This is a genomic window from Pseudanabaenaceae cyanobacterium SKYG29 (assembly GCA_025055675.1).
Taxonomy (GTDB): Bacteria; Cyanobacteriota; Cyanobacteriia; order Pseudanabaenales; family Pseudanabaenaceae; genus M5B4.
In genome coordinates, this window is the sequence record JANWWT010000002.1 from 228,880 (window position 1) to 284,963 (window position 56,084).

The 56,084-nt window shown below is 47.6% G+C and carries 59 protein-coding genes and 1 riboswitch (2 of these 60 only partly in view); of the genes, 35 read left to right on the plus strand and 24 right to left on the minus strand.

Translation table 11 applies throughout. The annotated features are described in order from the left end of the window. The 8 genes from NZM01_05820 to NZM01_05855 form a co-directional block, all read left to right on the plus strand. Positions 1–935: the 3' portion of a chlorophyll a/b binding light-harvesting protein gene (locus NZM01_05820; protein ID MCS6959549.1), read on the plus strand. The gene continues 100 nt to the left of window position 1, outside the view; only the last 935 of its 1,035 coding nucleotides appear in the window; its start codon lies beyond the left edge, outside the window; the stop codon is at positions 933–935. A 10-nt stretch (positions 936–945) separates the two neighbouring features. Beyond that, on the plus strand, positions 946–1,455 hold the full coding sequence (gene fldA, locus NZM01_05825) for a flavodoxin FldA (GenBank protein MCS6959550.1): 510 nt from the start codon (positions 946–948) through the stop codon (positions 1,453–1,455). A 33-nt stretch (positions 1,456–1,488) separates the two neighbouring features. Next, a complete protein-coding gene (locus NZM01_05830; GenBank protein ID MCS6959551.1) occupies positions 1,489–2,985 on the plus strand; it encodes a chlorophyll a/b binding light-harvesting protein in 1,497 nt (498 codons plus the stop codon). A 174-nt stretch (positions 2,986–3,159) separates the two neighbouring features. Beyond that, positions 3,160–3,402, plus strand: a complete 243-nt coding sequence (locus NZM01_05835) for a hypothetical protein (protein MCS6959552.1) — start codon at positions 3,160–3,162, stop codon at positions 3,400–3,402. Continuing rightward, complete coding sequence (locus NZM01_05840; protein MCS6959553.1) at positions 3,392–4,099, plus strand: alpha/beta hydrolase; 708 nt, start codon at positions 3,392–3,394, stop codon at positions 4,097–4,099. Before NZM01_05835 ends, NZM01_05840 begins: the two co-directional genes overlap by 11 nt. Positions 4,100–4,665: 566 nt before the next feature. Beyond that, the gene (gene dnaN, locus NZM01_05845) at positions 4,666–5,859 is read left to right on the plus strand and encodes a DNA polymerase III subunit beta (protein MCS6959554.1); all 1,194 of its coding nucleotides are present in this window, start codon (positions 4,666–4,668) and stop codon (positions 5,857–5,859) included. A 371-nt stretch (positions 5,860–6,230) separates the two neighbouring features. Then, entirely contained in the window at positions 6,231–6,821 is a 591-nt protein-coding gene (locus tag NZM01_05850; GenBank protein MCS6959555.1) for a VWA domain-containing protein, read from the plus strand. Positions 6,822–6,825: 4 nt separating this feature from the next. After that, positions 6,826–7,176 (plus strand): hypothetical protein, encoded by a 351-nt coding sequence (locus NZM01_05855; GenBank protein ID MCS6959556.1) that lies wholly within the window; start codon positions 6,826–6,828, stop codon positions 7,174–7,176. Here NZM01_05855 and NZM01_05860 read toward each other — a convergent pair. Further along, entirely contained in the window at positions 7,171–7,989 is an 819-nt protein-coding gene (locus NZM01_05860) for an inositol monophosphatase family protein (GenBank protein MCS6959557.1), read from the minus strand. The genes NZM01_05855 and NZM01_05860 overlap by 6 nt on opposite strands. Continuing rightward, positions 7,986–9,140, minus strand: coding sequence for a bifunctional sterol desaturase/short chain dehydrogenase (locus NZM01_05865; protein MCS6959558.1), 1,155 nt, complete (start codon positions 9,138–9,140; stop codon positions 7,986–7,988). The genes NZM01_05860 and NZM01_05865 overlap by 4 nt, the downstream gene beginning before the upstream one ends. Positions 9,141–9,195: 55 nt before the next feature. On the opposite strand from NZM01_05865, the gene NZM01_05870 reads away from it, so the two are divergent. Then, the gene (locus NZM01_05870) at positions 9,196–9,816 is read left to right on the plus strand and encodes a riboflavin synthase (GenBank protein ID MCS6959559.1); all 621 of its coding nucleotides are present in this window, start codon (positions 9,196–9,198) and stop codon (positions 9,814–9,816) included. Here NZM01_05870 and NZM01_05875 read toward each other — a convergent pair. After that, positions 9,813–10,547 carry a hypothetical protein gene (locus NZM01_05875; protein ID MCS6959560.1) on the minus strand — a complete coding sequence of 245 codons (735 nt, stop codon included), beginning with the start codon at positions 10,545–10,547 and terminating at the stop codon, positions 9,813–9,815. The two genes, NZM01_05870 and NZM01_05875, sit on opposite strands and share 4 nt — an antisense overlap. A gap of 56 nt (positions 10,548–10,603) precedes the next feature. On the opposite strand from NZM01_05875, the gene NZM01_05880 reads away from it, so the two are divergent. The 4 genes from NZM01_05880 to NZM01_05895 are packed head-to-tail and all read left to right on the plus strand — an operon-like array spanning position 10,604 to position 13,163. Next, positions 10,604–10,963: a DUF2237 domain-containing protein gene (locus NZM01_05880; protein MCS6959561.1), complete on the plus strand. Its 360-nt coding sequence runs from the start codon at positions 10,604–10,606 to the stop codon at positions 10,961–10,963. 18 nt (positions 10,964–10,981) lie between these two features. Next, positions 10,982–11,599: a hypothetical protein gene (locus NZM01_05885; GenBank protein ID MCS6959562.1), complete on the plus strand. Its 618-nt coding sequence runs from the start codon at positions 10,982–10,984 to the stop codon at positions 11,597–11,599. Continuing rightward, positions 11,593–12,273: a GUN4 domain-containing protein gene (locus tag NZM01_05890; GenBank protein ID MCS6959563.1), complete on the plus strand. Its 681-nt coding sequence runs from the start codon at positions 11,593–11,595 to the stop codon at positions 12,271–12,273. Before NZM01_05885 ends, NZM01_05890 begins: the two co-directional genes overlap by 7 nt. Before the next feature lie 56 nt (positions 12,274–12,329). Next, positions 12,330–13,163, plus strand: a complete 834-nt coding sequence (locus tag NZM01_05895) for a hypothetical protein (GenBank protein MCS6959564.1) — start codon at positions 12,330–12,332, stop codon at positions 13,161–13,163. A 65-nt stretch (positions 13,164–13,228) separates the two neighbouring features. Here NZM01_05895 and NZM01_05900 read toward each other — a convergent pair whose 3' ends face one another. The 4 genes from NZM01_05900 to NZM01_05915 form a co-directional block, all read right to left on the minus strand. After that, complete coding sequence (locus NZM01_05900) at positions 13,229–13,534, minus strand: hypothetical protein (GenBank protein MCS6959565.1); 306 nt, start codon at positions 13,532–13,534, stop codon at positions 13,229–13,231. A 186-nt stretch (positions 13,535–13,720) separates the two neighbouring features. Continuing rightward, complete coding sequence (locus NZM01_05905) at positions 13,721–14,242, minus strand: hypothetical protein (GenBank protein ID MCS6959566.1); 522 nt, start codon at positions 14,240–14,242, stop codon at positions 13,721–13,723. Positions 14,243–14,270: 28 nt separating this feature from the next. Next, entirely contained in the window at positions 14,271–16,391 is a 2,121-nt protein-coding gene (locus tag NZM01_05910; GenBank protein ID MCS6959567.1) for a transglycosylase SLT domain-containing protein, read from the minus strand. 60 nt (positions 16,392–16,451) lie between these two features. Further along, the gene (locus NZM01_05915) at positions 16,452–18,101 is read right to left on the minus strand and encodes an AarF/ABC1/UbiB kinase family protein (protein MCS6959568.1); all 1,650 of its coding nucleotides are present in this window, start codon (positions 18,099–18,101) and stop codon (positions 16,452–16,454) included. Positions 18,102–18,266: 165 nt separating this feature from the next. Between NZM01_05915 and NZM01_05920 the strand changes: the two genes are divergently transcribed. The 6 genes from NZM01_05920 to NZM01_05945 are packed head-to-tail and all read left to right on the plus strand — an operon-like array spanning position 18,267 to position 23,696. Continuing rightward, positions 18,267–18,989, plus strand: a complete 723-nt coding sequence (locus tag NZM01_05920) for a circadian clock protein KaiA (GenBank protein ID MCS6959569.1) — start codon at positions 18,267–18,269, stop codon at positions 18,987–18,989. Continuing rightward, a complete protein-coding gene (gene kaiB, locus NZM01_05925) occupies positions 18,986–19,291 on the plus strand; it encodes a circadian clock protein KaiB (GenBank protein MCS6959570.1) in 306 nt (101 codons plus the stop codon). The genes NZM01_05920 and kaiB overlap by 4 nt, the downstream gene beginning before the upstream one ends. Further along, positions 19,284–20,819 (plus strand): circadian clock protein KaiC, encoded by a 1,536-nt coding sequence (kaiC, locus tag NZM01_05930; GenBank protein ID MCS6959571.1) that lies wholly within the window; start codon positions 19,284–19,286, stop codon positions 20,817–20,819. Before kaiB ends, kaiC begins: the two co-directional genes overlap by 8 nt. Beyond that, on the plus strand, positions 20,816–22,312 hold the full coding sequence (locus NZM01_05935; protein MCS6959572.1) for a bifunctional pantoate--beta-alanine ligase/(d)CMP kinase: 1,497 nt from the start codon (positions 20,816–20,818) through the stop codon (positions 22,310–22,312). The genes kaiC and NZM01_05935 overlap by 4 nt, the downstream gene beginning before the upstream one ends. A gap of 35 nt (positions 22,313–22,347) precedes the next feature. After that, a complete protein-coding gene (gene ribH / locus NZM01_05940; GenBank protein MCS6959573.1) occupies positions 22,348–22,869 on the plus strand; it encodes a 6,7-dimethyl-8-ribityllumazine synthase in 522 nt (173 codons plus the stop codon). Next, positions 22,869–23,696 (plus strand): carbon-nitrogen hydrolase family protein, encoded by an 828-nt coding sequence (locus tag NZM01_05945; protein MCS6959574.1) that lies wholly within the window; start codon positions 22,869–22,871, stop codon positions 23,694–23,696. The genes ribH and NZM01_05945 overlap by 1 nt, the downstream gene beginning before the upstream one ends. Here NZM01_05945 and NZM01_05950 read toward each other — a convergent pair. Further along, entirely contained in the window at positions 23,686–24,786 is a 1,101-nt protein-coding gene (locus tag NZM01_05950) for an MltA domain-containing protein (GenBank protein MCS6959575.1), read from the minus strand. The genes NZM01_05945 and NZM01_05950 overlap by 11 nt on opposite strands. An 83-nt stretch (positions 24,787–24,869) precedes the next feature. Here NZM01_05950 and NZM01_05955 point away from each other — a divergent pair, with 83 nt between their 5' ends. Then, positions 24,870–25,505 carry a peroxiredoxin gene (locus NZM01_05955; protein ID MCS6959576.1) on the plus strand — a complete coding sequence of 212 codons (636 nt, stop codon included), beginning with the start codon at positions 24,870–24,872 and terminating at the stop codon, positions 25,503–25,505. Between the two features lie 30 nt (positions 25,506–25,535). Here the strand turns inward: NZM01_05955 and NZM01_05960 are convergent, their stop codons facing one another. Continuing rightward, positions 25,536–25,895, minus strand: coding sequence for a hypothetical protein (locus tag NZM01_05960; protein MCS6959577.1), 360 nt, complete (start codon positions 25,893–25,895; stop codon positions 25,536–25,538). A gap of 63 nt (positions 25,896–25,958) precedes the next feature. Between NZM01_05960 and NZM01_05965 the strand changes: the two genes are divergently transcribed. From NZM01_05965 to NZM01_05980, 4 genes are read left to right on the plus strand one after another with little or no spacing between them, the layout of a single operon-like run. Further along, positions 25,959–26,168 (plus strand): hypothetical protein, encoded by a 210-nt coding sequence (locus tag NZM01_05965; GenBank protein MCS6959578.1) that lies wholly within the window; start codon positions 25,959–25,961, stop codon positions 26,166–26,168. Between the two features lie 5 nt (positions 26,169–26,173). Further along, positions 26,174–26,527 carry an iron-sulfur cluster assembly accessory protein gene (locus tag NZM01_05970; protein ID MCS6959579.1) on the plus strand — a complete coding sequence of 118 codons (354 nt, stop codon included), beginning with the start codon at positions 26,174–26,176 and terminating at the stop codon, positions 26,525–26,527. A gap of 3 nt (positions 26,528–26,530) precedes the next feature. Continuing rightward, on the plus strand, positions 26,531–27,274 hold the full coding sequence (locus NZM01_05975) for an MBL fold metallo-hydrolase (GenBank protein ID MCS6959580.1): 744 nt from the start codon (positions 26,531–26,533) through the stop codon (positions 27,272–27,274). Positions 27,275–27,298: 24 nt separating this feature from the next. Continuing rightward, a complete protein-coding gene (locus NZM01_05980; protein MCS6959581.1) occupies positions 27,299–28,225 on the plus strand; it encodes an SDR family oxidoreductase in 927 nt (308 codons plus the stop codon). On the opposite strand, the gene NZM01_05985 is transcribed toward NZM01_05980, so the two are convergent. Continuing rightward, positions 28,222–30,849, minus strand: a complete 2,628-nt coding sequence (locus NZM01_05985; GenBank protein MCS6959582.1) for a DEAD/DEAH box helicase — start codon at positions 30,847–30,849, stop codon at positions 28,222–28,224. The two genes, NZM01_05980 and NZM01_05985, sit on opposite strands and share 4 nt — an antisense overlap. A gap of 850 nt (positions 30,850–31,699) precedes the next feature. Between NZM01_05985 and NZM01_05990 the strand changes: the two genes are divergently transcribed. From NZM01_05990 to NZM01_06000, 3 genes are read left to right on the plus strand one after another with little or no spacing between them, the layout of a single operon-like run. Continuing rightward, a complete protein-coding gene (locus tag NZM01_05990) occupies positions 31,700–32,179 on the plus strand; it encodes a hypothetical protein (GenBank protein MCS6959583.1) in 480 nt (159 codons plus the stop codon). Next, entirely contained in the window at positions 32,176–32,658 is a 483-nt protein-coding gene (locus tag NZM01_05995) for a hypothetical protein (GenBank protein MCS6959584.1), read from the plus strand. The genes NZM01_05990 and NZM01_05995 overlap by 4 nt, the downstream gene beginning before the upstream one ends. A 55-nt stretch (positions 32,659–32,713) precedes the next feature. Next, complete coding sequence (locus NZM01_06000; GenBank protein MCS6959585.1) at positions 32,714–32,908, plus strand: DUF2862 domain-containing protein; 195 nt, start codon at positions 32,714–32,716, stop codon at positions 32,906–32,908. On the opposite strand, the gene NZM01_06005 is transcribed toward NZM01_06000, so the two are convergent. The 3 genes from NZM01_06005 to NZM01_06015 all read right to left on the minus strand — a co-directional run bounded on the left by NZM01_06005 (position 32,905) and on the right by NZM01_06015 (position 37,085). Beyond that, the gene (locus NZM01_06005; protein ID MCS6959586.1) at positions 32,905–33,462 is read right to left on the minus strand and encodes a TIGR04376 family protein; all 558 of its coding nucleotides are present in this window, start codon (positions 33,460–33,462) and stop codon (positions 32,905–32,907) included. The genes NZM01_06000 and NZM01_06005 overlap by 4 nt on opposite strands. Positions 33,463–33,503: 41 nt before the next feature. Then, positions 33,504–34,880 (minus strand): phosphomethylpyrimidine synthase ThiC, encoded by a 1,377-nt coding sequence (thiC, locus tag NZM01_06010; GenBank protein ID MCS6959587.1) that lies wholly within the window; start codon positions 34,878–34,880, stop codon positions 33,504–33,506. Between the two features lie 4 nt (positions 34,881–34,884). Further along, a riboswitch (TPP riboswitch) is annotated at positions 34,885–34,983 on the minus strand. Between the two features lie 53 nt (positions 34,984–35,036). Beyond that, entirely contained in the window at positions 35,037–37,085 is a 2,049-nt protein-coding gene (locus NZM01_06015; GenBank protein MCS6959588.1) for a prolyl oligopeptidase family serine peptidase, read from the minus strand. A gap of 308 nt (positions 37,086–37,393) precedes the next feature. Between NZM01_06015 and NZM01_06020 the strand changes: the two genes are divergently transcribed. Continuing rightward, positions 37,394–38,380, plus strand: coding sequence for an RNA polymerase sigma factor, RpoD/SigA family (locus NZM01_06020; protein ID MCS6959589.1), 987 nt, complete (start codon positions 37,394–37,396; stop codon positions 38,378–38,380). On the opposite strand, the gene cobO is transcribed toward NZM01_06020, so the two are convergent. The 6 genes from cobO to NZM01_06050 all read right to left on the minus strand — a co-directional run bounded on the left by cobO (position 38,377) and on the right by NZM01_06050 (position 43,691). Beyond that, positions 38,377–38,988, minus strand: coding sequence for a cob(I)yrinic acid a,c-diamide adenosyltransferase (cobO, locus tag NZM01_06025; GenBank protein MCS6959590.1), 612 nt, complete (start codon positions 38,986–38,988; stop codon positions 38,377–38,379). The genes NZM01_06020 and cobO overlap by 4 nt on opposite strands. Next, the gene (mnmG, locus tag NZM01_06030) at positions 38,988–40,865 is read right to left on the minus strand and encodes a tRNA uridine-5-carboxymethylaminomethyl(34) synthesis enzyme MnmG (GenBank protein MCS6959591.1); all 1,878 of its coding nucleotides are present in this window, start codon (positions 40,863–40,865) and stop codon (positions 38,988–38,990) included. Before mnmG ends, cobO begins: the two co-directional genes overlap by 1 nt. A 32-nt stretch (positions 40,866–40,897) precedes the next feature. Beyond that, complete coding sequence (locus NZM01_06035; GenBank protein MCS6959592.1) at positions 40,898–41,569, minus strand: hypothetical protein; 672 nt, start codon at positions 41,567–41,569, stop codon at positions 40,898–40,900. Between the two features lie 353 nt (positions 41,570–41,922). Next, positions 41,923–42,492: a Uma2 family endonuclease gene (locus NZM01_06040; protein MCS6959593.1), complete on the minus strand. Its 570-nt coding sequence runs from the start codon at positions 42,490–42,492 to the stop codon at positions 41,923–41,925. Between the two features lie 100 nt (positions 42,493–42,592). Beyond that, a complete protein-coding gene (locus NZM01_06045) occupies positions 42,593–43,282 on the minus strand; it encodes a hypothetical protein (protein ID MCS6959594.1) in 690 nt (229 codons plus the stop codon). Then, on the minus strand, positions 43,260–43,691 hold the full coding sequence (locus NZM01_06050; protein MCS6959595.1) for a BLUF domain-containing protein: 432 nt from the start codon (positions 43,689–43,691) through the stop codon (positions 43,260–43,262). The genes NZM01_06045 and NZM01_06050 overlap by 23 nt, the downstream gene beginning before the upstream one ends. A gap of 170 nt (positions 43,692–43,861) precedes the next feature. Here NZM01_06050 and NZM01_06055 point away from each other — a divergent pair, with 170 nt between their 5' ends. The 3 genes from NZM01_06055 (at position 43,862) to ftsH (ending at position 46,879) form a co-directional block, all read left to right on the plus strand. Next, positions 43,862–44,572, plus strand: a complete 711-nt coding sequence (locus NZM01_06055; protein ID MCS6959596.1) for a carbonic anhydrase — start codon at positions 43,862–43,864, stop codon at positions 44,570–44,572. Positions 44,573–44,683: 111 nt separating this feature from the next. Then, positions 44,684–44,986 (plus strand): ferredoxin-thioredoxin reductase, encoded by a 303-nt coding sequence (locus tag NZM01_06060; GenBank protein MCS6959597.1) that lies wholly within the window; start codon positions 44,684–44,686, stop codon positions 44,984–44,986. Between the two features lie 42 nt (positions 44,987–45,028). Beyond that, positions 45,029–46,879 (plus strand): ATP-dependent zinc metalloprotease FtsH, encoded by a 1,851-nt coding sequence (gene ftsH, locus NZM01_06065; GenBank protein MCS6959598.1) that lies wholly within the window; start codon positions 45,029–45,031, stop codon positions 46,877–46,879. Between the two features lie 221 nt (positions 46,880–47,100). Here the strand turns inward: ftsH and NZM01_06070 are convergent, their stop codons facing one another. Both NZM01_06070 and hemJ read right to left on the minus strand, forming a co-directional pair. Then, positions 47,101–47,637 (minus strand): GIY-YIG nuclease family protein, encoded by a 537-nt coding sequence (locus NZM01_06070; GenBank protein MCS6959599.1) that lies wholly within the window; start codon positions 47,635–47,637, stop codon positions 47,101–47,103. A 2-nt stretch (positions 47,638–47,639) separates the two neighbouring features. Then, positions 47,640–48,206, minus strand: coding sequence for a protoporphyrinogen oxidase HemJ (gene hemJ, locus NZM01_06075; protein ID MCS6959600.1), 567 nt, complete (start codon positions 48,204–48,206; stop codon positions 47,640–47,642). A gap of 61 nt (positions 48,207–48,267) precedes the next feature. On the opposite strand from hemJ, the gene pstB reads away from it, so the two are divergent. Beyond that, on the plus strand, positions 48,268–49,047 hold the full coding sequence (gene pstB, locus NZM01_06080; GenBank protein MCS6959601.1) for a phosphate ABC transporter ATP-binding protein PstB: 780 nt from the start codon (positions 48,268–48,270) through the stop codon (positions 49,045–49,047). Here the strand turns inward: pstB and NZM01_06085 are convergent. Both NZM01_06085 and NZM01_06090 read right to left on the minus strand, forming a co-directional pair. After that, the gene (locus NZM01_06085; protein ID MCS6959602.1) at positions 49,018–49,701 is read right to left on the minus strand and encodes a glycosyltransferase family 2 protein; all 684 of its coding nucleotides are present in this window, start codon (positions 49,699–49,701) and stop codon (positions 49,018–49,020) included. The genes pstB and NZM01_06085 overlap by 30 nt on opposite strands. Positions 49,702–49,850: 149 nt before the next feature. Next, on the minus strand, positions 49,851–50,969 hold the full coding sequence (locus NZM01_06090) for a serine/threonine protein kinase (protein MCS6959603.1): 1,119 nt from the start codon (positions 50,967–50,969) through the stop codon (positions 49,851–49,853). 124 nt (positions 50,970–51,093) lie between these two features. On the opposite strand from NZM01_06090, the gene NZM01_06095 reads away from it, so the two are divergent. Together NZM01_06095 and NZM01_06100 are read left to right on the plus strand one after the other, a co-directional pair. Then, the gene (locus NZM01_06095; protein MCS6959604.1) at positions 51,094–52,830 is read left to right on the plus strand and encodes a succinate dehydrogenase/fumarate reductase flavoprotein subunit; all 1,737 of its coding nucleotides are present in this window, start codon (positions 51,094–51,096) and stop codon (positions 52,828–52,830) included. Further along, complete coding sequence (locus NZM01_06100) at positions 52,830–53,639, plus strand: SDR family oxidoreductase (GenBank protein MCS6959605.1); 810 nt, start codon at positions 52,830–52,832, stop codon at positions 53,637–53,639. Before NZM01_06095 ends, NZM01_06100 begins: the two co-directional genes overlap by 1 nt. A gap of 115 nt (positions 53,640–53,754) precedes the next feature. Here the strand turns inward: NZM01_06100 and thrS are convergent, their stop codons facing one another. Then, a complete protein-coding gene (thrS, locus tag NZM01_06105; protein MCS6959606.1) occupies positions 53,755–55,557 on the minus strand; it encodes a threonine--tRNA ligase in 1,803 nt (600 codons plus the stop codon). Positions 55,558–55,725: 168 nt separating this feature from the next. Here thrS and NZM01_06110 point away from each other — a divergent pair, with 168 nt between their 5' ends. Continuing rightward, positions 55,726–56,084 carry the 5' end (the start) of an NAD(P)H-binding protein gene (locus NZM01_06110; protein MCS6959607.1) on the plus strand. The gene runs 595 nt beyond the window's last position, so only the first 359 of its 954 coding nucleotides appear in the window; its start codon is at positions 55,726–55,728; its stop codon lies off the right edge, out of view.

Sequence of the window (56,084 nt, forward strand, 5' to 3'; positions counted from 1 at the left end):
CTCATGTTGCCCATGCGGGGTTAATTGTGTTGTGGGCAGGACTGATGACTTTGTTTGAAATTGCCCATTTCGATCCCAGTCGACCAATGTATGAACAGGGATTGATTCTTTTACCCCATTTAGCTAGCCAAGGTTGGGGGATAGGTGCAGATGGAGTTGTAGTCTCCACTTATCCCTTTTATGTTATTGGGGTTTTGCACTTGATTTCTTCAGGAGTGCTTAGTTTTGGTGGTGTCTTCCATGCTCTGCGGGGACCTAAGTCTTTGTTAAATTTGCCATTCTATGGTTACACCTGGGCAGACACTAACAAGATGACTAACATTATTGGCTTCCATATAATTGTATTAGGATTAGGAGCCTTGTTATTGGTGACAAAAGCTATGTTTTGGGGTGGTTTGTACGACCCGATCGCTAGAACTGTGCGTCTGGTTACTAATCCTACCCTCGATCCAGGGATTATTTTTGGTTACTTGTTTGGTGCAATTGGCAAGAATTGGCTTGCCAGCGTGGATAATCTAGAAGATGTGGTAGGTGGTCACATTTGGATTGGGTTAATTTGTATTGGTGGTGGCATCTTTCACCTGCTAACTAAACCGTACAGTTGGACAGAGAGGCTATTTATTTGGTCAGGAGAGGCCTACCTGTCTTACAGCCTAGGTGCCCTAGCTTTGATGGCATTTGTAGCCACATATTTTGTATCCGTCAATACTACAGTATACCCGATCGTTTTCTATGGTGAACCGCTATCGATCAAGATGGGGATTGTCCCCTACTTTGCTACCTTTGACGGCAGTCTAACCAATAGAGTGTGGTTAGCTAACGCTCATTTCTGGTTAGGTTTCTTCTTTTTGCAGGGACATATTTTCCACGCGCTGCAGGCTTGGGGCTTTAACTTTAGAACAGGTAGAGTCGAATCAGTTGTAGCACAGGTATAGGGAGGAAGAGATGACTAAGATTGGTGTATTTTTTGGGACAACAACAGGTAAAACAGAGGGAATTGCTGACTTAATTGTGGATGAACTGGATGGTCTGCCTGTAGTTTGCAAAGATATTGCCAAAACCCAGTTGGAAGAACTCACCCAGTATGATGTTTTAATCATTGGTTGTCCTACTTGGGATATTGGGCAATTGCAGTCTGATTGGGAAGCTATTTATGATGACCTAGACAAGCTAGATTTTTCTGGCAAAAAAGTTGCCTACTTTGGTACAGGGGATCAGTATGGTTATGCTGATAACTTCATGGATGCGATCGGTATTTTAGAAGAGAAAATCAGCAGTCGGGGCGGTCAAACTGTTGGATACTGGTCAACAGACGGCTATGAGTTTAATCAATCTCGGGCAGTACGCAATGGCAAGTTTGTCGGTCTAGCGATTGATGAAGACAATCAGCCAGAGTTGACAGAAGAGCGTGTCAAACGTTGGACAGCCCAACTGAAGCAGGAGCTAGGTCTGTAGTCTTTCATTTCACTGTGCAGAAAAGGAGCGAACATGACAGCTACAATTACTTACGAACGACAACCACAACAGTTTGGTTGGTGGGCAGGCAATGCTCGTCTAACAGAACTATCGGGGAAACTCCTGGGTGCCCATGTTGCCCATGCGGGTTTGATTGTTCTATGGGCAGGGGCTATGACTCTCTTTGAGTTATCCAGGTACGATGCGTCCCGACCAATTTATGAGCAGGGTTTAATTCTTTTACCCCACATTGCCAGTTTGGGTGTGGGAGTAGCCAAGGGAGGAGTGATTGTTGACACCTATCCCTACTTTGTGATTGCGGTTTTACACTTAGTTTCCTCAGCTGTTCTAGGGGCTGGGGGTATTTTCCACTCTCTGCTACAGGCAGACAGATTGCCTATGTCCAACACATTTAGCGGTTTCTTTGGCTACGAGTGGGAAGACGGCGATAAAATGACGACCATCATCGGTATTCACCTTTTACTCTTGGGGGGAGGAGCATTACTACTAGTAGCTAAAGCTCTATTTTGGGGTGGTTTGTATGACCCAAGAGTAGAGGATGTACGGGTAATTACTAATCCCACTCTCAATCCATTTGTCATCTTTGGCTACTTGTTGGGCATCGTTGGCAACGGTAGAGGTATGGCAGCTGTAAATAATCTGGAAGATGTGGTCGGTGGTCATATCTATGTTGGTCTTTTGTGTATTGGTGGTGGTGTCTTTCACATCCTGACCAAGCCGTTTGCCTGGGCACGATCGGTTCTCATCTATTCTGGGGAAGCTTATCTTTCCTATAGCTTGGGTGCTCTTGCTTACATGGGTGCTCTAGCAGCTTACTTTGTTACCTTCAACAACACTGTTTATCCAGAAGTTTTTTACGGGCCTGTAGATACTTGGCAAACGACAGCAGGAGTGGTGACAACTAGGGGATGGCTGGCTTCTTTCCACTATGTTTTGGCAGGATTGTTTCTTGCAGGTCATCTGTGGCATGCCATCCGTGCTCGTGCAAAGGCAAAGGGGTTTGATCTCAGTAAAGGGGATTTGGTCCGCCCCTTCGACAATGATCCCCAGGTGGGCAATCTGGCTACACCTGTCAACTCTTCTGACTTTACTCTGAACTTTCTGCGCGGTTTACCAATCTATCGGGCTGGTCTTTCGCCTTTTGCCAGAGGTTTGGAAATCGGTATGGCCCATGGCTACTGGCTGATTGGACCTTTCATTAAACTCAATCCTGCCCGTGATACGGACTTTGCTTATACTTCGGGGCTGTTGGCAACTCTAGCGTTGTTGCTGGTGATGACGATCGCTTTGTCTACCTATGGTACCGTTTCCTTTCAGAAGCAGCTAGTGACAGTACCCCGTCCTGCCTTTGCCCGTACCATACCCAATGTCCCAGAAACCCTCGTCACTATCGAAGGATGGAGTCAGTTTACGGCGGCATTCTTTGTGGGCGGTTGTGGGGGGGCAGTGTTTGCCTATCAGCTGCTGTTGAACTGGGGACGGATTCAAAATTTGTTTCCCTTGAGTTAGGATAAAAAGTTATGATGCACTACGAAAGCAAAGCAGCAATTATCTTTCTGCTGGGTGCGTTGTGGGCGTACACGATGGTTGCTAGTCTCAATGCCATTCATCTGATGTTTACTTAACTTGGTGGGGGGAGTGCTGCTCTCCCTTTTTTTGGGTTTATGAGGAGAAGAATGACAGATGCTTTGGATTATTGCTTACAATCTTGCCTTTTGGTCGATTGTCGCCACAGTTCTCTATGGCTATTGGCGGTCTCTACGATCGAGTTGGCAGTGGGTTAGAGAACACCATCGCATTCCCTGTAGTCGGTGTGTCTATTTCACAGGTAATTATCGTCTGAAGTGTACTGTCCATCCCTGTTCTGCTCTTTCTCCCCAAGCAATCAATTGTCCTGACTTTGAGCCAAGGCTTTATGAAAGATAAACTAGAAGCGGTCATCATCAGCACTAGTCCCAGCAACGATCGTTTAGATGTCAGCTTAGCTCGCTATTTGGGTAAACACTATTCTGTTGCCCAATGGATTTACAGTCATTCTCAGTTAGATGCGGCTATTTCGACAACCGAGATTTTAGGCAATTTGCAAAACTACCTTGCTCCCTTTCCTCCCGTGCATCTAATCGGACACAGCCTGAACGGAATGTTAGCCTTTTTGTATGCGCAAAAGTTTCCCGATCGAGTGTTATCTTTAACTTTGTTAGCAGTAGGCAAAAATATGGCAATGAATTGGATTGCTCAATATTATTTTAATTTACACTTCCTACCAATCTGTCGTAATTGCCTCCTGGAACAAATGGCGATCAATCTATTCGGTTATCGTTCTCCCTCCGAACTATACTTCTATGTCCAGTTATTGGAGCAAGACCTGACCTACGGCTTTTCTCCCCACAGTCCCTTTCAGTTAGCTTGTCAGAAAAACGAACCGATTCCTGTCCCTCTCTGCGTCTGTGGTAGTGAAGATGATTTCATCTGTGACCCCGATACTCTATCTACTTGGCAACCTCTGTTGAAAGATGATGACCAGTTTTATCTTCTGCCGGCAGGCAAACACTACTTCCATCATTTTCAGGTAGAAACAGTGAGCAGTTTGATTCAAGACTTCTGGCAAGCTACTCAGACATAGCTAACTCTGACCAGGGAATAAAAAACTACAGAGCAAACAGATTAACCAGAGCGGCAAAAACGCCACTGTCCTCATGCGTAAAAATACCTTCTCGATCGACTGGTTCGGGTCGAGAGTCTTGCCAACCGACGGCTTACAACTGACCACAGAGTTTTAAACAGGGGCGGCAGAATCTTTACGGAGTTGTTACCAGATTGTAAATTTTTATGAATTCTTGGCACGGCTGGGGTGGGGAAACCTGTGGAAAACCTGTGGAAAACTCGGCAAAATCTGTGGAAAACCTGTGGAAAACTTCGCCCTTTCTGTGGAAAAAAAAGGCGTTCCTGTGGAAAACTTTGACTAGGTATTTGTACCCTGTGGAAAACTAGGGGGGTTTTTCCACAACTTTTTCCACAGGCTGCGATCGCTGAAACCCTATCTACTAAGGGATTTTTTTTAGTTTTCCACAATTTCCACAGGCCCTACTACTACTAAATTAAATATTTAGATCTAGTAGGAGTAGTAGTTGCAACAAGGTGCGCTTACTGAAAATGCTATAGTGGTCTAGGATGTGATTTAATGGGTCAATGTATTTTTCCTGTCCGCAAAATGTTTTAGCAACGAATCTCAGCTTGGTGAGTCGTGCGGTTGCTTCACGGCCTAGCCATCCCATCTTGGCAAACATTTTGTTGGAAACAGACCAGGCATCTGGTAATATATCCCTAACGGCGTTTGATCTGAATTTAGGCATTCAAGTAAAGTTTCCCGCCAATATTGAGCAGGAAGGCAGTATTACTTTGCCATCCCGTTTACTGAACGATATTGTTTCCCGATTGCCGGAGGCGGAAGTCATACTCCAGTGCGACAAAGAGACGAGTACTGCTAGTCTGTTGTGTGGGTCAGGACGCTATGAGTTACGGGGCTTGCCAGCGGACGACTTTCCCCAGTTGCCCCAGATCAGCGGTTCGCGAGCCTCACGGCTCGAGGGAGCTCGCCGACCTCCGAGCGACCAGGGGCAAATTTCCTACCTGCCTGTGGAGGCAATTTTAGCAGGGGTGAGTGGGTCTTTGTTTGCTGCCTCCAATGATGAGACAAAACGGGTGCTAACGGGTGTACATGTGAAAGTGCAACCCCAGGGGTTGGAGTTTGCCGCAACTGATGGACATCGCTTAGCAATGGTGGAAATTCCCTATTCCGAGGAGGAGACTGCTTTGCCCCCCCAAGCTGTGACTAGTTTAGAGGTGACGGTACCAGCCCGGGCGCTGCGGGAATTGGAGCGGATGTTACAGCACTACACGGAGGGCATGATTGCGGTGCAGTTCGATGAAACTCAGATGGTCTTCCAAGGCATACAACAAATGCTGACAGCTCGGCTCCTCGATGGGGTATATCCCGATTACCATCGCTTAATTCCCCAGCAGTTTAAGTACCAGGTTACAGTTGAACGCAAAACTCTAGTCAGTGCCCTAGAGCGGGTGGCAGTGCTGGCTGATCAAAAAAACAACATTGTCAAGGTTACGATTGATGAGCTTAACCAGGAAATAGCCCTCGCTGTGGATACACCAGAGGTGGCAGCAGGAAAGGAGTCTTTGCCAGCCCAAGTAGCGGGGGGAAATTTGGAAGTTGCTTTCAATGTCAAATATCTCCTAGATGGACTGAAGTCAGTCAATAGTACGGATGTTACTTTACAGATGAATACTCCCACTAGCCCTGCCGTCCTCAAACCGATCGGAGGAACAAAGGTCACATACTTGGTTATGCCTGTGCAAATTAGGGGCTAGTTAACAGTGGCAAAGTCCAGGAGTGCTGCCGCTCTTCTAATACTGACCGATCGAGGTGTAAAGACTACCTGAGGCGAGGAGATTAGCTTTGACAACATAGCTCTTGTAAATAAGATTGGGACACTGCCTTGTGCAATGGTTGCAGATTATTGCATCAAAGGTAGCTGCAAGAACATACATCTTTGCCAACCTTTTTCAGCCGCTTCTTACAAAGCAGTTAGGCATTGAGTGACAACCTCATGGAAGTGATTACCGGAAAAGCTTATTTTTGATGAGATAGGGGACATGACAATTGCGGCAGTGTTAACCAATGCTATCATTGACTAAGAGGGCGGGTTATAGTAGTCTGCAAACAGTGCATTGAGGGCCAAATGTTGTCTAACCGCGATTACACCCTGATTATTGATAAGAGTGGCAGTATGGCAACCAAAGACCAACCCGGGGGTAAGTCCCGCTGGGAGGCAATCAAGGAATCAACAATGGCAGTGGCAAGCCGCTGTGAAGAGCTTGACCCCGATGGGATTACAGTCTATTTGTTTGCAGGAAAATTCAAACGCTATGACAAAGTGACTTCCGCTAAAGTAGAGCAAATCTTTCAGGAAAATGAGCCAGCAGGGAGCACGAACTTGACTGCCGTTTTGCGGGATGCCCTCGATCACCATTTCAGTAAACCAGATAAGCGCCCCACCACAATCTTGGTTGTGACAGATGGAGAGCCAGACGACCGCAAATCAGTGTTTGAAGTAATCATTCAGGCAACCCAAAGGATGACTAGTGATGAAGAGTTAGCTATTTCTTTCTTGCAAATTGGCAATGACCCCCAAGCTACGCAATTCCTGAAGTCCTTGGATGACAAGCTAACAGGGGTGGGAGCTAAGTTTGATGTAGTTGATACTGTCACCTTCGCCGATATGGAAGACATGACAATCACTGAAGTTCTGACCAACGCTATTGCTGACTAGGACTATGCAGGGAGAATCGATCGAGGACATTCTAGCGCAACTCAAGCAACAGCCTGACCCCCTAGACAAGCTATTAGCGGAGTTAGATAAACCTGCCCAGCCAGAGACAAAGCCAAGGAACGCTAAAGAAACTACCAGCAAGCCAGATTCTCCCTTCCAATCCCCCACGGACAGACCAATACCTGAACTAGAAGCTGTACAAGCGGATTTACAGAAACAAAAGGCGGAGAAAGCAAAAGCCTGGCTAAAAAATTTAGACCGCCCATCGGAGGACGGTATCTGGTTTGAGGAATTTGCTAAGCATTACAGTTCCGAGCTAGAAGCAGCGATCGCTTTCCTGGAAGGTAAATTATAAAGTCAGCACCTTTTGCAGTTGGGGTAAATAGCACTCAATCACGTCAGCCCAGCCGATAATGACAACTTGCAAATGGGCAAGGGTTTGGGGGTGGACATCATTGTAATTGAGGGGCTTACCACTTAAATCACAGCAGACGAGACCCGCAATTTCTGCCAGAGCCAAGGGAGCAACTGTATCCCACACTTTGACGCGGCGATTCAAATATAAATAGATAGAGGATTTGCCCAAGATCACTTCCATAATTTTTAAGCCAAAACTACCCATGCTATAGAATTGGGCATCCCTGAATACTTGGCGAATTTGTTGACCGTATTTCCGATCGTCTTTATCGCTCAGAATCACCTGCATTTGTAGTTGGGGGGGCGGTGTAATTATGATTTCTTCTGTCAGGTCACCGATCGTGCGATAAATCTTCCCCGTTGTTTTGTCACCGAAATACAACACATCAATTCCTGGGGCATAAATCCAGCCCGCCATTGGCTCCTTTTTGTCCAATAAACCTACCATCACCGCATAGCCGAGCTTGCCCGCAATCAGGTCAGAGGTACCATCGATGGGGTCAATACACCAGAGACGATCGTAACCCCGATACCACCAATCGTACACTTGGGGGTCTTCCTCTGCCAAAATGCCATCGGCGGGAAACCACTCCCTGATTTTTTCTACTAAAGCTTCATTCAGACGTAGATCGATCGTCGTCACATAATCCCCTGGGGTTTTCTCTTTGATGGCAAAGTCTCCTGCCTGCCGCCACTCGTAAGCTCGCTGCCCCCACTGGCGTACTAGGGTGTTGATCGCTTGATAGGTCATTCTTTTCTGGTGAATAAACGAAAGTATAGAGAGCGACTCATTTCTTTCAAGGGAAAGAAGATATAAGTCAAGGGGTTGATAGTAACGATAATATCCCGAAAGTCTCGCTTAGCTAAAGCCACGATCGCCCAGGCTACCCACCGGGCCGACATGACACCGTAGGGATTGAGCTTGCTCTTAAAGGGACCGAGAATAATTTTGCGCACAATACAGGGGGCATCTAAGCGGCGTAGGGTAATTATATCGCCAATCCAGCGCTTGGACAGTTCATAGAGGGGACTAAAGGCAGGACTCACCTCTGCCTCTGAGGTGTTCACCCATACTTCCTTGATTGCCCGATCGCGATTACTCTCTACAGTGGCAAAGAACAACTCCAGCCACCGCCACACGGAGTAAGCATTCACCTCGTAGGAAGTAGTAATTGCCTCAGGCGATCGTGCCCCGTAGACATTGACCCCATGATTGAGAATGAGAATATCTACTCCCGCCAGTAATTCCCTGTGCTCTGCTTCCGCCCCTAGTTGCCACCGTACTCCCTCTGTGCCACTAGCAGTGAGGGGGATCACCCGCGCTCCCTGTTTTTCCAGTTCCGCTCTCAGCGCTTGCCCCATTGTGCCAGAGGCGCCTGTAATAGCAACGGTCTTACCCTTGAGGGAGAGAGCTGTGCCCAAAAGTTTGTCCATGAGGGCTATGGTACCACTGAAATAGGCTCGACCATTGTCAAAATGATGCCGCCAATGATAAGTGCGATTGACTAGCCATTCCCCTGGCAACGCAGTAAATGCCCCTGGCTTGTGGGTAAAATCTGTTTGCAGCAGGAAACCCTGGGAACGTGCCAACGCCGCTGCCAAAAATCCCCCTGAGTAGACTGCCCCTAACAGTAGGCTTGGCAGATGGTATAAGTAACCCCCTATCCCCACTATTAAACTCATAGTCACCATGAAGATAGCCTCTGGTACATCGTTCAATAGCTCCGCTTGTTGATACAGTTGCCAGTCATTGACTTCCAAATCTGCCGTGAATACCCGATGGTGCAAATTGTGCCACCGCTGGAGAGGTTTCCAGTAATGACCTGCTAGGTGATAAATGTCGCGGCATATTTCCGCAAAAACAATAGACAGCAGAGCAAATATAAATGTGGCTATCTCCATCACCTTAGGGTAAACGTCCTAAAATTTAACCAAATTGTAATGGATCGGTAAGTATATGTTCACTGGTTTAATCAGAAGTTTAGGAGTTGTGCAAAATATAAACGATCGGCAGTTGGAAGTAGTTGGCGTCAACTTCCCCTTTGCCCTTGGGGACAGTATCGCTGTCAATGGGGTCTGCTTGACAGTCTCTTACCTAATTGAGGGGGGCTTTGGGACAGATGTCTCACCCGAAACCCGAAGGCGCACAAATCTTGGTTACCTAAAGGCGGGCAACCGTGTCAATTTGGAACCTTCCCTGGCAGTGGGGGATAAAATTGGTGGTCATTTTGTCACAGGGCATGTGGATGGCTTGGGTACACTGCGGTCTATGACCCTACAGGGCAATTCCTGGTGGCTGGATTTTGCTGTTCCCCCCCATCTGCAAAAGTATCTGGCAGAGAAAGGTAGCATAGCAGTCAATGGGGTGAGCTTAACGATCGCCACTTGCCATGATGGATTTCAGGTAGCCGTTATCCCCCACACCTTTTATCATACCAATTTGCAACACGTTAATAATAATGTCCCCGTCAACCTAGAGATGGATATACTGGCAAAGTATGTTGAGAGTCTCCTGAAATTTAAGCAACCCACTGCCTCCCTCACCACAGAATTCCTGCAGGAGCACGGCTATCTCTAGCCTACGGCTGCCCAAATCCTTTCTAGCTCCTCGCTTAATTGCGGGAAATCGAGTTCCTCGGGTTTCGCTAGAATCCAAATTACAGCCCGTTGGGCAAAGAAATCCCGCAGGAAAGACTGGTCGGTGTCAGCATAATCAATCACGATCGTTATAGTTTTATTGTCATTCTCATAGAGGCATTGGGGAGTGTAGGTGCTCTCCAGACCAGGGACAACCATATTGGGTAAATACCACCAACTCCCACCCTGCCTTTGCTCTTTCAGTCTGTGTAGCCAAGGGGGGAGAGGGAAATTGCTAGGGGTGAAAGTAACGCGATCGACTTTTTGCCGCAGTTCATCTAGTTGTTGTTGACGATAAGCCAACACCTTCTGGGGGGTACGTTCTCTACTGACTTTCTCCTGGTGGGCTTTTTCTGCTTGGGCATAGATAGCTAGAGCTTGGATATATTCTTCTTCTTTGCGGCGATTGGGTTGGAGTTGTTGTCTCAGTTTGACCATAACTTGGATGACGATTGCTGCCAAACCGATAATTAACAATACACCCCCCAGCCACCGATTAAGACCTAAAATCAACCCACAGACCATAAACACAGCAAATATTTGGACAAATACTATAACCAAGTTGAGGGGGCGAGGAGGAGGGGGAGGAACAGGGGGAGTGAGAGTTAAAGGTTCAACAGGAGGATAGGCTTGCATGATGCGGCGGATAGCAGGGGGAATAATTACTTGCATAGCCAACGATCGCTAACCTAAAGTATCATAGCGTCATTGCCCAGAAAAGTTTAGCTATGCAGGAAGCAAAGAACGTTTTAGGTGGTCCGTTGCAAGTTTGTTGCACCAATCCCATGACAGGTTACTACCGCGATGGCTACTGCCGTGTGGAAGGGGATTACGGCGTGCACGGAGTCTGTTGTCAGGTGACAGCGGAATTTTTGGCATTTTCCAAGACCGTAGGCAATGACCTCTCTACCCCTGTACCCGAATACAGATTCCCCGGACTCAAGCCTGGCGATCGCTGGTGTGTATGCGCTAGTCGGTGGGTGGAAGCTTATGAGGCAGGAGTGGCTCCCCCCGTTATCCTGGAAGCTACCCATATCCGTATGCTGGAGTATGCCAGCCTTGAGGAACTGAAAAAATTTGCCCTCTAAAGCTAACTGGGGGAGGGTATGACAGCCATCACAGACAGATTGGGGGATTTGCTGGACACAATTACCAGTCAGGGTTATGACCTAAGCCGTGACCTCAATCCGGGGCTAGACCGATCGGAGATTCTCTCCCTAGCCAACTTTTTCCCCTGCGCTCTAGCGGAAGAGCTGATCGAGTTATATCAGTGGCGGAACGGACAGATCATGGGCGAGTGGTTTGATAACGGCATCAATGTCAGTGGCATTCCTCTTTTTCGGGATAACTATTTTATTCCCCTGCACAGGACAAAGGAATACTACCTGATTATGCTGGACATCATGGAAGAAGAAGAGGACTGGGAGTTTTTACGCTATGCCTTCCCCTTTGCCACCTATGAAGGGAGCATTTGGGTCATGTGCTGTGGTGCTCAACCACTCCAACCCCAATTAAAACACCCGATCGTTTCTATCTTTGAAGGCATAGAAGTTTATTTCTGTGATATGTTGTCCATGCTGGACACAATTATTGCCTGGTACAGGGAAGGAGCCTACAGAATCAGACCCGATCGCCGTGGTAATTATGCACCCCTCTTAGATTACAATGAAAGACTAGAAAGACAGATATGGCAAAGGTTGAATCCTGACATTATGATATGGTAAGCAGGGAAGAAATTAAAGGCAAAATTAATGCCGCAGACACAAAGGAATGTCTAAGCGGGATTAGGGCAGCAGGGAGTTTAGCAGAGGAGGGAATTACTTTACTGATTGACCTATTTCACACAAGAAGAAAGCAGAACTTGCCCATCGACTTTATTGACGGGACAACTTACCAAGTCCTACGGCAAATGAATGATCAAAGTTTACAAATTCCCATGATAGAGGGTTTGCGTTTACAGGAGCGGCAGATTGACTATCGGGAATTGTTTGATCTATTGAGCTTAGGCGCATACCAACAGGCAGATGCCTTAACTAACAAAAAAATGTGTGAGGCGGCAGGGGAAGGGGCACTGACACGAGGGTGGTTATACTTTACCGATGTAGAGCGGATAGATTTGGCGGATTTGTTAACGATCGATCGTTTATGGTTAATATTTTCCGAGGGCAAATTTGGCTATTCTGTGCAGCGGCGGATTTGGCTTAATCTGGGTAAAAATTGGGAAAAACTCTGGCAGCAAATTCGCTGGAAGCAAGATGGTAGTTTTGCCCGCTATCCCAGCGGCTTCATCTGGAGTTTAGAGGCACCCCGGGGACATTTGCCCCTGTCCAATCAGATACGGGGGAACAAAACCCTAGAGGCAATCTTTAATGTGTTAGAACGGGCTGATAGAGCTTAACGCCAACTCCAAAGATTGTTACACTGGGATTGTGTATTTACAACCCCAATTTTTGTATGGCTGTTAAAATCCCAAATGCGACTGCAGTCACGATCGTTACGATTGCTCTCAACATTGTCCGATCGGAGCCGAAAGTCTATTTTGGGCTAGGTCTAGTGTCAGTTCTGTGGTCAATAGTACCAGTTTATGGCTGGGCGAATTCTAGCAAAGTCCTGGCAGTAATCAGTACAAAAGCCTATCAGAAATTATTGGGTGTGGAAGAGACAACTGCCCAGATACAACAAAGATTGAATCGCAAGTTCTGGAGTTTTTGGGGGCTAACAATCCTAGGGGGCATTTACATTGTTATACTCATCTGTTTCTGTGCAATACCCTTCTTTGCTTTTACTTTTGTCTACCTGCAAATCATTGAGTATTACTATTTGTTAGCTCTTGTAGGTTATTCTAATTCTACTGTTCTTTTTGTTGTAACTATCTTTGGTAACATAGTTTACATTGGACTTCTTCTATTCCTTGGCAGTCTCTTTTTCTACCTCTATGGCAGAGTCAGCTTTGCCGAATTACCCTTAGCAGTAGAACCCCAGCAATCCATATTTGGCAGTTTAGCCCGAGCGTTTGCTTTGAGTGCTGGTCAGGCTCGCAAGATTCAAATGGTTTTTTCTATTAGTTCTTTGATTTTACTTAATACCTGGTTCACTCTGCCTTATCTAGTTGTATCAGGCTTAATTGTTCTGTTGGGGGGTAGCTTCATCGTTCTGTTGGGGGGTATCTTCCTCTTTTTGGTAGTGACCTATGCAATCCTGAACACAATTCTGCAAGTGACAAAAGCAGTAATTTACTATGACCTACTGTGTTTTAGGGAAGGAGTTGACCTCAATATTGAAATGTAGTTATGGACTTATGTCTGCAAATTAGTTGATCTGTTGCCACAAAGAGTTGATGATCCGTAATACCATCAGGGTACAGCACAATAGCAAGAAGACAAAAAACAGCTTGCCCATCGTATCGTAATAGCTTCAGTGTAGGAAAACTCTGATGTATTAGAGGCAATATATCTCCTTAACCGTTGAGCTAACCCACTCAAATTAATTCCCCTATCAAATGCCGCCAGTTTTTCACCATCCCTGCCCACCAATAGAAGTCTCTCACCTGTCCTATAACCATCCTCACTAAAAATGATTTCATGTTCAACATCAACAATGTTAAAGTATTTACGCGGTGGATGAATCTGCCATTCTGCTCTAGTTTGACAATTATACATATTTTGCCCAACCCTCTGGCAACTCAAAGTTACATCCCCAGCCCTGTAATGGCTAAACACAAAGATTGCTAGCGAGATAAACAAGATTACTCCCAAAAGTTTGACCAGATTTTTTAAGGTAAGTATTTGCCGCTTCATTTTTTCTCGATCCCAGATTTAAGCTTGTTTCCCTAGCATAGAAAATCACTAAGTGTCTCTGACTGACCAAATGTGATTACAGAGAGACACTAATGCGTGCAGAAAAATGCATGCAAGTACCACGAGACGGACAACAAAAAATACTTTGCCCTGAGTATCCTCAAAGTAAATAGTGCGGTAAAATGTCCACTCATCTGAATCGATAAATTTTTGTAAATCATAATGTAACTGGCGCACTTCATCACTGTATGTGTAATCAGTAGTCAGGGATTCAAACTTTTCTCCCTTTTTGTTTACCAAGTATAATCTGTGATACCTTGCTTCTATATCGGTATCATACTCAGTGATGATTACACTTTTATACTTTTTCCCTGCACCAACACCAAGTTGCCATTCCGAATCAAATCTACAATTTACTACCTTGCTGCTCTCCCTACTGCACTTTACATAGATATCACCTGCACCGTCATGCATAGCAGTCTTAATCCAAAGCCAACTAGATAAAAACATCAGTGTACTTGTCCAAGTGAAAGTCCAAAGGCTACTCAAGGATAATAAACGTTTAGTCATCCTTGCCCCCTCCCAGCACATATACAGTCTAGCCTATTTCTCTCACAGTATTGGCAATATGGTTTTGGAGAGTAGGGCTATAGATGCGTAGATAGTTCCAGTAGTTAGCAAATACTTTCTTCACATAATCGCGGGTTTCACGGTAGGGAATGCGTTCCACAAACTCATCTACATCTCCCACTCCCCCCTGCACCCAATTAGCCACTGCCCCTGGTCCGGCATTGTAACTAGCCACCGCTAGCATGGTGTTATTTTGATAGCGACTGTGGGTGTAACGGAGATACCATGTGCCAAATTCCACATTGTCCTGGGGATTAGTCATACTGTAGTTTTTTCGCCCTAATTTGCTGGCAATCCAAGCCGCAGTTTCAGGAATAATTTGCATCAGACCCACGGCATCAGCACTCGATCGAATTCCCTTTTCAAACCGTGATTCCTGTCGAATTAAGCCGAAAACTAGAGCTGGGTGCAGATTCCGTTCTGTAGCCCTGGTTTGCACAATTTCCTGATAGGCAAGGGGATAGAGAAAGGGCAACCGATCGGGATGTTTTTTCAATTCGGGAATCTGACTGGCTTCCTGGGGACTGACATCAATCCAATCTAAACTGTCAATCTGTTTGATGCCTAGCAAATAATCTCCCGCCAACACCCGCATAATACCATCGGTGAAAATCTCTCTGACGTTCAAAACTCGCTTGCCCCTTGTGGTAAATTGCCATAGCTCCGTTGCGTCCTGGTCTTCTCCCAGTAAGTACAATTCCTGTAAAACTGGTGATCCTGTAGGTAGGGGGGCACGGGTAGCGATCGGTTGTAAGTCATATCTCACTTGCTCTACTCCTCCCAGACTGCCCACGGGCATGCCCAAAGCTGTAGCCGAGCGCCAAGCATAGTAGGACTCAGGATGATGACGGAGGACATGGCGATAGAGTTGCTGCGCCCCCGATCGGTCACCAATTTTTTCTGACCACTTCCCTGCCCAAAAGCCCGCTTCTGCTGCTGCTTCACTGGTTTGGTTCTGCAGTTGCAACTGACGGACGGTAGCGATGGCATCAAGGAATTGCCCCGATCGAGCTTGCTCTTTTGCTCTTTCTAATAGGAGTTGCGCCGCACTATCACTCTGGGGAAATTTTTGGATGAGGGTCTTGAAAGTCAACTGGGGATTTGTTTTCAATAAGTCCCGCTCGATGTAAAACTTGGCTAAAAGGGCTTCTGCCCCCGCACTGGGATAGCGCTCCACAATCCGATCGGCAATAGCTACAGCCTGTTCAGGGGGTAATAGCTGCACCAACCGCAGGAGAGCACGGGGGGCTTCCGGACTTTGGGGATAGCGCTCGACTACACCCCTGTAGGCACTGATGGCGCTGTCATGGCGATCGGCACGGTGGTAACTGCGGGCAAGACGATAGGCAGTTATGGCGTTGGGGGTAGCTTTGCTGTAAGCATCTGCAGCTTTAGTGAACACAAACTGGTCGTAATACCCATCGGCAACCGCCCACCACTGGTCAGGGGTAAGACGCAAGCGACTAGCCCGATCGAGGTAAGGCAGAATATCCACATCATCGGGGAAATAGGTGACCAAGCTAACCAACAGATCAGGGTTGGCTAAAGACCGTTCCTTAAGATACTTTTTCGCCAGGGGATGGGCAGGATAGCGTCTGATAAGAGTGTCAATCTCTTGTCGATCGTGGGTAACTGTTGCCGCCACCGCCGTACTGGGAAAGCGGTTAAGGATATTGGCTTGTAGGGTTGCCGCTTCTTCCTTGCGCCCCAGTTGTAGCAGAGCTTGGGAACGTTTCAGCCAAATATATTCCGTGAGCAGGGGGTAGGATTTCTCTAAGTCTGCCAGAAGAGCAAGGGCTTGTTCTGGTTGACCTTGGCGCAGGTAGAGATTAGCTAGCACATAACGGTGGCGATGGGCTTGGGCACTATCGGTCTTGACCTGTTGAGCATGGTAGCTAATTTGCTCAGTGACAGAGAGAGCAACGGAACGGACAAAAGGAGTGGGGCTAGGTAAATCAGTTAGTTTAGTCACACTGGGGGCAACGATTTTTTCCCCCTGCTTCGCCATGAGAGTGAGATTATAGAAGTTCAAACCTGCTATCCCCAAGCTACCCAGTAAGAGAACCCAGCTAAACCACCACTTTTGCATAGCATTCCTTCACACTCTGACAAGGCTGACACCAGTCAAACGCCTGGCATCCTAGCATAGCTATTGGGAATTGAACAGGGTAAAAGGTAACACACTCGCTACAACCTGGGGAATTACCCCCCAAGAAAACTTAAACTCTGGTTTGATTAACTCCCACAGCCGCAGCACTTCTTTTACATGGAGACGATTATCTTCCGTCAAAGCCAACAAAATGCGATTGCGAATATACTTACCTTCCTCCGATAGCAAGTAACGCAAGCCACTATGGGCAGTGGGGATAATATTGAGGTCACCTTCCGATCGGGCAATGCGCAACAAATTTTCCAAACGATGCCACTGGAAACGATTATCCTTAAACAGCACTTCTAACAACCGCCGCCGCAAACTTTCCGATTCATCTGTCAACAAGCGTTTAGCAACGTAGGGATAGGCAATCTGTACAATTCTAAAGTCAGGATTGAGAGTTAATGCCACACCCTCCTGCGTAATCACTGAGCGGATAATCAAAGCAAATTTGGCAGGTAGACAGAAAGGGTAATCATACATTACCTTAGCAAACCGATCGGTTACCACCTTGAAATTAAAGTCCCTCACCCGCTCATTCATAATATCGGCAAAGACCGCCTCTAAAGCCGCTACGATCGGTCTCAGGTCTGTATCGGGTCGCAGAAAACCCAGCTTAACATAAACTTCCCCTAACTTTTCGTAGTCCTTGTTAATCAAATGGACAACAGAATCAACTAGCAGCTCTTTTGTCTGTAAATCCAGTTGGTCCATCATGCCAAAGTCAATATAAGCCATCCGACCATCGTAGGTGGCAAACAAATTACCAGGGTGGGGGTCAGCATGGAAAAAGCCAAATTCTAGTAACTGCCGCAGCCCCGACATCACCCCAATTCTAATTAACTGATCCCGATCGAGACCCGCCGCCTTGATTGTCTCCACATCGGTTAACTTAATGCCATGAATCCATTCCAAAGTCAGCACCCGTTTAGTAGTGTAACGCCAGTAAATTTTGGGCACTTTTACATGGGGGTCATCCTGGAAATACCTACTAAATTGTTCCGCGTTTCTTGCTTCCTGTAGGTAATTAATTTCCTCAAATAACTTTGTACCAAACTCATCCACAATTGCTTCTAAGCTGTTCCCCAAATTGAGGGGTAAATAAGGACCAAACCAGCGGGCAAATAAACGAATGATATACAAATCAAGGGTGAGAATGGGAATCAAAAACGGTCTCTGTACCTTAATGGCTACATCTTCCCCTGTATGCAACTGTGCCTTATAAACCTGCCCCAAACTAGCCGCTGCCACGGGTTCAGGGGAAATCGCTCGGTAAATCTCCTGGGGACTTTTGCCCAAATCCTCCTGGATAATCCGAAAGGCAATTTCGTTACTGAAAGCAGGCAGCTGATCCTGTAACTTCGCCAGTTCTGTCACAAAATCAGGGGGCACTAAATCGGGACGGGTAGATAGAGCTTGCCCCACCTTAATATAAGTGGGACCTAACTCCGTGATAATTTGGCGCAACTGTTCAGCCCTAGCGATCGGTGATTGCCTCGTCAGCTTGTCCCATAGCAACCCAACCACAAAGGACAGAAATGCCCCCATCGTCTGTAGTACCCGTCCCACCACCAGCAGAGGACGCTGGGAGTAGTAAGCAGAAATAACCTGGGGATCGTAAACTTCTAACTCCGTCAGTCTCGTCACAGCTGTTGTTAAATACTTTTGCTAAAAATGTACCACTTGCAACATTTCTGCTGCTTGACTTAATCTAATTTAACATACTTAGGGAGGACTATGCCCAATGGTCGACTGCGAAAAAGCATAAACAGCTTATCATAACACTAAGGTACGAAGGTTTTGTTGTCACCTGTGTCACTCCACATCGGCTACGTCCCTGGGGCAAATACCCCCCCCAACCTCCACGAGTTGCTACCCGCCGATCGGTATAAGCTCGTGCCGGTTAACTATTTGACGGAAGATACAAATCTAGATTGCCTGCTAGTTTTTGATGAAGAGATTCCCACCCTGCACTTGCCGATCGTGGTGATCAGTGAAAAAATTATTGACCCCCAAGTTGTCCATGTTCCCCCCAACCATGTTACCAATTTACCCCATTATATTGAACAGTCCATCAGGCAATTTTTACACCGTCTCGATCGTTCCCAGGTTATCAGCGAGCAGCAGCGCAAACTAGCGGAGAAGCTAAAAGAAAGGCTAGGTTATTTAGGCGTATATTACAAACGTGACCCCAACCAATTCCTGCGAGCCATGACCCCCGACGATCGGCGCGCCTACCTGGCTAAGTTGACAGAAATCTACAAGGGGATTATTTTGGAGTACTTCAAAGAAAGCCCTGACCACCTCAATCAAAAGATCGATGAATTTACGAATATGGCATTTTTAGCAGATGTATCTGTTTCCCAAATCCTAGAAATTCACATGAATTTGATGGAACAATTGAGTAAACAACTGCGGATCGAAGGTCACAAAGATGAAATTCTGCTAGATTATAGAATTACCCTTATAGATGTGATTGCCCATCTCTGTGAAATGTATCGTCGTTCTATTCCGCCAAAGGCAGGTAACCTATGACTCCTCTCCGCAAAGCCTACGTCCTCAAACTCTATGTGGCGGGCAATACAATTAACTCCCTGCGGGCATTGAAGACCCTCAACGAAATTTTAGAGAAGGACTTCCAAGGTATTTACACCCTTAAGGTAATTGATGTCCTGAAAAACCCCCAGCTAGCAGAGGAGGATAAAATTTTGGCTACCCCCACTTTAGCGAAAGTTTTACCCCCACCTTTGCGTAAAATTATTGGGGACTTATCCGATCGTGAGAAAGTATTAGTTGGATTGGATTTACTTTACGAGGACCTACAGGAGCATGAGTAATTTCGACCAGCAGGAGCGGGGTATCAAGAAGCTGCGCACGATGATCGAGGGCTTGGATGACATCACCCACGGCGGCTTACCCATGGGTAGGGCAACGTTAGTCAGTGGTACGGCAGGTACAGGTAAGACTCTCTTGGCGCTGCAGTTTCTCCACAATGGCATTGTCCACCTCGATGAACCTGGTGTATTCGTGACTTTTGAGGAGTCCCCAGAAGACATTATTAAAAATGCCTACAGTTTTAATTGGGATTTGCCTAAATTGATCGCCCAGGGGAAGTTATTTATTCTCGATGCCTCCCCTGACCCGGAAGGGCAAGAAATTGTGGGGGAATTTGACCTGTCTGCCCTCATTGAGCGGATCCATTACGCCGTCGTGAAGTACAAAGCTAAGCGGGTAGCGATCGATTCCATTAGTGCCATTTTCCAACAGTATGACTCCATTTCCCTGGTGCGGCGGGAGATGTTTCGGTTGGTGGTAAGATTGAAATCCCTGGGGGCAACCACAGTCATGACAGCCGAACGGGTGGATGAGTACGGTCCCGTGGCACGCTTTGGTGTAGAAGAATTTGTCTCCGATAATGTGATTATTTTGCGCAATGTTTTGGAGGGAGAGAGGCGGCACAGGACAGCGGAAATTTTGAAGTTGCGAGGGACAACCCATATGAAGGGGGAATTTCCTTTTACTATGACCAACCAGGGCATCAATATCTTTCCTTTGGGCGCCATGCGCTTGACGCAAAAGTCCTCCAATGTGCGGGTTTCTTCAGGAATTAAAACCCTGGATGAGATGTGCGGTGGTGGCTACTTTAAGGACTCCATTATCTTGATTACGGGGGCAACGGGTACGGGTAAAACCCTGATGGTGACCAAATTTTTGGAGGATGGCTGTAAGAATGGGGAAAAAGCTATTTTGTTTGCCTATGAGGAGTCGCGGGCCCAACTGTCCCGTAATGCTTCTTCTTGGGGCACGGACCTGGAAAAGTTAGAAAATAGCGGTGTTCTCCGTATTATTTGCACTTACCCCGAAGCCACGGGTTTGGAAGACCACCTCCAACAAATCAAGACGGAAATTGATAATTTCAAGCCCACTAGAATAGCGATCGATTCTCTCTCGGCTTTGGCGCGGGGGGTGAGCAACAACACATTCCGTCAATTTGTGATTGGTCTAACAGGCTTTGTCAAGCAGGAAGAAATTACAGGGCTATTTACCAACACCACAGATCAATTCATGGGGTCCCATTCCATTACGGAATCCCATATTTCCACAATTACGGACACCATCATTCTCCTGCAGTATGTGGAAATTCGCGGCGAGATGTCCAGGGCAGTGAATGTGTTTAAGATGCGGGGTTCTTGGCACGACAGCCGCATTCGCGAGTATGTGATTACTGACCAGGGGGCACAGATCAAAGATTCCTTCCAGGGGTTTGAACGCATTCTCAGTGGTTCGCCCACGCGGGTGTCCATTGATGAGAAGACGGAACTATCGCGGATTATGCGGGGGGTACAGTCTGACCCTGACCTATGACCAGGATTTTCCGCAAGATAGCGGGGTTGCGCTGTTGGCGACGATCGGTAGTAGGGGATGTGGGGTTTGTCCCCACGATGGGTGCTCTCCACCCGGGGCATGGCAGTTTAATTGAGCGGGCGCGGCGGGAGAATCGCCATGTGGTGGTCAGCATTTTCGTCAACCCTATCCAGTTCGGTCCCCAGGAGGATTTCCAGCGCTATCCCCGTACTTGGGGGGAGGATGTGCAGCTCTGCGAAAGTTTGGGGGTGGATGTCATCTTTGCGCCTACGGCAGAGGAGGTAGTGCCTAGTTTTCGGGTCTTACCCCCAGGGGACATGGTGTCAGTGCTCTGTGGCAAGTATCGCCCTGGTCATTTTGAGGGTGTCTGCACGATCGTGCTCCAGCTCCTAAATATTGTCCAACCCGATCGGGTCTATTTGGGGCAGAAGGATGGGCAACAGGTGGCGATCGTGGAGCGCATGGTGCAGGAGTTCCATTTGCCTGTGCAGGTAGTGCGCTGTCCCACAGTGCGGGAGGCTTCGGGTTTAGCCTTGAGTTCTCGCAATCGCTATTTGACGGGGGCAGAACGGGAAACAGCAACTTTGCTCTCCCAAGCTCTAGCCTTGGCGGTCAGGCAATTTCAGACGGGGGAACGATCGGCGGCAGTTTTGACCGCATCTGTCCAAAGTTTCTTGCGCCAATACCCCCAAATCCAGCTACAGTATATCGAATGTGTGGATTTTCAGACCCTCACTCCCCTCGATGTAATTATGGATGGTATGACGGCTATGTTGGCGATCGCTGGCTATGTGGGCAATACCCGCCTCATTGATAATGTAATCCTCCAAAAGCGCCGCCCGATCGTGGCAATTGACGGTCCTGCCGGGGCGGGGAAATCAACGGTGGCTAAGTTGGTGGCAGAGAAACTGGGCTTGGTTTATTTGGACACGGGGGCAATGTACCGCGCCATCACCTGGAGTGTGCTACAGGCAGGGATTGACCTAGAGGACAAAAGTGGGATCGTGGAATTGGCAAGCAGCCTCAATCTGCAAGTTACCAGTGATGCCCAAATTTTCGTCAATGGGGAAAACGTCACCCAGGTCATTCGCCAGGAGGCAGTCACCAAAGCTGTATCCACAGTGGCAGCGATCCCCGAAGTGCGGGCAATTCTAGTTAAGGAACAACAGGCCCTAGGGCAAGGGGGAGGAGTGGTTATGGAAGGTAGGGACATCGGCACCCATGTTTTCCCCCAGGCAGAAGTAAAAATTTTCCTTACCGCTTCTGTAGAGGAACGGGCAAGGCGCAGGCAGCGGGATTTGCAGCAGCGGCAACAGGAAGTACCCCCCTTAGCGGAAATTCAAAAATCGATCGAGGAACGGGACTACAAGGACATGCACCGCCCTGTTTCCCCCCTCAGGCAAGCCCAGGATGCTGTCAGAATTGACACCGATGGCATGACCATTGAAGAGGTAGTAAGCAAAATCATCAGCCTGTTTCGGGAGCGCTTGTGAACTATCATAAAGATTTGGGAGACACGACACAAACTATGACGGTATTTGAAGGTAACTTCACCGATACAGACGATCTGCATTTTGCCCTGGTCATGGGGCGGTTTAATGACTTGGTAATGACTAGGTTAATGCAGGGATGTGTAGATACCCTTGTCCGTCATGGGGTGAAAGAAAGCAACATCGATCGGGCGTGGGTGCCTGGTAGTTTTGAAATTCCCTTGGTGGCAAGGGAGCTGGCTTTAACGGGTCACTACGATGCGGTCATTTGTCTGGGGGCAATTATTCGGGGGGACACGCCCCATTTTGACTATGTGGCAGCGGAGGCAGCTAAGGGGATTGCGGCGGCTTCCCTCCAGACAGGCGTACCGATTATTTTTGGCATTATCACTGCTGACAACATGCAACAGGCGTTGGAGCGGGCAGGAATCAAGGTGAACAAAGGGGGGGAATATGCCCTCAATGCGATCGAAATGGCAAATCTAATGCGCCACATCCGCAAAGTGACGGCAGTACGTCCTGAGCGCTATAATGCCATACCACCGGGAACAGACCAGTGATGAAAGCTTACCTTGCGGCGGCTGTGCAAATGACTAGTACGCCTGATTTGGAGAGTAATCTCAGCCAGGCGGAAGACCTCATTCAGTTGGCGGTTAACAGGGGTGCAGAGTTAGTTGCCCTGCCTGAAAACTTTCCCTTTTTAGGGGATGAGGAAGAAAAACGCCAAAAAGCCAGCACGATCGCTGAATGGAGCGAGAAATTCCTCAAGACTATGGCGCAGCGCTACCAGATCACGATTTTGGGGGGTGGCTATCCTGTACCAGCGGCGGCAGGTAAGTTCTATAACACGGCACTCCTGGTGGGTCCCCAAGGGGAAGAACTGGCGCGCTATCACAAAATCCATCTCTTTGATGTCAATCTGCCGGATGGCAACACCTACCGCGAATCAGCTACTATCCTGGCGGGCAGAGAATTGCCCCCTGTCTATAAGTCCGATACTTTGGGGAATTTGGGTCTGTCGGTCTGTTATGATGTCCGTTTCCCGGAACTCTATCGTCATCTTGCCCAAAACGGGGCTGAGGTTCTGTTTGTCCCTGCCGCTTTTACTGCTTTTACGGGGAAAGACCACTGGCAGGTGCTGTTGCAGGCGCGGGCGATCGAGAACACCTGTTACGTCATTGCTGCTGCGCAAGTGGGGACGCATTACCAACGCCGCCAATCCCATGGTCATGCCATGATTGTTGACCCCTGGGGCACGATTCTCGCTGATGCCGGTAACACACCAGGAGTAGCGATTGCGGAAATTCAACCAGCCCGCCTAGAGCAGATTCGCCGCCAAATGCCCTGCCTGCAGCACATGACCTGGAGTTGTACGGTTAGTCTTTAAGAAGCAGATAATAGAGGCGACCAGGGGATTTGATTAAGCCAGCGCGGTCTTGGGCTGTCTTGCCTGTACCCATAAAAATATCTACCCGTCCTGGTCCTCTAATGGCACTGCCTGCATCCTGATCGAGAACGAAGCGGAATACCCAACGGTAGGAGGGAGTGGGGGAAGGGGAAGAGAAAAAGGGTAAGGTGGTGGCAATGAGGGCGAGACCACCAGGGGGCAGCAGCGATTTATCCGTGGCAATCGATCGTTCAGCTGTGACAGGCACACCAATACTACCAGTAGCGGGTCTACCTTGGGTTTCGCGGAAAAAGATGTAACTCTCATTGCGGTAGAGATAATCCATCAACTCCTGGGGATAGCGCTGGAAATAAGCAATAATGGCGGGTAAATTCACTTCCTCTGGTTTCATCTTGCCGTCTTTGATTAACTCCGCGCCAATGGAAGTGTAAGGACGATCGGTCTTTCCCGCATAACCCACCGTCATCATCTCTTTGTCAGATAAGCGCAGGCGTGCTGAACCCTGCACATGAATTAAAAACACTTCTAGGGGATCAGCCAACCAGACCAATTCCCAACCCTGCAATCTGTCCGTTGTTTCCAGCTCCCGGCGCGTGGGATGGGGTCTTTCCCACTCAGCAAAATCTGCAGGCAGACGATAGAGCGGATAACGAAACCGATCGGTCTTTGTTCTGCTGGCATTAAAGACAGGTTCGTAATAGCCCGTAAACAAAACCGTCCCCTGATTATCTCTCCCGATCGATTGATAAAAGACAAACTCCTGCAAAACTTGCCTCTGTAATTCCTCTAAGTTTCTGCTGGTTAGCAACAACTGGCGAAAGCGCCTGAGACTGCGCACCATCCGATCGTGGGTAATATCGCCGATCGGGTAGAACTTGTGGGAAGAGGGTTTAGCCAAAAAAGCCAGACTGTAGTCAATTGCTCTGATTAACCTTGGCCGATCGGTAAACAACATTTCATCTTGCAATACCTGCTTCCCCTCCTGCACAGGGACTAATACTGACTGGGCAAAGCCAACCCCCCCCAGTAAAAAGTACAGTAAACTAGCCTGAATTAGCTGCTTCCCCATGGTAAATAAAGGTTAAGTTTGTAACAAATTGCCCTGACTAAGCGTATATTCAAAATACAATGCCCAAATAAGGACATACGCTTATGACTCTACAACTTGGGGATACTGTTCCTGATTTTACCCAAGACTCTTCCGAAGGACCAATCCATTTTTACGAGTGGATGGAAGACAAGTGGGTAGTTTTATTTTCTCACCCTGCTGATTATACGCCTGTGTGCACCACGGAACTGGGAGAGGTAGCCAAGCTGAAACCTGAATTTGACAAACGCAATGTCAAGGTGATTGCCCTGAGTGTGGACGACGCGGAATCCCATCGGGGTTGGATCAAGGACATCAACGAAACCCAAAATACTACGATCAACTATCCTATCCTTGCCGACGCGGATAAAAAAGTATCGGAACTCTACGGCATGATTCACCCCAACGCCAATCCCAACGTCACAGTCAGGGCAGTTTTCATCATCGACCCCAACAAAAAACTCCGTCTCACCCTCACCTATCCTCCCAGCACAGGACGCAATTTTGATGAAATCCTGCGGGTGATTGATTCTTTGCAACTGACGGATAACTATCAAGTGGCTACCCCTGCCAACTGGAAGGACGGGGATGACTGCGTGGTTGTGCCCTCCATTCCCACGGAGGAAGCCAAACAGAAATTCCCTAAAGGGGTCACAGAGATTAAACCCTACCTGCGTATGACGCCCCAACCCAATAAGTAAAAATTTTGTCCCGTCTGTAGGGCGGGATTTTTAGTGGCGTTGCCAGTAGCGATAGATCATTTCTAGCCAGGAGAGATAGTTGGGTAGGTGGAAATAATAGGCAATTAGTTTAGAGAGGACATAGTCAGTAGCAAAAAAGATAACAATCATCATTACTAAACAAGCTAAAGCTAGGCGGGGGTAATACTTAATAGTCGCAAGCACCATGTTCTCTTGGGGGAGGGGAGCTTTGCCCTCTAGCTGAGCAATGGTAGTGTTGGTCACCAAGCCCGTCTGTGCCACGCTGCGCACAATTAATGCATTTTGTTGTTCCAACTTATCCAAACGTTTTGGTGTGAGCTTCTGTAAACGGTCAATCTCCTGCAAGAGGTTGGGGCTATCTTTAGGCATATTTCTTGTAACGTCACTGCCAAGTTTATTAAAATTATAAACAAGTAGGTTTGGAGTAGCAAGATGGTTTGCAAGAGCGGTTCCCCCTTGGCAATGGCAGTTAGAGCTTACAGAGATTTCCACTTTAGGACTGGTTTATTACTCGACAAAGGTGCTCGTCTTTTGGGTGTGAATCGTTTCCCCCTGACTAAACCCCTGTACAAGGTTGCCAAAATTGCTGGCTACACTAACGTTGCTCTTGCTAGTATAGCTCTAGTCCTCCTAGAAGATTAGTAGTTATGATTACTTTGACAGAAGCAGCGGTCAAGCGTGTACGTACTCTGCAGGCTCAAAGGCAAACTAATGCTGCCCTGCGTATTGGTGTTAAGAGTGGTGGTTGTTCTGGTTTGTCCTACACCATGGACTTTGTGGAGGAGTTGCAACCCCTAGAGAGGGAATATGAATGTAATGGGGTCAGAATTGTGATTAATGACCTCTATCGCCCCCATTTGGAAGGTTTGGAACTAGATTATGCAGAAGACTTGATGGGGGGTGGTTTCCGTTTCTACAATCCCAACGCGATCCGTTCCTGTAGCTGTGGCACTTCCTTTGCTACCCCCAAAGATATGGGTAAACCCGTTGCTTGCAGCTAACCTATGCAATTTACCTGGCTAGATAGCAATTCCTGGTTACTGGAGGGACAAGGGTTACGGATTCTCATTGACCCCTGGTTGGTGGGCGCTTTGGTTTTTGGCGGAGCGACTTGGTTGTTTCAGGCGGAGCGTTCTACGTCTCGTCCTCTACCCTCTGGTATAGACTTAATTCTGCTGTCCCAGGGCTTACCTGACCACGCCCACCCTCCTACTTTGCAGGTGCTAGACCGATCGATTCCTGTGGTGGCTTCTCCCAGGGCAGCTAGGGTTTGTCAGGAATTGGGTTACTCCCATGTTCATGTCCTTGCTCATCACCAGCGTATCCAGATCAAGGATTTAACGATCGAGGCTCTGCCTGGGGCTTTGGTGGGGGCTACTTTGCGGGAAAATGCCTACGTTCTCAGATTCGCCGATCGCTCAATTTACTACGAACCCCACGGCAATCACGATCCTGTGGTGCAGCAGAAGAGTCCGATCGATATTGTGATTACGCCTGTGATTGATTTGCTTTTACCTTTGTTTGGTGCGGTCATTAGGGGCAGAGAGTCCACATTGCAGTTGTGTACATGGTTAAAGCCGCGATTCTTACTACCAACGGCAGCGGGGGGTGACCTTAAGGTAAGCGGTCTGTTACTAAAATTGCTACGGGCAGAGGGTTCTGTCCCTGAGATGCAAACTAAACTGAGGGAGCAGGGGCTAGACACGATCGTTGTCGACGTGCAGCCTTGGCAACCTTTTTCCCTGTAATATGGCGGTGCCAACTGGCAAAGTATGAGAATTTTAGTGACGGGGGGCGCGGGTTTTATTGGCTCCCATTTGCTCGATCGTTTGTTGGCAGAGGGCCATGAGGTAATCTGTCTGGACAATCTCTATACGGGTACGCGATCAAACATCGCCCAATGGCAGGAGCATCCTCGGTTTCGCTTTGTCAAACATGATGTGATAGAACCGATCGATGTAGAAGTGGAGCAGATTTATCATTTAGCTTGTCCTGCTTCCCCTGTCCATTATCAAGCCGACCCCATCAGAACCCTGAAGACAAGTTTTTTGGGCACTTTACATCTTTTAGAGTTAGCCGCGAAATACAACGCTCGTTTGCTACTAGCTTCCACCTCAGAAGTGTACGGTGATCCCCTTGTCCATCCCCAGGCAGAAGATTATTGGGGCAATGTCAACTGTACGGGTATTCGCGCTTGCTATGACGAAGGTAAACGGGTGGCAGAAACCCTCGCCTTTGATTTTCAGCGACAGCATAGAACAGACATTAGAGTTGCCCGCATCTTTAACACCTACGGTCCCAGAATGTTGGAAAACGATGGCAGAGTTGTGAGTAATTTTATCTGTCAAGCCCTCAGAGGTAAGGATTTAACGGTGTATGGTGATGGCTCCCAAACCCGCAGTTTTTGTTACGTGTCTGACCTAGTGACAGGTCTGATAGCTTTGATGAACAGTGATTGTCTGCTGCCCGTCAATCTGGGCAATCCAGGCGAATACACGATCTTGGAATTGGCTAAAACAATCAAAGAATTAGTCGGCAACCCCATTGGTATCACTTTCCAACCCCTGCCCCAGGATGACCCCCAACGCCGTCGCCCTGATATTACCCGTGCTAAAACTGTACTCAATTGGCAACCCACCATTCCCCTGCGGGAAGGATTAGAAAAAACCATCGCTGATTTTCGTCAGAGATTGAGTTAAATGAGGTCTTGGACAGGGAAACGATCGATCAACATGGCTGCTCTTTCCGCATTCCTGCGCAGTGATTCCGACAATAAACTGATGTAAGGAATCTGACAGAGGAGGTCAAGGGTGCGACGAATAAGTCTTACTAAATCTCCTTCATCTAAACTGGTCTGCTGACAGAGGTCTTGCCATTTTGCCCCCAAAGCCCAGGCTTCCACCAAACCGACTAATTCAAACTCCAACAAAACAGGAATGCTGACTTGTAGTTTCCTTTGCATCTGTAACAACTTCCGCCGTAAACCCCGCAGCCCTGTCAACGCCTCTTCTACCGGCATTGATACCCCTAAGCGCGCCCATGTGTCCGATCGATTGTTATCGGTCACCAAAGAGGCACATACCGCCGCTAAATGATGGGGGGCTAATTCATCTAGTTCCCCTGAATCCAACACCAATGCTAGCCACAATTCATTTTCCCCCCGCAAAGAAGCCGCAATTTTGCCCCGATCGGTCGGTTGCAAGCCCTCTAGACAATTAAAGTGTTGCAGAATCTCCACGAGGCTGAGGAATTCCTGCCAGTGAAACTGTCCTTCCCTGGTCACCTCTTGCTGTAATGCTTCTCTCTTTTCTTTCAGTTGCTCTAACTTGCGTATCTTTTTGATGATATTGCCCTTATCAGCCCAACTGTTGACAGGGTGTTGTTCAATTTTGTCTATCAGAGACTCCACTAGCCGCTGTTGCTCTGACACTTCAGGGGGTAAAGGTATCTCGGGTAGGGGCGGAATCGATCGGGCTAATGCGCTTGTCTCCTCTGTGCCTTTGCAGGTAGCACCGGGACGTATAGTTAAAGCGGTGGGAGGGACTAACTCCTCTGGCTGCCAAATATCCCCTACTGTAACGATGTCTTTGTGAGTCAACACATACCAGTTGTTGTCATTGCCAAAACAGATAAACCAGGGGAATTGCCCCGACCCCTGCACTTTCTGGGCTAGAACCCCTGGCAGGCGCTGACTATTGGGTAACTTAATTGTCACCAAAGAACCACTGAGGGCATAGGGCAGATAGGTGACCAAGTCCTGATGATAGACCTCCTCCGCCTGGGCAATGAGAATCTTTAATAACCGTTTCTCTTCTTTTAGTCTCTCTTTTAACTTGTCATATTCTGCCAGCTGACTGGTATCTACCTCCGTCACAAGTTGCTCCGTCCGATCGATGTCCTCTGTCAATTCCTGCAATTGTTGGCGTTTCGGTTCTAAAGAGAGATTGGCTAAATACTGCCCAAAACTGCGCTCAATTAGTTCCTTTGCCCTTTCCAGAGAATGGGTCTGCAATAGATTCAAGACCATGCCATAACTGGGTGTAAATTGACTAACAAGGGGGTCTGCCTCAGAGGTGGCTAAATAACCAGCTTCCCGTAACCCTTCGTAGGGTGTTTGCAGAGTCACAACATAACCGATCGTGTCCATTCCCCTTCTGCCCGCTCTCCCCGCCATTTGCAGAAATTCTGAGGGTGTCAACAAGCGATGTCCTTCATCTGTCCGTTTGGAAAGACTAGAAATAATCGTGGTTCTAGCAGGCATATTGATCCCCGCTGCCAGGGTTTCAGTAGCAAAGACAATCTTAATCAAGCCCTGCTGAAACAACTCCTCAATGAATGTCTTCCACAGGGGCAAAATACCCGCATGGTGGGCGGCAATACCCCGATAGAGGGCAGAAATCTGATTGCTGTAACCTAGTTCAGGATTTTGGGCGAGAAAACGATCGATTTGGTATTTCAGCTCCTTTGCCTCTTCTCCTTCCACTAGACTTATGGATGTCATTTGCTCTAATGCCTGGTCACAACCCCGCCGACTAAAAATGAAATATATGGCAGGTAGCATCTCTCTGTCTTTTAATTGACCGACGACAAAAGGTAAACTAGGAGGCTCAGGAGGTTTTTTCCCCGGTTTGTGGCGATAATGGGCTTTTAATCTAGGATTAATCTCTTTCTGTTCTTCATCCAAAAGGGGAAACATGCCCTTAGACATACAAAAGTAATACTGCAGCGGCACGGGACGAAAATCAGAGTAAACTAAGGCTGTCTCCCCATGTACCAGGTTAATCCAATCCGTCAGTTGTTCACTGTTTGCTACTGTAGCCGACAGAGCCACTAGTTGAATCTCTCTGGGACAATAAATAATTGACTCTTCCCATACTGTCCCCCGCTGGCGGTCGTTCATGTAATGACACTCATCTAATACTACCGTCTGCACGTCTGTTAAAGAGACCCCCACTTCCCCGATCGGTGTGCCGTAGAGCATATTGCGAAAAATCTCTGTTGTCATCACTAACACAGGAGCTTCTCTCTGCAAAGTTATATCCCCTGTCAATAAACCCACCTTGTCTTTGCCAAAAATCTGGCGGAAATCCCGTAACTTTTGGTTCGATAATGCCTTGAGGGGCGTAGTGTAGAACACCCGTTTTCCCTGGGCAATGGCACGATGGATAGCATACTCGCCAATCAATGTCTTTCCTGAACCCGTGGGCGCGCAAACCACTACCGATCGATTGGCGTTGAGATGGGCAATTGCTTCTAGTTGAAACCGATCGAGGGTAAAGGGAAAGAGTTGGCTAAGGTCTAAGGTACTCACTATCGCAACCATAATTCTGTAACAGTTATATGTTGACATACTCCCGCTTCTAATGTGAACGCAGTCCGAGCGATCGAGGGCAACGGTTATAGTCTCCAATCTCAAGTAGTATTTGTCACCCAGTACAGGAGGAAAGTGCTAATAAATTTCTGCGGTAGAGCATATTACCAAAGTCATCCAGTGTTTATCTTCGACTGCAACTTTGCTACTGTGACAAAACAAAGAGAGATATAACCCTTTCAGCAAATTTACACTAAATTCCCTCCTAGTAGATTTAGAGTAGTGCCAATAGATACCATAGTAATTCCCTTAACCAGCTAGCTATTTGGGCAACAGGGATACCATCAATTAGTTAACTTTGGTTAACACCATGACCCATATTTCTGCAGGAATTTGTTAGAGATAATACTACTTGATACAGTATATAGATACAGGCTTTGCCAGCTATCAGTTTATTGCGGCTTTGCACTGGAAAGAACAGCTATTGTTTGGAGGTTAAGAGAAATATAAAACGTGAAGTATATGTTAGGTATTGAGCGGTTAGTGTCTGCGATATTAAGATTATCTAGTAAATATTAGACCGATTGATATACAACAGTGAGACCAGTATTGGTTTACAATTGGTAACAAAAGGTTTGATCGCATATTTAGGGTTTTGGGGTAGAGTAATATTGAGATTTGTATCAAGATGCAACGCTATTGGTTGGCTACTAAACTGAGTTCTAGCTGAGTTGATTGTTAACGATCGTGATCTATTCCTCCCTCTGATCCCAGCCAGTGTGACAGTAAACGTAGTGGCACAGCCATTTCTCCACTTCCCTAGGATTTATGCCTTAATTTTCACCAAGATAGATAGTTGCATATGTGGGACTTTTCTCTGCCGGTCATTGCGTTGATACTGGGTATGCTAGTAGCAATAATAAGCCCATGGCTGTTTTTGCTGCAGTTTCACTTTGGGTCTAGGTTTTCTTGGCTAGCCCTTTTGATTATCATACCGATCGCTTTGGCGGTTTACGCCATAGGTGTGCTTTTCCTATCAGGGGCTTTCTATACAGGTGGTGATTTTATTGATCTTGGGGCAAATGTAATTATAGGTGCATTTGCCTCCTTGTTTTACCCCTGGGGTATTCTATGGGCGTCTGTGTTTTGCACAAGCTTACCTGAAGACAAATTATATGCTGTCAAGTTTATCAGTGCACCAATCATCTTTACGCTCTGGGTTTCCCTTGTGATTTTCATTTTTAGAGGGGCATATTTTCCAGGTGTGGTTTTCCAAACAGTTTTACTGAAATTGTTTTGCTGCGTTGTTGCAGGTATGATCCTCCAGGGAAGACAAAATTGAGTTTCTCCCCTAGCAACTTTGGGGTTTATCCCTTCGTCTGTCAATTGGTAGTGGAGTTAGCTATAGCTATGACCAATTACCTGGCAAGTATCCTGGGATTGGCAGTTTGGGCGACACCGATCGATCGCTTACCCACATCCCTAACAGTTGGCAACAACCAAATTACCGTACAGGCTTATTTGTGGGAAGACCGTATGCCCCGTCTTGCTCCTCACTCCCCCAAGTTACATGGCTTTGTTGACATTAAAACCACAGCTTCCCCTGTCCCCCTTACAGTCAAAAATATCTGGATAGTGCAACCCCCCAGAATTAGGCGACGGACTAAATTCATTCCCGAGGGAGTCCTGCGGTTTCGTCTCACAGAAATTCCTCCCCTAACAACTAATCAACCCACAGGTGTTGTGGTGGAACTAAGTCTTGACAATGGTAAGACTGCCCACCTGCGATCAGCCCTACGCCCCATCGAGATTACCTACTGAACTCCCAAGTTTTTGCTAGAATTTACCCTGGTATCTCGCAACACATCCTATTTCTATGAGAGTTGGACAAAAAGTAAGAGTTAAAACCTGTCGCGATCGGGTCTCCAAGGAAATTGCGGCTAAGATTGGGCAGGTAGGTATTATTCAGGGAGAAAAGATTGTAGATGGAGGTAAGATGGGCTACATTGTTACCTTCTCTGACAACCAGGGCACTTGGTTTTTCCCTGATGAACTCGAACCGCTTAACTAACGCATCTTCCGCTTGAGGGCTTCTAACTCTTCTTCTAGTTCCCAACGGCGGAATTCTTGCTCTAGGGGGTCGCTTTCTTTATCAAAGGATTGGCTAAAAGAAGAACGGTAACTCTGCCAAGTCGATCGATCGGTCTGTTTCTCCAAGTCCCTGATCTTAGCTTGCACTTCCTGGCGACGACTCTTAATTTGCTTGAGCAAGTCCTGGGCTTGACTAACCCTTTGTTTCACCAATTCCATCTGTGCCCAAACCTGATTCCCTTCCCTGAGGAGGATAGCTTCCCGTTCCTGGGCGGCGGTGGCAAGGTCGAGGCGATTGGCTTCCCTAGCCTTCTGGGCGCGTTTATGCCAAAGAGCTACATCCTCTGCTAGGGCTAGAATCTTTTGCTGATATTGATTCTCCTGCTGGGTCAGAGTAGCAATTAGTTTAGCCACCTCATCTTCCTGCTGCTGTAGTTTGTCATCTAGCAATTGCAGCTCCAGCCAGGGGTTTTGCTTGATGAAGTCCTCCAGGCGTAATTCCAGAAAGCGTTTGATGTCTTCAATTAATCCCATAGTAAAAAGGGCTACCTCGTTGGAGATAACCCTAGCATTTTTTAGGACTGGTTGCTAGCCAGGAATTTCTCTAGCTCTTGCAGGGCTTCCGCATCCACTTTGGTCTGCATGGGACAGAACTTGGGACCGCACATAGAGCAGAATTCAGCGGTTTTGTAGATGTCCTGGGGCAGGGTTTCGTCGTGGTACTCGCGGGCGCGTTCTGGGTCAAGGGCTAGTTCAAACTGGCGATTCCAGTCGAAATTGTAGCGGGCACGGGACAGTTCATCATCTCTATCTCTGGCCCCCGGACGTTTACGGGCAATATCAGCGGCATGGGCAGCAATCTTGTAGGCAATTAAACCGTTGCGTACATCTTCCGCATTAGGTAAGCCCAGGTGTTCCTTAGGCGTGACATAGCAGAGCATGGCTGTGCCGTACCAACCCGCCAAAGCCGCCCCGATCGCTGAGGTGATGTGGTCATAGCCAGGGGCAATATCCGTGACCAAGGGACCAAGGACATAGAAGGGAGCTTCAGAGCATTCCTCCATCTGCTTTTTCACGTTGAATTCAATTTGGTCCATGGGGACATGTCCAGGACCCTCCACCATCACCTGCACATCGTGTTGCCAAGCACGGCGGGTCAGTTGTCCCAAAGTTTTTAACTCCGCCAGTTGGGCAGCATCACTGGCATCATGTAAACAACCGGGACGTAGGGAATCCCCCAAACTGAAGGAGACATCGTACTTTTTGAAAATTTCGATGATGTCATCAAAGTGGGTGTAGAGGGGGTTCTGCTTGTGGTGATAGAGCATCCATCTGGCCAAAATGCCGCCACCCCGAGAAACAATGCCCGTCAAACGATTCTTCACTAGAGGCAAATGCTCCAGCAAAATCCCGGCATGGATGGTCATGTAGTCCACCCCTTGTTGGGCATGCTTCTCGATCACATGGAGGAAGTCATCAGCAGTCAGTTTTTCTACCCTGCCGTGGACACTTTCCAAGGCTTGATAGACAGGTACAGTCCCGATCGGTACGGGGGAGTTTTTAATAATGGCAGTGCGAATCTCATCTAGGTCGCCGCCCCCAGTGGACAAGTCCATAACTGTATCTGCCCCATATTTGATGGCAAGGCGGAGTTTTTCCAATTCCTCCTCCAGACCCGAAGAGGTGGGGGATGCCCCAATATTGGCATTTACCTTGCACCGGAAGGCAATACCGATGCCCATGGGCTCCAGGTTGGTGTGGTTCTTGTTAGCGGGGATAATGGCTCTGCCTCTGGCTACCTCCGATCGGACTAGCTCCACATCTACCCCTTCGCGGTGGGCAACGTAGCGCATCTCTTCGGTGATAATACCTTGGCGGGCGCAATACATCTGCGTACCCCGAAATTCCCCCCGTCTTGGCAAGGTGGAGGGACGGTCTAAAGCGATCGTCATAGTTTCTCCCTTTTCTTAGCTTTCCTACGCCGGCATTACCCGGATCAGGTTCTGAGGATGTGATCTCAGCCTGAGGTATTCCCAGGCACTCCTAGCTTGGTGTTTATCCTAACATTTGTGCCTTTGGTTGTGTCACCTCGTAAGCAAGAAGGTTGTTTATAGGTTGCACTCTATACCCAAAACATGCACCAGAAACGCCCATTTGTCGGCTGCCTCCTCGATCGCCTTACTGGTGGGTTTGCCGGCTCCATGGCCGGCTTTGGTCTCGATGCGAATCAAGACAGGAGCATCACCCGCCTGAGCAGCTTGCAGGGCACTGATGAATTTGAAACTATGGGCAGGGACAACCCGATCATCGTGGTCGGCGGTAGTCACTAGGGTAGCGGGGTAAGCTGTACCAGGTTTGATGTTGTGGAGAGGGGAATAGGCATAGAGGTAGGGGAAATCATCGGGATTGTCGGGAGAACCATACTCCTCTGTCCAAGCCCACCCGATCGTGAACTTGTGGAAGCGCAGCATATCCATCACCCCCACCGCCGGCAGAGCGGCAGCAAATAGATCAGGCCGTTGGGTCATACAAGCACCCACCAGGAGACCACCATTACTGGCCCCCGCGATCGCCAATTGTTGTGGCGTTGTCCAGCCCGCCTGGATCAGGTATTCTGCCGCCGCCATGAAGTCATCAAAGACATTTTGTTTGTTGTGTTTTTGTCCTGCCCGGTGCCATTCTTCCCCATATTCACCGCCACCCCTAAGGCAAGGAATTGCTAGTAGTCCCCCCAACTCCAACCACAGTAAATTACTGATAGAAAAACTGGGAGTCAAACTAATGTTGAATCCCCCATAGCCATACAAGTAAGTGGGTAAAGTCTTGCCTTTTAGGTCTGTGCGGTAGGTGAGAAAAAGGGGGATACGTGTACCATCTTTGCTGCTGTAAAAAACCTCCTCTGTGGTGTAGTCACCGAAGGGGAAATCAATCTGGGGCTGTTGAAAAATAGTGCTTTCATTAGTAGTGAAATCAAAGCGATAGATGGTGGGGGGCACCGTAAAACTGGTGAAGCTGTAAAAAGTTTCCCTGTCATAGCGCTTACCCCCAAACCCAGTCGCCGTACCCAGACCAGGCAGAGGAATCTCCCCGATCGGTTCTCCCTCTAGGCTATACCTTCTGACCGCTGTACAGGCATCTTTTAAGTAGAGAGCTACCCACTGGTTATTGATTAAATTCACCCCCTCCAAAGTCTCTGCCTGCTCAGGAATGACATCGATCGTTTCCTTGGTGTCAATATTAATCCTTACCACCTTGCCCCTAGGAGCATCCCGATCGGTGCGGAACCAGAAATTATTGCCCTCATTCCCCAAAAACCTGTACTCAGCCACGAACTCCTCGATCAGAGGTCGCACTAACTTGCTATCCTGGTCTAAAGGCAAATAGTAAATGAGATTCTGTGGGCTAGTTCCCTTCCACACCGTAATAATCAAAAACCTGCCGTCCTCTGTCACCTCCCCACTAAATCCCCACTCCTTGTGGTCAGGGCGATGATAAATTAAGCGGTCTTCTTCCTGGGGCGTACCCACCACATGGTAATACAACTTTTGATAGTAATTTGCTGCCACTAAACTGTTATCTTTGGGAGCACTGTAGCGACTGTAGAAAAATCCCCGTCCATCCTTTGTCCAAGCCGCCCCCGAAAACTTACTCCACTGCACCACATCATCCGTATCTGCTAGTGTCTCCAGATTCTTGACCCGCCACTCCTGCCAATCCGAACCCGATCGGGAAAGGGCATAGGCCAGCCACTTACCATCCTCACTCACTGACACTCCCGTCAGGGCCACCGTACCATCCTCCGACAGAGTATTGGGGTCAATCACTACTTGCGGCTCCGCCGTGAGACTCTCTTGACAGTAGAGGACACTTTGATTCTGTAAACCGTCGTTCTTAAAGAAGAAGTAGCGTCCCCCCTCCCGCCAGGGTAACCCATACCTCTCATAATTCCACAGCTGGGTCAACCGTTCCCTAATTCTGTGCCTGCAGGGAATCCCCGCCAAGAACCCAAACGTCAGTTCATTCTGCGCCCTAATCCAAGCTTGCGTTGCCTCACTGTCACTTTCTTCTAGCCACCGATAGGGATCAGCTACCTTTACCCCATGATAATCCTCCACCACGGTGGGATCAGCAGGTGTAGGGGGATAAACTAAAGCCATCCTTAAATCACCTCCATAGGTAGTAAAGTATTAAATCACTCTGGGGAAGAATTTATTTAACCAATTGCAACCTTCACAATAAGTGCATCGTCTATATTTTCGGAACAGCTATTGATGGTAGAAATGCCTAATCCCAACGAAGAATTTATGGATCAACCAATTGACATTTGGGGCAAATCTGCCATAATAGCTATCCCATATAAAAACTTGATAACAGCTTAAACTTCTATCGTAGACGAAAGCAGCATCAAGTTAACCAATTTTTAATAATAAGCAACCGATCGGTGAGTTAGCACTAGGAGAGGGACATGACAAACGAAACAGAAAGGGTGGTCAATAGACGGCAGGCAAACTTGGGGGGTGACATGGTGCGCACTTACCTCCACGAGATTGGAAAGATTCCTCTTTTGAGCAATGAGGAAGAGATTCGCCTGGGCAAGCAGGTAAAGCAGATGATGGACTTATTTGCTCTCCAGGAGAAACTAGCCGATCGTTTGGGGCGGATGCCGACAGAAGAGGAGTGGGCACAGGAAGCGGGTATGACTGTAGAAGCGCTCCGAGCTGCTCTGAAGCAGGGTAGTCGTGCTAAGACCAAGATGATTGAAGCCAACTTAAGGCTAGTAGTCTCGGTAGCCAAAAAATACCAAAAGCGCAATCTGGAGTTACTAGACTTAGTACAGGAAGGTACCCTGGGGCTGGAACGGGCAGTGGACAAATTTGACCCCACTAAGGGTTTTAAGTTTTCTACCTACGCCTACTGGTGGATTCGCCAAGCTATTACCCGTGCCATTGCCCAACAAGCTCGCACCATTCGTCTACCAGTCCATATTACCGAAAAGCTCAACAAAATCAAAAAAGCCCAACGACAGCTGTCTCAGCAATTGGGTCGTGTCGCTACTGCCTTAGAGGTGGCTGACTATTTGGGTATTAAACCTGAGCAAGTGCGGGAGTGTCTCTCCTTGGCGCGGCAGCCTGTCTCCTTGGATTTGCGCATTGGTGATAACCAGGATACTGAACTAGCCGAGCTGCTAGAAGATGAAGGTACCTCGCCAGAAGAATTTGCAGTCAATGAATCCCTGCGGGATAGTATTAGGGAGTTGCTCTCGGAACTGACTCCCCGTCAACGCCAGGTGATGATCATGCGCTATGGTTTGGAAGATGGGCAGGAGATGTCTTTAGCCAGCATTAGCAAGCAGTTAGACTTGAGTCGGGAGCAGGTAAGGCAAATCGAACGCCAAGCCATGGATAGTCTGCGCAAGCGCAAGTCCCGTATGCGGGAGTATCTGGCCAGCTAAAACTCTATGCCCAGTTGGGCGGGTATGCCTTGGTGAATGGGGTGTTTGATCAGTTTGATTTCAGAAACGAGGTCGGCGTGGTCAATTAACTCCTGGGGGGCATACCTACCCGTACTGACCACGTGGGAGTAGTAGGGACGCTTTTGAATCACAGGTAATACTTCCTCCACAGTGAGCTGGCTATGTTTGATGGCAATGTGTAATTCATCGAGGACGACTAGGTTAATCTCAGGATTTTGAATATACGCCTGTGCTACTTGCCAAGCCTGAGCTGTAGCCTCTCTATCAGTCTGTGGATTTTGGGTTTCCCAAGTGAAGCCTGCTCCCAGGGTGTGAATCTGCACAGGAAAACCTAACCCCTGCAAACGGGTTAGGAGTAACCGATCGCCATCGGGATAGGCTGCTGAGTTTTTGACAAATTGTACTACTGCCACGGACAGATTGTGGGCAAGATGACGGTAAACTAAATTCATAGCAGCGCTAGTCTTCCCCTTCCCCAGTCCCGTAAAAACAATGTACAGACCTTTTTCTTTACCTTTGCGCCGCTCGCGACTAGCGTCCTTTGCCTGTTTAATTTTTTGCAAACGTTCCAGTTCCTTGCTGTCCATCAGGCACGCATTTGGTGTAATTCCAGATGAATCAGCAGAGCATTAATGTCAGCAGGATTAACTCCCCCAATCCGACTGGCTTGCCCGATCGTTAGTGGCCTAATTTTCGCCAGTTTTTCCCGCGATTCCTTGGAGAGGGTAGCAATGGCAAAGTAGTCTAAATCGGGCGGCAATTTCCGATCGGCTTGCTTAGCAATTGCTTCAATTTGTTGTTGTTGACGGTGGATATAACCCTCATATTTCACTTCAATTTCCACCACTTTCTTCTCAATGTCCGTAAGCTCAGGATTGCCTAATTGATAACGATCGAGGTCTGCATAGGTAATACCTTGACGACGCAACAAGTCCGCTAGGGTGATTGCACTTTTGATTGCCTGCCCTGTTTCATGGTAAATCACTTGGCTGATGGCTTCCTGCTCCTTAATGCGGGTTGTTTGGAGCCGTTCCTTTTCTGCTCTAATGTGCCGTTGTTTTTCCGTAAATAGTGACCAGCGATAATCATCGATTAAACCGACCTCTCTGCCCAAGGGAGTTAATCTTTGGTCAGCGTTGTCCGATCGCAGTAATAAGCGATATTCCGATCGGCTAGTCAACATCCGATAGGGTTCGCGTAATTCTTTTGTACAGAGGTCATCAATCAAGGTGCCAATATAACTAGATTCACGGGGAAGAGTTATTAGCGGTCGGTTTTGCACATACAAGGCACTGTTAATACCCGCCACAATTCCCTGGGCAGCTGCTTCTTCATAACCCGTTGTCCCGTTAATTTGTCCCGCACAAAAGAGACCTTCCACTAACTTGGTCATCAACGTAGGAAAGCATTGCGTAGCAGGCAGATAGTCATATTCCACCGCGTAAGCCGCCCGCAACATCTGACAGTTTTCTAACCCTGGTAATGTGCGCAACAATTGTAGTTGTAGTTGCTCGGGAAATCCCGTCGAAAAACCTTGAATGTACAGTTCAGGAATATCGCGCCCCTCTGGTTCAATGAAAATTTGATGGCTGTCTTTGTCCGCAAACCGCACAATCTTATCTTCTATGCTGGGACAATAGCGCGGTCCTTTGGCATCGATCAGACCACCATAGACAGGTGAGAGGTGAAGATTTTCCTTGATTAAACGATGGGTTTCTGCTGTTGTGCGCGTGAGATAACAATTCATCTGCTCCCTCATGACCCAGGCTTGGGGGTCGAAGCTAAACCAGTTGTGCTCCTCGTCAGGGGGCTGCACTTCCATCCTGCTGTAGTCAACAGTGCGCTTGTCCACTCTGGCGGGGGTACCAGTTTTTAAGCGGTCGGTAGTAAATCCCAAGTCTTGCAGCTTCTCGGTTAAACCACTGACAGCAAATTCTCCTGCCCGTCCTGCTGGCATCGATCGATTCCCTACCCAAATTCTGCCGTTGAGGAATGTCCCTGTGGTGAGAATCACGGCTTTACAGGCATAGGAAACCCCAAATTGGGTTGTTACACCAATCACCCGATCGTCTTTGATCTGCACATCGATCACTGTCCCCTCCCGCAGGTAGAGGTTGGGCTGATTTTCCACTACCCGCTTCATCTCGCGAGCATATTCCCGTTTGTCTGTTTGCGCCCGCAATGCCCACACCGCTGGACCCCGCGATCGATTCAGGATGCGCTTCTGCAGGTAAGTCCTATCAGTAATCTTGCCTATTTCCCCCCCCAGGGCATCCACTTCATGGACTAGTTGGGACTTAGCCGGTCCGCCTACGGCTGGGTTACAGGGTTGCCAAGCAATCCGATCGAGGTTGAGGGTAAGTAATAGAGTCCTTGCACCCAAGCGCGCTGCTGCCAAAGCCGCCTCACAGCCTGCGTGCCCTGCACCCACTACGACTACATCAAAGGAATCGATCCAGTCCATGCCTAATCTTTACAATCCCCACATCGTCTATCTTAGCCAAACCCCCCGAAAATATGGGCAATTGCTTCTATTATATGAGCCAAAATCTCTATCACAAGAAGTATGCCTGCTAGTACAGTTAAAAGAGTAGTAATTGGTCTCTCTTTGCTAGTTTCTATTACCTTGTCCGGCATTGCCCTATGTAAAAATTCGGCTATTTGCCTCAGCTCATCATGGTCTGGAATTTGTAGCCGTACTTTGATTCTAGATGAATGGAATAATGACTGCCTCGATCGATTGTTTTTCATTTCAATCAGCAGACTTTTCTCTTTGGGGTAATGATTTACTACAATCTGAACAACTGATCTAAAAGGAATCTCTTCCTCAAACCGGGACAGAAAATTGCGCTTTCTATGTATAATTAGGGAGGGGGCTAACTTAAAATCCCAAAATTCCTCAAAGAGAAAGTTTTTAACAAAAAACAAAGAAACCAGAATACTAAAACTAATAATAATAAAATATGTGTTAAAGTTGTAGACATAAGAGGGTTCAAGGTAACCAAAATAAATCACTAAAATGTGCAACACAATAATCAAAAAAACAGAACAAGTAAAGCTAGAAGCAACCAATACTAATGCTCCTAATATAGGGTTTAGGCAAAAATTGGCGTTCTTATGACTCAATAGAGTTAACCTAAACTCAGAAAGCTCTGCTATGGCTAACATAGAGACTGACAAGGGAGGATACACTTCCAGTTTACTGCAACCCCACAAGTGTTAAATCTGTGAAATAAAAATTTACAATAGATTAGCAAAACCCTGGCTATAGAACAAGGAGACTGTAAAACAATAGCTGTTCAAAAGCTCTCGAACGCAGGATAAAATGACCTGTACAGTTGCCTCCTAATTTTTTAGTGTAATTTCTCTATTTCTGCTATCTGCATTTTTAGGAGTGATGGAGATATATTGTCTTGCTTATCTAGATCGAAAGGAAATCTTAGCAGTCAGCAGACCAACATTTGCAAAACGGCAAGGCTTAGATATGAAACTGGATAGCAGATTTAGCAGTCTGTATAAATCTATGTATTGGTAAAGTTAACGCGACGATAGACTTCAGCAATTTCTATTGTCACGGGCAAACTCCTCAGAACGATCGTGCCTGTCTGGGAATAATCTTGCAAAACCCACTGATCGGCTTGTCTGTAAAATTGTTCGATCGCTATTGCTGTTTGGGCAATGAGTAGGTATTCCTGGAAGGTAGGAATAGAACGGTAGGCAGCAAATTTTGTCCCTCGATCCTGTGCCTCTGTAGAGTCCGACAGCACTTCAGCAATCAGGAGAGGGTTAATGACTGTATCACGCCGTCCCTCCATCAACATCGGTGGGTCAGGTGTCACCATAATGTCGGGATAAGTAAGCATCTGCCGATCGGGAATCCAGAGACGCTGGTCACTAACAAAAACACAGTAAGGTAACTCCCGTAGGGCTATGTAAAGCAATACCAGGAGATTGGCAATAACAGTGTTATGGGTGGGTGTAACCCCAGGCATAGGGATAATCTCTCCCTTAATGTACTCACTGCGTGTTCCCGAAACTGCTTCTTGGGCAAAATACTCGTCAATCAGTCTGGGCTTACTGGTTTGAATCATAGATTTAACCTAATTTACTGACAAGTTTAGACCGATCCGTTATTCCTTTCAGACAGGTATCGAAACTCTTATCTTTACTTTACTCACACAAATAATGTCATCACTCTACTCTGGTGTAACCAATAAATTGGAGTTTGGGGTCGAAGATAAAAATGCGATCGGGGTTCTGGGCACTCTTCTCAATTTGTTGCTTGGTCTGGCTGTCTAACAAATATGTCCGATCGTTGGCAGGCACTTCCCAAAACACAACGCGGTCTGCTACCCTCACCCCTGTGGTACGGAACAAACCCCGATCGAGTACAGGTTCAGGCACCAGTTTGTAAATTTTGCCTTGGTAAGTTAATGTAGGGGGCAATACTTGACTGAGATAGACAGAACGACGGTTCTCAGCTGTACGGAAAAACTGCGTAAGAGTGTTTGTCCATTCATTCGCAAGGGCTTCTAGGGAAGCAGCTCCCTGACTACTAACATCCTCTTCCCGTACTGCTAATAGAAAATTGTTGTTGAGAAATATCTCGATCGTTTGCAACTTTTGCACCGTCTTTGGTTTTACCTTGGGGTCTTTACTTTTTTCTGTAAGAGTGACATAGACAGGTCTCTGACTAATTGACCAACTAGCTAGGGGGTCACTACTGCGAATAATCTGACCCAACCGCTCGTTAATTTCGGCAATACGACCCTCCTGCCCCCCTGCAAATGTGATGATAGTTTGTCCTGCCAACTGCCAGGACTGAGCCAGAGCCATTAAAGGCAAGAAAAACCACAGACTAAGCCAGAGTAAACAGGTCATATAGCTCCCTCATGAATTGAAAACACTGGTTCGCTGTCATGTGTTCAGGGCCAAACGTCTGAGAACCAGAAAATTTCAAAATCAATACTTTGATGTTATCAGGCATCTTATCATCTAATTGCACTAGCTTCATCGACCATTCGGGGAAACTGCGGCACTGAATAGCTCTAAAATCGATGATTTCAGGACTGTGATGACGATTATCTTTGACAATACGGTGATAAGTTTGATTGACCATCTTACGATTGCCTTCCAAAATTTGCAGAAAAACGCCATTGCCGTAACATAACATTCCCGTTATGCCTGCTTGGGCATTGTTAACCTCCGACTTGTCCATAATGTCCCGCAAATCGCTATAGCCTATACCAGTGCGGGCATAACTCAGATAAATTAGTCTATGTAAACTCATATCTTTTTTCCACTCATAGGCGGCTTTATTATACTGAAAAAGCTTGCCAGCAATTCTGAGTATTCATACCCAAGTAATATTACTAAGACTGATAGAAACCATAAGAATTTCTGTGTGACATACAGATCAGCTACTGCTAAAATGGGAGGTTACTGCCAAAGATAGACATTATGAAGGACTTAATTCAAGGGCTGCGGGATTTCCGCAATCGCTATTTTTGCACCCATCAAGACCTGTTTGAACAACTGGCAGAGGGGCAACATCCTACAGTTTTATTTATCACCTGTTCTGATTCCCGCATCGACCCCAACCTGTTAGTAGATGCTGATCTAGGGGAACTATTTGTCATTCGCAATGCGGGTAATATTGTGCCCCACTACACCAGGGCTAAGGGGGGAGAGGGAGCCACGATCGAGTATGCCATCAAAGCCCTGGCGGTAAAGAATATTATTGTCTGTGGTCACACTCACTGTGGGGCAATGAAGGGGTTGTTCAAATTAGACAAACTAAAACAAGAAATGCCCCTGGTTTACGAATGGTTGCTCCATGCCGAAGAAACGCTTAGTATTGTCCAACAAAAATGTCGCGATTGTGGTCACGAAGAACAAGTGGAAATAGCAGTAGCAGAAAATGTCCTCACCCAGCTAGAAAACTTGCGTTCCTATCCTATAGTGCAAGAAAAACTGCGGGCTGGTCAGCTCAATCTTTACGGCTGGATTTATGACATTGAAACGGGGAACGTACTGGCTTACAACCCCGATCGAGGACAATTTTTACCCCTCCTACCTGAACCTGCTGTCTGCGAATTACCTGTGCGCAGTTGGCTGCCCCCTGAACAACAGGAGCGTATCTATCGTGGTTCACATTCCTTAACCCGCTAGACAGTGCAGATATGCTATGAATTAAATAATAGTTAAGAAGTAGGTATAATTGTGGAGACAACAGCAGCAACACGGGGGAAAAACAAAGCCTCCCAACGTACCTTTGATGCCATGCGCAAATTCGCCGAACAGTATGCTAAACGCACCGGGACTTACTTCTGCGCTGATCCAGCTATCACCACTGCTGTCATTGAAGGTTTAGCCAAACACAAGGAAGAACTGGGTGCTCCCCTCTGTCCCTGCCGCTATTACGAAGACAAAGAGGCGGAAGTGAGAAACACTTACTGGAATTGTCCCTGTGTACCCATGCGGGAGCGCAAAGAATGCCACTGTATGCTCTTTCTCACGGCAGATAATCCCTTTGCTGGCACTAAACAGGAACTAGAACCTACTGAAATTAGTTACGATAGCTAAGAGTCTATATTAAGTTTTGCAAACAAGGGTAGGAGTTCACAGGTGAACAAGAAGAAGAATGAAAAGTGGTGGCGAAATTTTGGGCTGGCTGCCCTATTGACTATAGCTATTGTGGCAGTAATTACGGCATTTTCTGGCAATCAATCCCAGCCCCAGCAACAGTGGCGCTACTCCGAGCTTATACAAGCGATAGAGAACAAGCAGGTAACACGGGTAACCTTCAGTCGAGATTTGACTACAGCGGTAGCTACAGTTGCTCAGGAGACGGGAGCCAAGCGCGTGAAGGTGTTTTTACCCAATGACCCTGAACTAGAGTCGATTTTGCTCAAGAATGGCGTGGAATTTGATGTAGCGGCACGCGCCAACGATGGGGTACAGTGGCAGAGTCTGAGTACGCTAGTTCTCCCTGCTCTGCTGTTGGTAGGATTATTCTTTTTACTCCGTCGCGCTCAGAATGCCCCTGGTAACCAAGCCATGAATTTCGGCAAGTCGCGAGCGAGGGTGCAGATGGAACCCCAAACCCAAGTCACTTTTGATGATGTGGCGGGGATTGACCAAGCTAAGCTGGAACTGGCGGAAGTAGTGGACTTTTTGAAGAATCCCGATCGTTACACTGCGGTTGGTGCCAAAATTCCCAAGGGGGTATTGCTGGTAGGTCCGCCTGGTACGGGTAAAACTTTGTTGGCGCGGGCTGTGGCAGGGGAAGCAGGTGTGCCTTTCTTCAGTATCTCTGGCTCGGAGTTTGTGGAGATGTTTGTGGGGGTAGGTGCTTCCCGGGTGCGCGATTTGTTTGAACAGGCGAAGGCAAATGCTCCCTGTATCGTGTTTATTGATGAAATTGATGCAGTGGGACGGCAGCGGGGAGCTGGTCTCGGTGGTGGTAATGATGAACGGGAGCAAACCCTTAACCAACTCCTAACAGAGATGGATGGATTTGAGGGTAACACAGGCATCATCATCATTGCGGCGACTAACCGTCCGGATGTCTTGGATGCGGCATTGCTCCGTCCTGGGCGATTTGACAGGCAGGTGGTTGTCGATCGTCCTGATTTCAACGGTCGTTTGGAGATTCTCAAGGTACATGCCAAAGGGAAGACCCTGGCAAAGGATGTGGATTTGGAAAAAATTGCACGGCGGACTCCTGGATTTACGGGTGCTGATCTATCCAACCTGTTGAACGAGGCAGCAATCTTGGCAGCACGGCGCAACTTGACGGAAATTTCCATGGATGAGATTAATGATGCTGTCGATCGGGTGTTGGCAGGTCCGGAGAAGAAAGACCGCGTAATGAGTGAAAAGCGCAAGCAATTGGTTGCTTACCATGAGGCTGGTCATGCTCTGGTAGGGGCTTTGTTGCCGGAATACGACCCCATCCAAAAGGTGACGATCATCCCTAGGGGCAGGGCTGGTGGTTTGACCTGGTTTGTCCCTACGGAAGAGAGGATGCAGAGCCGCACTTATCTACGCAACCAGATGGCGGTGGCTTTGGGTGGTCGTGTAGCAGAAGAGATTGTGTTTGGGGAAACGGAGGTGACCACGGGGGCTTCCAGTGACCTGCAACAGGTGGCTAACATTGCCCGCCAGATGGTGATGCGCTTTGGCATGAGTGATGAGCTGGGACCAGTGGCGCTAGGTCGGTCTTCGGGGAATATGTTCCTAGGCAGGGAGATCGCGACGGAGCGGGATTTCTCTGAGGAAACGGCGGCTATAATTGATGCGGAGGTAAACAAACTGGTGGCAGAGGCATACCAGCGAGCTAAGACTATTTTGCAGAATAACCGCCATATCCTCGATCGGATTGCCCAACTGTTAATTGAAAAGGAGACAGTGGATGCGGAGGAGATGGAAGAGATTATCAGTTCTAGTCATGTGGAGTTGGCAGGGGTAATTTAACCCTTAGCTGGACTGCCCCTCTTTCAGCTAGCCTGGGATTGATTCTCAGGCTTTTTTGGTAAGGTCGGGCTTCGACAAGCTCAGCCCTCATGCGACAAGCTCAGCCCTCATGCGACAAGCTCAGCCCTCATGCGACAAGCTCAGCCCTCATGCGACAAGCTCAGCCCTCATGTGACAAGCTCAGCCCCCAAGGGACAAGGTTCAGACTCCATGGGGCAGGGTTAGCAGATGAAAGGGGTGTGCCAATACTGCCAATTTTCTTTGTTGAAGGGGGAACGCCAATGCAAAATTAGGGATTTTTCTAACCGCTGCCTCGATCGTTTGGGCATAGGGGCTTGCCAGTAAAAACTAAACCCGATCGTGCTCCGTGAAACCGATCGATATTGCTGGAGATATTTTTTGCAGTCATGTAATCCTTGCCAGCGTTTTTGTAGGTTATTGGTTTCGCCGATATAGAGGATGAGATAGGCATCTAGATCACAAACAAAATAGATACAAGCATCACTACTAGCTTGGTCTAAGCGATAGAAATCTTCAGGGTAAATGGGCAACTTAAAAGGGTCAAGGGGGGAAAAATTCATGTCGCTAAACAGACTGGTTTGACTAACGGATGCTCCCCTAACTTGCTGTTGAAAATTGTAGACTTTCTTTTGCCAAGTAGAAAGAGCTTCAGGAGTGAGAGTCAGAGAGAAATCCCCCCGATCGGCGACGCGATAAGGACGAGGGGAAAAGAGAGAATCTTGATAGTAGATAACCACAGTTATTGGCTGACAGAGGTAGCAGCTTTTTCGGCATCGAGACGGCGTTTACGGGCATAGAGCTGAATTGCCACAGCAAACAAAATAGTAGTAATGACTACACCGATGGAAGTCACGTCCCAAGGCAAACCATCCTTGAAGATCACCAACAAAACAATAACAGCTAAAAGCAAAGTTGGTACTTCATTGAATGCCCGCAATTGTTTACTCGTCCACTGACAGGTGCCTGCCTCCAACATCCGCATTAACCGTTTACAATACAAGTGATAGCCCAACAGTAATGTGGCTAGGGCAATTTTGATATGTAACCACCCCTGTTTCAATAAATCCGGTTGCACGACTAACATAGCGATTGCCATCCCGATCGTGAGCATCATACCAGGATTCATGATAATGCCGTAGAGGCGTTTTTCCATGAGGGCGTACTGATTTTTGAGAATAGAGCGGGCAGGTTCAGGCTGTTCATTGGCTTCTACATGATAGACAAACAAGCGAGGGAGGTAAAATAGACCGCCAAACCAGGCGACCATAGCGATAATATGAAAGGCTTTGAACCAAAGATATGTCATAATTACTTGGGTGCAACAATAACTGACAACTGTTGTTAGTCTAACCTAAAGGGCTGTAATTATGCCAGAGTTGATCCTCAAAATTAACAATTTGAGTGTCAGTTACAAACGATCGCCCATTTTACAGGATATCAACCTTGATATTTATGAACGGGAAATTTTTGGTTTGATTGGTGCATCGGGGAGTGGGAAAAGTACATTATTGCGCTGTTGTAATCGCCTAAATGATGTCATTCCAGGCATGAAAATTACAGGGGAGGTACTCTATAAAGGGGAAAATATTTATGCTCCCTATATTGATCCTGTAAAAGTACGGCGGGAGATTGGCATGGTGTTTCAACGCCCTAATCCTTTCCCCAAGTCCATCTATGAGAATATTGCCTTTGGTCTACGGGTGAATGGCTACAAAACTAATTTAGACCAAAAGGTAGAACAGGCACTGCGTCAAGCTAATCTATGGGAGGAAGTAAAAGATAAACTCAATCAAAGCAGCAGGATTCTCTCAGGAGGACAGCAACAAAGACTCTGTATTGCCCGTGCTATAGCCCTCAAACCCAAAATTATTTTAATGGATGAACCCTGCTCTGCCCTTGACCCCATTTCTACAGCTAAGATTGAAGAATTGCTGCTAGAACTAAAGCAGAACTACACTATTGTTATCGTTACCCATAATCTACAGCAGGCGAGGAGAATTACCGATCGGGTAGCTTTTATCAATGTGGAGATTAACGATCGGGGAGAAAGGGTAGGGAAATTGGTAGAGTGCAATACAACAACAGAAATATTTAACAATCCCCGTGAGACTGCGACCCTAAATTATGTGCAGGGGCGTATGGGTTAAGAAGGCAACGACTCCCTTTAGTTTAGCTTGACCTTGGGGTTGATTCACCAGAATTTGATAAAGAGAAACAATAGCAATCCGTGGGAGACGATACCACAGAACTAGGGGGGATGTGTGTCTAGCAAGGGTGAGAAGATAGCTGTAAATTTCTTGGCTTAGTTTGGCTTCCTTTAACTGACTAGTGACCCCAGATTTTTCATGGATTACTCTCAGAGAGGCACAAATATAACAGGGGGTATAACGACGGCAAAAATCAAAATCCTCATAGTATAAAAAGTATGACCGATCAAATTGAGGACAGTGCTGAAAATGACCCAGGTTAATGATCATACTGCAGCCACTTACCCAATCTGTCTCTCTAACTTCCCCTCCCCACCCTTCTGTTTCTTCTGTTATAGTTCCCCAACAGCGATTGAATTTCCCGCCACTAAAAATTAGCTCTCCCTGGGGGTCATAAATAAAAGTACCAACGATCGGGTAAGACCGTAAGTTAGGCAAAATGATTGCCACCTTAGCCAAGTCCTCACTAGCTAGATAAGCATCAGGGTTAATCAGCCACACTGTAGCACAGGGCGATCGAGAATAGATTAATTCCAACCCCACATTACAGGCCGCACCAAAGCCTAAATTTTCACCTGTTTCTACAACTTCCACAGAGGGGTACCCCATCTGATTTATGGCTTTATCTAGGGGAGAATTATTGATTACTAGTACTTGATAGTCGAGGGGCAGCGCGGCTAGAGACTGAACCAACCTAGAGACCAAATCGGCTGAATAGTAGTTAACAGTAAGAAAATACAGCTCTAAATTGCTGAGCATCTGGGGTCAGGGTTGGCTTGTGTTTGTTGTTTCTCACAGTAACAATTGGGGTCACTTTCAAATGTACATTCGTCCTTTTTAGTGGGAGTTGCTAACAACCAGACAACAACAGTAATCGCTACTAAAATCACACTTAAACAGGCTATTAGCCAACCCCAGGGTATAGTAGCTGTTGGCGGCAACGGAACAGTTACGGGAGCAACATTATCTTGAATAGCAGTTTGTAGAGCCGCTGCTAAAGCCACAGCCGAGGGGAAACGCCGATCGGGGGATTTTTCCAAACAGCGCATTACTACCGCCTCCAAAGCAGGAGAAATATGTTCACAATCAGGTTGTTGACGTAAAGGAATGGGTGGACGGTTGAGGTGAGCTTTTAACCAAGCTTGCATCTTGGTGTTACCTTCTGCCACTAAACCAAAGGGATCAGTGCCAGTAAGCATTTCATAGAGCATTACCCCCAAACTGTAAATATCAGAAGTGGGTCCCACAGGTTCTACTCTAATTTGTTCCGGGGAAGAGTAATGTGCCGTACCTAAGAACATACCCTGCTGCGTTTGGGGAATTATAGTACTCTGAATTTCGCTGCAAATTTTAGCAATACCAAAATCTAGTATCTTTACCAACTCCCCCATACCACTATCCACAATAAAAATATTTTCGGGCTTGAGGTCTCGATGCACAATTGTTACTTTTTTCCCCTGATATTCAAACCCCTCATGGGCAGCAGCTAAACCATTACAAATTTGTATAGCAATGTTGACAGCTCGTTCAGGACTTAATCGCCCCTCCTCTGCTAAAATACTGCTTAAACTTCTGCCATCTAAATACTCCATTACGTAGTAGGGATAGCCTTCTTCTGTTACACCGCAATCAGTTACTTGTACGATATTAACGTTGGCAAGGGCGGCACAAACTCGGATTTCTTGGTCAAAGCGTCGCCGAATGCTTTCATTTTCTGCCATGCGTTCTTTGAGGAGCTTAAGTGCCACCAATTTGTGTTGAAATAATGTGTCCGCTGCTAGAAATACCTGCCCCATCCCCCCTTCTCCCAACGATCGTTCTAGGCGGTAGCGGTTGCCAATCAGGCTTTGGGCAGTACTCATAGCTAAATTCCTGTGAACAGTTATGAATCTAAGATACTAGGTAGTATTCCCGCAGTGATTGCTGACATTGACAAAATCCCTTTCCTTCCGTCAGGATAGTTAGGCTGGGTCATGGTCTGGAGTAGTGCAGTCCTACGATGTGGTAGTTGTGGGTGGCGGTTTGGCTGGTTCCCAGGTAGCCAGAATGGTGGCGCAAGCAGGACGATCGGTAGCCCTCCTTTCTAAAGTGCATCCTTTACGTTCCCATTCTGTTGCCGCCCAGGGGGGTATTGCCGCTAGTTTGCAGAATGTAGATAGCCAAGATGATTGGCTCAGCCATGCCTACGACACAATCAAGGGCTCAGACTACTTGGCAGACCACGACGCAGTAGAAATTTTAACCAAGCTTGCCCCTGCGGTCATACGGGATTTGGAACATTTGGGGGTGCTGTTTTCCCGCCTAGGGGATGGCAGGATAGCTCAAAGAGCTTTTGGGGGGCATTCCTATCGCCGTGTTTGTTTTGCTGCAGATAAGACAGGTCATGCGATTCTCCACGAACTGTTTCTCTCTTTGTGGCGGTTGGGTGTGCATATCTACGACGAATGGTATGTTACCCAGGTCATCTATGAGGAGGGAGAAGTAAAGGGAGTGGTTGCTCTCCGCCTGGAGACAGGGGAGTTAGAAGTGTTTGCTGCTAAAGCGATCGTGATGGCAACGGGGGGCTATGGACGGGTATTCAACACCACTTCTAATGATTTTTCCAGTACGGGAGATGGGCTGGGGTTGACTTGGACCTGTGGGCTGCCGCTACAGGACATGGAATTTGTGCAGTTCCATCCTACGGGGCTTTACCCGGCAGGGGTATTGATTTCGGAGGCAGTGCGGGGGGAAGGGGCTTATCTCATCAACGACTTGGGGGAAAGGTTTATGGCAAATTACCCCATCAGTGCCCAGGCAATGGAGTTAGCTCCTAGGGACATCACTTCCCGTTGTATTGCCTATGAAATTGCGGCAGGACGGGGAATTGGCGGTGGTCCTTACGTGCATTTGGATTTGCGCCATTTGGGGGCGGAGTTAATTTGTGAACGGTTGCCGTTTGCTAGGGAAGAGGGTCTACGCTTGGCGGGGGTTGATTGCATTACTCATCCTTTGCCAGTGCGTCCCACAGTGCATTACTCCATGGGGGGCATCTCCACCAATACCAACGGGCAAGTCCTCGATCGTTTTCTTACTCCTGTAGGGGGCTATTTTGCGGTGGGGGAATGTGCTTGTGTCTCGGTGCATGGGGCAAATCGTCTGGGGGCTAATTCCCTGCTGGAATGTGTGGTATTTGGCAAGTGGGTGGGGGAAAAAGTAGCAGATTACGTGCAAAAACGTTCTTTTCCTTCCTTCTCCCCCGATCGTTATCTCTCTTCTGTCACAGCCCAATTAGAAAGCATCTTGCAGACCAAAGGGAAAACCAGAATTGTGGAACTGCGCAAGGAACTGCAGGAGACAACAACTCATCACTGTGGTATTTTTCGCACAGAAAACAATTTGAAGGCGGGGCTAGAGAAGATTAGGCAGATAAAAGCGCGCTATCAACAGGATTTGCATTTAGACGATCGGGGCAAGGTCTTCAATTTGGAATTGCAACAGGCATTGGAGTTGGGGAATTTAATTAAGGTGGCAGAAGCAATCCTAAGCAGTGCTTTGTATCGGCGGGAGAGTCGGGGGGCGCATTTCCGCGAAGATTTCCCCGATCGGGATGACGTTAATTTCCTGCACCATTCTGTAGTGTTTGCCGAGGGGGAGGCAGTGGGAATAACACAACGTCCTGTGAACTTGAGTCTGCAGCAGATTGACCCCGATCGTTTTGCTATCAAACCCCGTATTTACTAATGCCTACGGTTTTAATTACAGGGGCAGGAGCAGGCATTGGACGCGCAACAGCCTTGTATTTTCAGCAACAGGGATGGAATGTGGTAGCAGGTGTCCGTCGCCTAGAAGCGGGTGGGGCGTTGCAGAGTTTAGAACATTTACTGTGTCTGCAGTTGGATGTCAATGAACAAGCAACGATCGATGCGGCTGTGCAACAAACATTTGAGCATTTTGGCAGCTTGGATGTGTTGGTAAACAATGCTGGTTTTGGTACATTTGGAGCTTTCGAATATGCCACTGAAGAGCAGATATTAAAACAATTTCAAACTAATGTGTTTGGTTTAATGCGCATGACCCGATCGGTTTTACCTCATTTTCGCGCCAGAAGACAGGGAATGATTATCAACATTTCTTCCGTGGCTGGTCGTTTAGCTTTTCCTCTTTACAGTCTTTACCATGCCACCAAATTTGCCATCGAGGGTTTCAGCGAATCTTTGCAATACGAGCTGGCTCCCTTTAACATCAAAGTCAAACTAATTGAACCAGGGGCAATAAAGACTGACTTCTTTGACCGATCGCAAGTTATTCTACAGTCACCCCATCAGGATGATTACGAAAGTTATCAAACAAAAGTTTGGGAGAAATTGAAAGCGGTAGCAGCAAGTGCCCCTCCCCCCGCCATCGTAGCAAAAGTAATCTGGCAAGCCGCCCACGACAAAAGCGATCGGTTGCGTTACAGCGTCGGTGACCAAGTCCCCTTGTTGTTATTAGTCAATCGCCTACTCCCCCACACCTGGCTGCAGTCAATCATCAAGAAAACCCTGACCTAGGTCTTCCTCCTGTCTTGCTATATGGCTGAAGGTGAGCTGAGGCTACTGCAGTACGGCTAGTTTATTGAGTCTGATTTTGTGGCATGGGGGCTGAGCTTGTCGAAGCCCCACCTCTTCACAACCACCCCTTCGTCTTAATAGCGTGGTGAATCTTATCGATTACTTCTGGCAGAGGAATAGCTCCTAGCTCTCCCTGCTGACGAGTGCGAATACTCAGAGACCCCGACTCCACCTCCTTGTTACCCGCAATCCCCATCACGGGAATCTTCTCCAACTCTGCTTTGCGGATTTGTTTTGCCATTCGCTCACCCGATCGGTCAAGTTGCACCCTTATGCCCTCTGCCTTCATCTTTTGTTCCACCTCTGTCAGATAAGGAATCTGCTCATCTGAAACAGGAATCAACCTTACCTGCACAGGCGCTAACCAGAGAGGAAAATCACCCGCATAGTTTTCCACCAACACCCCAAAGAACCGTTCTAACGAGCCAAACAGAGCGCGGTGAATCATAATCGGGCGTTTGCGCAGTCCATCTTCTGCCACATACTCCAAATCAAACCTCTGCGGCAGATTGAAATCCACCTGAATCGTAGAACACTGCCACTTACGACCGATCGCATCTTCAATCTTAATGTCAATCTTAGGACCGTAAAAAGCACCCCCCCCTTCATCTACCTTGTACTGCCAGCCTTTTTGCTCTAGAGCCTCCCGCAGTGCCGCCGTGGCTTTTTCCCAAATTGCATCCTCCCCCACATACTTATCAGGTCTGGTAGACAGATTCACCTCATATTCCGCAAAACCAAAAGTGGAAAGGAGTTGCTCTGCCAAATGCAAAACCCCCAAAATCTCACTGGCAATTTGGTCTTCCGTACAAAAGATATGGGCATCATCCTGGGTAAACCCCCGCACCCGCATTAGACCATGCATCGTCCCCGATCGTTCATACCTGTAAACCGTCCCTAACTCCGCATAACGAAGGGGGAATTCCCTGTAAGAATGCAGACTATCTTTATAAATCAAAATGTGGAAGGGACAGTTCATGGGTTTTAGTTGGTACTCCTGTTCTTCCACCTCCATCGTGTCAAACATACTGTCGCGGTAGAAGTCATTATGCCCCGAAGTTTTCCATAGCTCCAGATTAGCAATGTGGGGAGTAGTCACCAGCTCGTAACCCGCCTGCAGATGCAACTCCTTCCAAAAGTCCTCAATGATCTTGCGCATCAGAGCACCCCTCGGATGCCAGAAAACCAAACCACCCCCCGCCTCCTCTTGAATGCTAAATAGCTGTAAATCCTTGCCAATCTTGCGATGGTCCCTTCTTTTTGCCTCCTCCACCTGATGTTTGTATGCTTCCAGCTGCTCCTTCGTTTCCCACGCCGTGCCGTAAATCCGCTGGAGCATAGCATTCCTCTCATCCCCCCGCCAGTAAGCTCCCGCAATACTTTCCAATTCAAAAGCCTCCGGGTCAATCTCTCCCGTCCTCTCCAAATGCGGCCCAGCACACAAATCCCACCAGGCATTCTGGTCCTTGTGGGGGTCACCCAAAAAATAACGCGTAATCACAGCATCAAGGGGAATAGCATCCAACAACTCCAACTTGTAGGGTTCATTTAGTTTGTTAATCTCTGCCCTGATTACCTCCCGATCGACTTCTTGCCTTACCACAGGCAGATCAGCCTTGATGATCTTCCTCATCTCCTTTTCAATCTTTTTCAAGTCTTGGGGAGTAAAGGGCTCTTTGCGGTCAAAATCATAGTAAAACCCAGTCTCTGTCGCTGGTCCAATCGTCACCTTAGCATCTGGAAAGAGCTTCTGTACCGCCATCGCCATCACGTGAGAACAGGTATGCCGAATACGATGTAACCGATCGGGGTCAGCACTCTTGAGAATATCGCTAGGTTTAACCGCAGATTGCACCATAATTACAGACACAGACTAGGTCAGACCTATCTTAGCCTAAGTTGCTCTCCATCTTGACCTCCTTCCCTAGGGGGAGAAAAAATTTGCCCAACAATTCCACCGCCCCCATCTGCTAAATTAAAAAACATTAACAATTGTTTATATTAGGCATCTATAGGAAGGGGCTATATGAATTTACTGGTCGTGGGTGCAACGGGCACATTGGGCAGGCAGGTCGTTCGCTATGCCCTCGATCAGGGGTTACAGGTAAAATGCTTGGTGCGTAATCCCAAACGAGCGACGTTTTTACGAGAATGGGGAGCAGAACTAGTAGTAGGAGATCTAACCCAAAAGGAAACGATCGAGAAAGCCTTAACAGGCATAACTCATGTAGTCGATGCAGCGACCACCCGTCCCACTGATAGTTTGCGCATTAAAGAAGTGGATTGGCAAGGCAAAGTCCATCTCATCCAGGCAGCAGAGAGAGCAGAGGTTGCTAAGTTTGTCTTCTTTTCCATTCTCCATGCGGAAAAATACCGCCAAGTCCC

What these genes read in the sequence shown, in the direction of transcription:
- NZM01_06050 (MCS6959595.1), bottom strand. Translation starts at nt 43,691, where the DNA reads ATGAGTTTACATAGACTAATTTATCTGAGTTATGCCCGCACTGGTATA.
- NZM01_06040 (MCS6959593.1), bottom strand. Translation starts at nt 42,492, where the DNA reads ATGATTCAAACCAGTAAGCCCAGACTGATTGACGAGTATTTTGCCCAA.
- NZM01_06045 (MCS6959594.1), bottom strand. Translation starts at nt 43,282, where the DNA reads ATGACCTGTTTACTCTGGCTTAGTCTGTGGTTTTTCTTGCCTTTAATG.
- NZM01_05900 (MCS6959565.1), bottom strand. Translation starts at nt 13,534, where the DNA reads ATGTATAATTGTCAAACTAGAGCAGAATGGCAGATTCATCCACCGCGT.
- thiC (MCS6959587.1), bottom strand. Translation starts at nt 34,880, where the DNA reads ATGACGATCGCTTTAGACCGTCCCTCCACCTTGCCAAGACGGGGGGAA.
- NZM01_05975 (MCS6959580.1), top strand. Translation starts at nt 26,531, where the DNA reads ATGCAATTTACCTGGCTAGATAGCAATTCCTGGTTACTGGAGGGACAA.
- NZM01_05950 (MCS6959575.1), bottom strand. Translation starts at nt 24,786, where the DNA reads ATGGGGAAGCAGCTAATTCAGGCTAGTTTACTGTACTTTTTACTGGGG.
- NZM01_05935 (MCS6959572.1), top strand. Translation starts at nt 20,816, where the DNA reads ATGACCAGGATTTTCCGCAAGATAGCGGGGTTGCGCTGTTGGCGACGA.
- NZM01_05850 (MCS6959555.1), top strand. Translation starts at nt 6,231, where the DNA reads ATGTTGTCTAACCGCGATTACACCCTGATTATTGATAAGAGTGGCAGT.
- cobO (MCS6959590.1), bottom strand. Translation starts at nt 38,988, where the DNA reads ATGGACAGCAAGGAACTGGAACGTTTGCAAAAAATTAAACAGGCAAAG.
- NZM01_05985 (MCS6959582.1), bottom strand. Translation starts at nt 30,849, where the DNA reads ATGGTTGCGATAGTGAGTACCTTAGACCTTAGCCAACTCTTTCCCTTT.
- hemJ (MCS6959600.1), bottom strand. Translation starts at nt 48,206, where the DNA reads ATGACATATCTTTGGTTCAAAGCCTTTCATATTATCGCTATGGTCGCC.
- NZM01_05890 (MCS6959563.1), top strand. Translation starts at nt 11,593, where the DNA reads ATGGTAAGCAGGGAAGAAATTAAAGGCAAAATTAATGCCGCAGACACA.
- kaiC (MCS6959571.1), top strand. Translation starts at nt 19,284, where the DNA reads ATGAGTAATTTCGACCAGCAGGAGCGGGGTATCAAGAAGCTGCGCACG.
- fldA (MCS6959550.1), top strand. Translation starts at nt 946, where the DNA reads ATGACTAAGATTGGTGTATTTTTTGGGACAACAACAGGTAAAACAGAG.
- NZM01_05875 (MCS6959560.1), bottom strand. Translation starts at nt 10,547, where the DNA reads ATGCAAGTAATTATTCCCCCTGCTATCCGCCGCATCATGCAAGCCTAT.
- NZM01_06090 (MCS6959603.1), bottom strand. Translation starts at nt 50,969, where the DNA reads ATGAGTACTGCCCAAAGCCTGATTGGCAACCGCTACCGCCTAGAACGA.
- NZM01_05970 (MCS6959579.1), top strand. Translation starts at nt 26,174, where the DNA reads ATGATTACTTTGACAGAAGCAGCGGTCAAGCGTGTACGTACTCTGCAG.
- NZM01_05870 (MCS6959559.1), top strand. Translation starts at nt 9,196, where the DNA reads ATGTTCACTGGTTTAATCAGAAGTTTAGGAGTTGTGCAAAATATAAAC.
- NZM01_06100 (MCS6959605.1), top strand. Translation starts at nt 52,830, where the DNA reads ATGCCTACGGTTTTAATTACAGGGGCAGGAGCAGGCATTGGACGCGCA.
- NZM01_06055 (MCS6959596.1), top strand. Translation starts at nt 43,862, where the DNA reads ATGAAGGACTTAATTCAAGGGCTGCGGGATTTCCGCAATCGCTATTTT.
- NZM01_06020 (MCS6959589.1), top strand. Translation starts at nt 37,394, where the DNA reads ATGACAAACGAAACAGAAAGGGTGGTCAATAGACGGCAGGCAAACTTG.
- NZM01_05860 (MCS6959557.1), bottom strand. Translation starts at nt 7,989, where the DNA reads ATGACCTATCAAGCGATCAACACCCTAGTACGCCAGTGGGGGCAGCGA.
- NZM01_05960 (MCS6959577.1), bottom strand. Translation starts at nt 25,895, where the DNA reads ATGCCTAAAGATAGCCCCAACCTCTTGCAGGAGATTGACCGTTTACAG.
- NZM01_05990 (MCS6959583.1), top strand. Translation starts at nt 31,700, where the DNA reads ATGTGGGACTTTTCTCTGCCGGTCATTGCGTTGATACTGGGTATGCTA.
- NZM01_06005 (MCS6959586.1), bottom strand. Translation starts at nt 33,462, where the DNA reads ATGGGATTAATTGAAGACATCAAACGCTTTCTGGAATTACGCCTGGAG.
- NZM01_05945 (MCS6959574.1), top strand. Translation starts at nt 22,869, where the DNA reads ATGAAAGCTTACCTTGCGGCGGCTGTGCAAATGACTAGTACGCCTGAT.
- kaiB (MCS6959570.1), top strand. Translation starts at nt 18,986, where the DNA reads ATGACTCCTCTCCGCAAAGCCTACGTCCTCAAACTCTATGTGGCGGGC.
- NZM01_05840 (MCS6959553.1), top strand. Translation starts at nt 3,392, where the DNA reads ATGAAAGATAAACTAGAAGCGGTCATCATCAGCACTAGTCCCAGCAAC.
- thrS (MCS6959606.1), bottom strand. Translation starts at nt 55,557, where the DNA reads ATGGTGCAATCTGCGGTTAAACCTAGCGATATTCTCAAGAGTGCTGAC.
- NZM01_05965 (MCS6959578.1), top strand. Translation starts at nt 25,959, where the DNA reads ATGGTTTGCAAGAGCGGTTCCCCCTTGGCAATGGCAGTTAGAGCTTAC.
- NZM01_05885 (MCS6959562.1), top strand. Translation starts at nt 10,982, where the DNA reads ATGACAGCCATCACAGACAGATTGGGGGATTTGCTGGACACAATTACC.
- dnaN (MCS6959554.1), top strand. Translation starts at nt 4,666, where the DNA reads ATGTATTTTTCCTGTCCGCAAAATGTTTTAGCAACGAATCTCAGCTTG.
- mnmG (MCS6959591.1), bottom strand. Translation starts at nt 40,865, where the DNA reads ATGGACTGGATCGATTCCTTTGATGTAGTCGTAGTGGGTGCAGGGCAC.
- NZM01_05980 (MCS6959581.1), top strand. Translation starts at nt 27,299, where the DNA reads ATGAGAATTTTAGTGACGGGGGGCGCGGGTTTTATTGGCTCCCATTTG.
- NZM01_06035 (MCS6959592.1), bottom strand. Translation starts at nt 41,569, where the DNA reads ATGTTAGCCATAGCAGAGCTTTCTGAGTTTAGGTTAACTCTATTGAGT.
- NZM01_05905 (MCS6959566.1), bottom strand. Translation starts at nt 14,242, where the DNA reads ATGACTAAACGTTTATTATCCTTGAGTAGCCTTTGGACTTTCACTTGG.
- pstB (MCS6959601.1), top strand. Translation starts at nt 48,268, where the DNA reads ATGCCAGAGTTGATCCTCAAAATTAACAATTTGAGTGTCAGTTACAAA.
- NZM01_05910 (MCS6959567.1), bottom strand. Translation starts at nt 16,391, where the DNA reads ATGCAAAAGTGGTGGTTTAGCTGGGTTCTCTTACTGGGTAGCTTGGGG.
- NZM01_06000 (MCS6959585.1), top strand. Translation starts at nt 32,714, where the DNA reads ATGAGAGTTGGACAAAAAGTAAGAGTTAAAACCTGTCGCGATCGGGTC.
- NZM01_05865 (MCS6959558.1), bottom strand. Translation starts at nt 9,140, where the DNA reads ATGGAGATAGCCACATTTATATTTGCTCTGCTGTCTATTGTTTTTGCG.
- NZM01_05880 (MCS6959561.1), top strand. Translation starts at nt 10,604, where the DNA reads ATGCAGGAAGCAAAGAACGTTTTAGGTGGTCCGTTGCAAGTTTGTTGC.
- NZM01_06015 (MCS6959588.1), bottom strand. Translation starts at nt 37,085, where the DNA reads ATGGCTTTAGTTTATCCCCCTACACCTGCTGATCCCACCGTGGTGGAG.
- NZM01_05955 (MCS6959576.1), top strand. Translation starts at nt 24,870, where the DNA reads ATGACTCTACAACTTGGGGATACTGTTCCTGATTTTACCCAAGACTCT.
- NZM01_05895 (MCS6959564.1), top strand. Translation starts at nt 12,330, where the DNA reads ATGGCTGTTAAAATCCCAAATGCGACTGCAGTCACGATCGTTACGATT.
- NZM01_05830 (MCS6959551.1), top strand. Translation starts at nt 1,489, where the DNA reads ATGACAGCTACAATTACTTACGAACGACAACCACAACAGTTTGGTTGG.
- NZM01_05835 (MCS6959552.1), top strand. Translation starts at nt 3,160, where the DNA reads ATGCTTTGGATTATTGCTTACAATCTTGCCTTTTGGTCGATTGTCGCC.
- NZM01_06060 (MCS6959597.1), top strand. Translation starts at nt 44,684, where the DNA reads ATGCGCAAATTCGCCGAACAGTATGCTAAACGCACCGGGACTTACTTC.
- ribH (MCS6959573.1), top strand. Translation starts at nt 22,348, where the DNA reads ATGACGGTATTTGAAGGTAACTTCACCGATACAGACGATCTGCATTTT.
- NZM01_05855 (MCS6959556.1), top strand. Translation starts at nt 6,826, where the DNA reads ATGCAGGGAGAATCGATCGAGGACATTCTAGCGCAACTCAAGCAACAG.